Raw genomic sequence first — 56356 nt, forward strand, 5'->3', positions numbered from 1 at the left:
CAGGACCGAAACGTCTCGAGGAGTTAGGAGCCGCAGCTAGCCAAGCGTCTCGAGCTGCTCAAAGCTAACGCTTATCGCAAGATACTCGAGGAAGCGCACTCAAGGATGAAAACTGGCTAGGCGCTGGAGCTGGATTAAGACACTCATATGGAATTATCCACAAAAAATGCATTTATCATTTCCTATACAATGAAAAATTAAAAAGCAACGGTGCAGGCCGTTGCTTTATATCGTCAAATATATAATTAGGCACTCTTATAGTTTTGCTGTCTTTCAATCCATGTCTTCATTCTCGTGAACATCAGCATGAACACGACAGACATCAACAAGCCTTTTACGAAGTTGAAAGGCAGGATACCGGCTACAATGAACTGTTTTGTTTCTGGACCGGACATTGCCGGCATATTAAGGAACATTGTGTAGGCTGGCAGGAATACGTAGTAATTAAGGACACTCATCAGAATGGCCATGCTGACAGTTCCAGCCACTAATGCGAATGTCATTCCCTTTTTCGTTTTTACACGCTGATATAAATAGTAAGTTGGCAGGATGAATAAAACTCCTGCAGCGAAGTTGGCGGCATGGCCAACTGGCACTCCAGTTTCACTGCCAGTCATGAAATAATCAAGGATGTTCTTAAAAAGTTCTACTAAAATACCAGCTGCCGGACCGAAGATCAATGCAGCAATCAATGCAGGAATGTCGCTGAAATCGACCATCAAGAATTTTGGAAACGGCGGCAGCGGAAAATTCAGCAGCATCAATACGTAAGATATACTGCTCAACATTCCAATTGAAACCATTGCTTTTACACTAAATTTTTTCATTTCCCTCTCTCCTTATAGAGATCCATCTCACATAAAGAAGAAAGATTCAGCATTCACATACCCATAGACAAATAAAATCCCCCAAGTTTTATGCTTGAGGGAGAATTGACTAAGGCATGCTTAATAAACATTCAAAACCTGCATTTTTTGAATGTCTGCAGAACCTCCATCTTCTCCCATCCAGACTATACTGTCGGCTTTGGAATCGCACCAAATCCTGCCCTTACAGGCTCGCGGGCTTAGAGGAAGTCTCCTCATCACCGCCGATCGGGAATTTCACCCTGCCCCGAAGATAGACCATATTTAATTAACATGTTTATTATACTGAAAAAAAGAATTTTTGTGAAGATGTTTGCTTGTGACGATTTTATGTCACCCAAAATCCATCCTATTCTCCTTCCTTAAGGAATATGATTAAGGAGAGGCCTTAAAATTCGGAAATCAAAGCTAAATTCCTCATAGTATTTTCTATTGAGAGAGCGTTTACATTGATTTTAAGAACATTAGGACCATTTGACAAAAGAATATTCGTCTTGTAAAATAATCAGAAAATTATTTTTATTTACATAAGGGAGTGAAAAGTATGTATCAGGTGTTAGCTGCCGATTCAATTAAAGAACAGGGCTTGCAGCCTTTGCTGGAGTGGAAGCATGCACAAGTGTATATGGGCGGAATCGATTCAGGACTGGTTGACTTGGAAAAAGTCGATGCACTATTGGTCAGAAGCACGACAAAGGTGACGGCCGAACTGCTCGACTCCATGCCCTCATTGAAAATCGTCGGACGGGCAGGTGTCGGTGTCGATAATATTGATATTGCCGCGGCGACGAAAAGAGGAATTGTCGTCGTCAATGCTCCAGACGGCAATACAATCTCCACCGCTGAACATACCTTTGCAATGATGTCTGCATTGATGAGGAATATCCCCCAGGCTCACTCGACTGTTAAAAACGGGGAGTGGAAAAGAAACCAGTTCATCGGCAATGAACTTCACAGCAAAACGTTGGGAATCATCGGTTTGGGAAGGATCGGATCCGAACTCGCCAAAAGGGCAAGGGCTTTCGGGATGTCCGTGAAGGTGTTCGATCCATTTTTAACCCAGGAACGCGCAGAAGTCTTAGGCGTACAATTATCCACTTTCGACAACGTTCTTCAGGAAGCGGATATCATCTCTGTCCACACACCTTTGACGAAAGAAACGAAAGGGCTCCTTAATGAAAAGACTTTGAGCCAGACAAAAAAAGGTGTCTATCTTTTGAACTGCGCCAGAGGCGGAATCATCGATGAAATGGCCCTCGCCCACTTTATCGAAAAAGGGCATGTTGCAGGTGCTGCTCTGGATGTTTTCGAAGTCGAACCCCCAGGAGATCATCCTTTACTTAAATTCGATTCCGTCATTGTTACCCCGCACCTTGGCGCTTCGACCAAAGAAGCGCAGCTGAATGTCGCTACTCAGGTGGCCAGGGAAATCCGTACCTTTTTTGAAAACAAACCTGTAGCCAACTCAATCAATCTGCCAGCCATGTCTAAAGAAATCTATGAAAAAATACAGCCTTTCCACCAGTTGGCAAAGGAAATTGGCAAAATTGTCTCTGAATGCCACAACAAAGGCGTCAATGAATTGACAGCAACGTATTCAGGCACGGCCGCTGAGCTCGAAACCGCGTTTTTGACCAAAGCACTGCTGGCAGGCTTTTTCGAAAATCGAATCGATGTGAAAGTGAATGAAGTGAATGCGATCCATATTGCAAAAGAGCGGGGAATCATGGTCGGGGAAAAAGTGACAGGAAATTCTTTCGGCTACGCAAACACCGTGACCGTCACCGCACGCGGAGACGGGGAAGCTTTTACAGTGAGAGGAACTTATATTGAAAACTACGGGCCAAGGATTGTCAGCCTCGATGGATTTAATATCGATTTCCACCCATCAGGCAACCTGCTGTATATCCAGCATATGGACCGTCCAGGTGTCATCGGCCATGTAGGAAGGATCCTCGGCGACCATGATGTCAACATCGCCACGATGCAGGTTGGCAGGAAGGAAGCTGGAGGCGAAGCCATTATGGTCCTATCCTTCGACAAGCCGCTCTCACCAGAAATGATTGCCCAGCTTGAGTCCCTAAAGGATATCGTTACAATCAACAGCATTATTCTCTAATCTCACTGAACAGGCCCCGATGGTTAATTCGAGGCCTGTTTTTTTGGGGGGATGATTCCTAACCCAGTGGGAAAGCTTTTCGTTCACCTTTGGAAAAAGTCATGATCTCGCTGTAGCCAACCTCTTTCGCAAGCTCGAGGGCCTGATCAAAATCAGCGCCAACATGTTCAGGGACATGGGCATCAGATGATAATACAATCGGAATTTTTTTATCAAAGCACATCTGCAAAAGCCTTTTATCGGGATACAAAGTCTGAGTGGGCTTACGCAGTCCAGCAGTACTTATTTCAACACAAGTCTTTGATTGTGAGAGGGCTGTCGTCGCCCTGTCATACTGCTCCAAAAGGAAGCTTTCTTCTTCAGGGACATAGTTAAATATCTTAACAAGATCAATATGCCCGATGATATCAAATAGATTCGATTGGGCAAGGGTCACCACCTGGTCAAAATATTTTCGGTACACTTCATTAACGTCCCTTTTATCCCATTCTTTTCGGTATTCCGCGAGGTCAATCCCAAAATCGCCGATCCAGTGGATCGATCCGATCACATAGTGAAAATCGTAGCTTTTGATGAAGGCTTCCATTTCCTTATGCTTGCCTGGAGTGTAATCCATCTCGATGGACATCTTCACGTCAATTTCATTTTTCCAAGCCTCTTCAAATAGATGGACATAATCTGCCATATCATAAAATCTGCGCTCATCTACCCAGCTATTTCGCAAAATATCCGCTGTCTGGTAGAAATGATATGCATGCTCTGAAATCCCGAAATGTTGAATTCCTTTCGAGCTGGCTGTATCTGTAAACTGCTTCAAGTAATCAAGTGTCAGTGTGCCTCTTTCCAAATGATTATGATAATCCGTCAGCATTTCCCCATCCCCTCCTGCGACTCTTTTCCCCATTATACTTTCAAGTGATGGCAGGAACAAGAAATTGCTTAGCGGGTATTCAATATTTGCTGCGGCTGGATTGTGTCCGTTGTCAAGTTGTTCAATGCTTTCAACTGGCTGACAGTTGTCTTTGTCTTTCTTGCAATCGAATTCAAAGTATCCCCGGAAACAACGACATACTTATTTTCAGCAGATTTACCAATGACTAACACAGCACCACTGGTTATTTGATCACTCTTGAGTTGATTATACTGCTTGATAGTGTCTACAGAGGTTTCATACTTCTTGGCAATCGACCATAGAGTATCTCCTGGTTTGACTGTATGCTTTATTTCAGCTTGCAGCGAATCTGCCGCCACTGACTTTTGCTCATTTTTTCCTGCAGGTTCAATTTTCAAGCTGCCCTGTTGATCATCTATCACACTATCATCCACTAACCGAAGCCTGGCGACTGTTTCCATTGTTACTTCTTCTACCTTCGCCATAGCCTCAACAGGATCGCCGACAGCGGTGTCTCCAAGTGCCAAAACGGGATCTACAGCATTTTCTTTTTCATACGTCCATTTCTCCTTATGGATTTCGAAATGAAGATGGACACCTGAGGAATCCCCCGTATTGCCCATAAGGCCGATAATATCTCCCTGGTTGACAGCCTGTCCTTCCTCAACATTCCTTTTATTCAAATGTGCATACACAGTTTCCAGGTTATTATCGTGCTTTATAAACACAACATGTCCATATGAACCTGAATAATATGACTTTGTAACAATTCCCTTATCCACACTATGTATAGGTGTTTTGAACTCACCTGCGATATCAATTCCTTTATGATGGCCATGACGTGTTCCGTACAAGTCGGTGATGACCCCTTCCGCCGGCCATACCCAGTCTGAAGTCAGTTCTGGTATATTGAGCATTTCTGCCTGAGAGTGCTTTCCGCCAAGAAACAGCAAGCTGATACAGAGTGCCATTAACCCGGCAATGAGCAATCGCTTTAGATAATCCTGCATTTTCTTCCTCCTTAACTTTTTACTCCCTTTCCATCCCTATGACAGCCTGTACGAAAATAGAACTGCGGGATGAAAAAGCAGCAGCTAAAAAAGCACATTCGTTATAATTGGTGGTTAGCTGCTTTTTTATACAAAAGAAGGAAAATTAGTTGCATTTGAAAAAGCCAAAAAAAGAAAGACCTGCACGGCCTTCCTTTTTCTGCTCAGCTCCCGTTTATAAACAGCAGCTCATTTATTCACTTTCAATCTTCTTCTTGTTTGGAGCGAGTGGCAGCGGGAGAATTTCTTTCAAATTGAATGGCCCCAGCTGGTCAATGTTTGCATTGGTAAACCTAACACCTTTGTAATCAAACTCGCTAGCAGTCATCAGGATCGCCTCGAGATTGGGCATGAAATCTTCCTGCAGCTTTGTATCATCCTTTAAGGTGATTTCCAGAACTTTATCATTAGATTCGGTTTTTGCCAGCTTGAAATTTTCCGGGAGTGAAGGTGAAAGATATCCAGTTTCATCTCCCTTCCACATCTGCGCAAATGCTTCCCCGATTGTCTTATGCTGTTCCTTTGTCGGTACAAGGTATGGATTTGGCATTCCTTCCACTGTCAAAAACAAGTATGCTCTTCTTTTTGTTGTTTCTGGGGTGAGTGGAAGTTCTTTCTTTAGACCATAGTTCCCCAACTCAATCCCCGGGTTCCCCTCTGTTGTCAGAAGCATTTTTTCTATTCCAACATCCGAGAAATTCTGTGTCATCGAATCTACAAACATGACCTCTGCTGCACTACCATATCTATATGGATGATTTTCCTTTACATCCATTGTCAATGTTTTCTTCGCTTCATCATAGCTCCAGGAAGCATCCATTGGGTAGTATTCCGCCAGTCCCCATTCCTCTTCCTTAAGCTTTGGCATCGTTTCTGTATAGCTTTGTATCCAGGTTTTTCCTGTCTCCTTTGACCTCGTTACCGAGACCGGCACAACTTTCCTCGCCTGCTGATCTGGAATTGCATATGTGAATACATCTGTAATTTCGGGATCGAACTCATCTGGATACAATGAAATCAGGCTTTCATATGGATTTGTTATATCCATTTTGGCGAATTCCTCAGTCTTTTCTTTCCTATCGGCTGAGTCCATCATAAGTGTATTTTCCTTCTCACCAGCACTTTCATTTGCTGAATCATCCCTGATCGCAGTATCCATATCCATGGACGACTTTTCTCCCTTAGCAGAGCTGCTGTCCATGCTCTTTTGTTCAGAGAAGTTGTTCCCCATCAACCCCGGGGAAAGAATAAAGGCGAGGAAGAGTACTGCTGCAAGAGCCGCACCTGGAATGACCCATGTAGGCATTTTCTTTCTTTTTTCCACCCGATGGGCGATATTTTGATAAATGTCACGAGAGTCGCGATGATCTTTTATCTTAGGCATCTGGCCAAGGAGATCTTCTAGCTGCTTATCGCTTAGCTGTGACTTTTTCACTAGTCATCCCTTCCTTTTCATTCATTTCTTCCATAAGCTTTTTCAGTGTCTTCAAAGCACGGTGCTGTGTCGTCTTGACCTTGCTTTCCGTCCACGCTAAAGCTTCGGCCGTTTCGGAAATCGTCAGTTCATGTATATAGCGCATGATGATGACCATTCGCTGGTCGACTGTGCATTGATCGAGGCACTTGTACATCATTTGAATTTCTTCACTTTGAAGGGCCATTTCCTCCGGAAGCGGCTGTTCGTCCTTTACTTGTCGTGCCGACATATCGAAGCTCTCAAGCAATCGCTGCTTCCAGCCCTTCTGCTTCCGGAAATGATCAATCGCGACATTTTTCGCGATTGAGAAAAGCCAGGTTTTTTCACTGCTTTTCCCTTCGAACCTGTCGTAAGCCTTGAGAACACGGATGTAGACCTCCTGTACAAGATCCTCAGCCTGTTCCCTGCTTTTCACCATATAAAATAAAAATTGAAAAACGTCATGATGATATTTTTGATACAATTCATCAAAAACGGAGTTCATAGGTCTCTTCGCCTCCGCATTCATTAGATTAGTCGTTAAACAGCTAAGAAAGTTTCATATTAACTATATTATTTTTAGATTGGAAATGAAAGAGTTTTTCGGAGGAGAATTATAATTGACTTGGAGTAGGGGGATGAAGTGTTGACGGGCACTTTTTCTGGTTTTTCCGCTGTTTTTGTCCGTCATGGGCCTAATGACGGACACTTTTTCCTGTTTTTCCGCTGTTTCTGTCCGTTATGACCTTGATGCCGGACACTTTTTTCCGTTTTTTCGCTGTTTCTGTCCGTCATGGTTTAAGTTGCTGCTGCACCATTACTCGCCAACTCCCCATTTAGAACAAGGTCCGTAATGAAAGCGAATAAAAATAAAAATAGGCTGCCCCAATTTGTTCAAATGGGGGCAGCCTATAGCAGGAACATCATTGTTCCTTGTGAATCAAGAATAGTCGGCAAGTTATTCGATATTTCGAGGGATGAAGAAGGAAAATGTCGTACCTTGTCCTAGTTTGCTTTTTACAGAAATAATACCTCGATGTGCGTCGATGATATTTTTGGCGATAGCCAGTCCGAGACCCGTTCCGGAAACTCCACGTGTCCTTGACTTATCCCCCTTGTAAAAGCGCTCGAACAGGAACGGCAAGTCCTCTTCGGGAATGCCCGGCCCCTGGTCGCTGACTTCGAAATAAAGACCGCGTTCATCGGTTCTTGCTTTGATTTCCACCGATGCAGAATCCGGCACATGCCTGATTGCATTATCGATTAAATTGGTCAGCACTTGCTCGATTCTGTCGGGGTCAAAGCGGAAGTGTCGTTCCTCTGCTTCGAGATGCGCTGACAGATCAATTCCTTTATCCTTCGCCAGACCTTGGAACTTGCGGATAACTCTGTTGATATATGGTTCCAATTCGACGGACTCCACATTAAGCAGAATATGTCCTGCTTCCATACGCGCTAAGTCAAGAAGTTCATTGACAAGACGGCCCATGCGCAGAGACTCATCGTAAATGACCTTAGCCATTTCCTTCTTCTCTTCATCTGTCTGGGCAATATCATCGACGATCGCTTCACTGTATCCCTGCATCATCGAAATCGGCGTGCGCAGTTCATGTGAAACATTCGCGATAAAATCTTCCCTCATTTTGTCGAGCTTTCTCTCCTCGGTCATATCCCTTACAACGGCTACAGCACCACGGATGAACCTTTTGTTATATAGCGGACTGACAATGATGACCCATGTCCTGCCCTGGGCAGTGATTTCGCCAACTTGTTCTTTTTCCGTATTGACCGCAAGCTGGAACAATTCCATGACTTCGGAAGGAACAGCATCTGTATTCTCCGACACAAGCCCTTGCTCATAATACCAATACCTCAAAAAAATCTCGGCAGGTGGATTCGTAATCAGGATGGTGCCATCACGATTGAAGGTGATTACGCCGTCCGCCATAGAACTGAGGATGCTTGTAAGCTGTTCTTTTTCCTGGCTCAGGGCGTTCATATTGAATTTCAGCTGCCTGCCCATCTGGTTGAAGGCTGTAGCCAATTCGCCAATTTCGTCATGGGTGAGGATCGGCACCTTAGTGTCAAACTTACCCCTGGCGACTTCAAAGGCGGCCTCCCTCATTTTCCTTAATGGTGAGGTGATCCTTGTTGACAGGAAGAAGGCGAAAATGGTCGTAAGGACAATCGCCACACCTGCTGCCAGCAGGATGAATTTTGTAGTCAGGCGAGTCGTTTCTTTCATGACAGCCAAGGACTGATAGATAAAAACCGCGCCGTTTTCTTTTTCATACTGATGCAGCGGCACCCCTATCATTAAATACTGGGTGTCATCGACCTCATTTGAAACACCAGGCAATGATGTAATGATGTCCACTGTCTTGTCTTTTTCGAAAACTTCAGACAGGTCTTTGTCCTTTGTAAAAAAAGAGATGGGCACATGAGCAGCTTCCTCGCTTGCTGGAGAATACTGATACGTATTTTGATCCCTGATGACCGTGACTCTTGAATTGTCATCGACCATTTCCCAGGCGATTTCAAGGCCCAGACCTTCCTCGTTGCCAGGGTGGTCTTCAAGCACCCTGGCAATCTTTTCAGCCGTATTGGTCATATCTTTTCGGGTTTCATTAATATGATAGTTTTCAAAGAATTCCATCAGCATGACCGTAAGGATGAACAATACGAAGGAAACGAGCAAAAGGATGGTAATCCAAAGCTTACCTACTACGCTTCTCCAAAACATCATTCATTGACTACCTCGAACTTGTAGCCAACCCCCCAGACTGTAACAATCATTTTAGCAGCCTGTTCAGATACTTTGTTCAGCTTCTCACGCAATCTTTTTACATGCGTATCTACGGTACGTAAGTCACCAAAGAATTCATAGTGCCAGACTTCCTTGAGCAATTGCTCACGGTCAAACACCTTATCCGGGGCTTTTGCCAGGAAATAGAGCAATTCATATTCCTTCGGTGTCAAGCTCACTTCCTTGCCATCAGCTAAAACCCTGTGGGCATCATTATCAATGGTTAAATGAGGGAAAACAATCACGTCTTTAGCAGTCGTTTCAGTCTGCAGGTAGCTCGTGCTCGAGGAACGTCGCAGCATAGCCTTGACACGCAAAACAACCTCACGCGGGCTGAATGGTTTGACGATGTAATCATCCGTTCCGACTTCGAAGCCCTGAACCCTGTTCACTTCCTCACCTTTAGCAGTGAGCATGATGACAGGAGTTGACTTCTTTTCGCGGAGGTCACGACAGACCTCGATTCCGTCTTTTCCAGGCATCATCAAATCAAGCAGGATGACGTCATAGTCATTTGCAAGCGATTTTGCCAGCGCTTCATTTCCGTCTTCTGCTTCATCAATTATATAGTTCTCTCTTTCAAGATACATCTTCAATAATCTTCTGATTCTTTCTTCATCATCAACTACTAAAATCCTCACTTCTTTTTCCATAAGGTATATCCCTCCCTGCGATTATTTTACATAAACTAATGTATTCTTTCCATGCTTTTTTAAAAAAGGCCTTCACTTAAAACAGTGAAGGCTGTCATTATTTTGACACAAATCAGGATCCTGCATAAGAATGCAGTCCAGCAATAACAAGGTTAACTGCTACAAGATTGAACATGATGATGATAAAACCGATGACTGCAAGCCATGCTGACTTTTCTCCATGCCATCCTTTAGAAAGACGCAGATGAAGGAAAGCTGCATAGAACAGCCATGTGATCAATGCCCAAACTTCTTTTGGATCCCAACCCCAGAACCTTGTCCAGGCAATTTGGGCCCAGATCATCGCAAAAATCAGGCCGCCGAGCGTAAACACCGGAAAACCGATCAGAACAGAACGATAACCGATTTCATCGACGAGATCCAAATTGATATTCTTCGTCCACGGCTGTAGGGCAGCCGCGATACGCTTGCGTAGGATCAGTCTGAATAAAGCATATAATACTATACCCGCCGCGAGTGACCAAATAACCGTATTCAATTTCTTCGCGCTGATGATGGCAGGAGTTTCGAACAATGGTTCAAAACGATGTTTGTCAGTAAGTTCATACTGATGAGGTCCAACGAATGCAGGAATAGTGTATTCCTCTGTCGCAGGCTGTCCCTCTTTATTCACATAGTTGAAGTTCGCAGAATAATCCGTTGCAGCAAAGTAGCTTGATACAAACACGAAACCGAGTGTACTGATCAATCCAAACAAGACAACTTCCAGCCAGATATTACTTTTGGTTCTCTTTGTCTGGTCGACACTTTTAACAAGATAAATCAGGCCTGCAGCAAAACTCACTGCCAGGATTGCTTGTCCGATCGCTGTAGTGGTTACGTGAATATGGAGCCAATAACTTTGCAATGCCGGTATCAATGGTGTGACATCCCTCGGAAACATGCTTCCATAAGCAATGATCAAAGCCGCTACAGGCAGTGTGAACAACCCAAGCAATGGCGTTTTGTACATGAAATAAATGATGATGAAAGCTCCTACCAATGACATTCCGAAGAATGTCGTGAATTCGAACAGATTGCTGACAGGCGCGTGGCCGGAAGCAATCCACCTTAAGATGAAAAATGTCAGCTGGGAAAGGAAACCCGCGATTGTAACAATGATCCCAATCTTTGCCCATCTATTTGGAGCACCTTTTTTATCAGCATGCCTCTTATCCTTGATCGCTCCCCCAAAAAACAGAATACCGACTAAATAGAGGATAAAAGCTGTAAACAGAAAGTTAGAACTTAACTCAACCATTATATTCCCTCCTTACTCCTTATTGTCTCCGGCTTCCTGGTCTTCCGGAGCCTGTATTCCTGAATCAGCAAAGACATCATCAAGCTCCCTCTTCAAACCATGCCAGTTTTTATTTGTATGAGCGGCTGTCCAAATCTTGCCATTGACCCTTCTTAACCATAAGCGACGATGGTTCCAGTATGCTCCCTGTACGACGCCGATCATGAAGATCAAGCCGCCAAGACCGATGATCCAAAGCGTAAGGTCTTTTCTGACAGTCAGGGCTGTTACATTCTTCGTCTCGATCCCTGCAAATGACATCTTGTAATCATTTTCTCCCAATGGCTCAAGATTCTGCCTGATCGCAACGAAGCTGACTTCGCCCTCCGGTTTTTCCGGGCTGAACATTTTGAAAATGAATGCAGGGTTATTTGGAATACGTGATTTCGTCGCAGGCTCCCCATCTTGATTAAACTCAAAATCAGGGAAATAGCTCATGACTTCGACTTTGTATCCATTCCCTAAATCATAGTTCATTTTCGGATCATATAAATCTACTTGGACATCGCCAAATTGTTCTTTTGTCTTTTTATTCTCCATCTTGAATGCCATCTTGCTCATTTCACCAAGCTTATAATCGACCTGGTAAAGGGCGTAGCCATCTACTTTCAAAGGTTTATTAACCTGGATGGACTGGTCACGGACCTTTTCAAGCTCTGGTTTTTCCCCAGGGACAATGTCCCCCTGTCTCTCGTACAAGGTGGCATTCGTCTGATAGTTTTTAACAACCATACCAACCTTGTTGATGGCATCCTTGAAGACCTTTTCATCTTTATCCTTATCATACACTTCAAAGATAAATTGATTGTTTTTGAGATAATAGCGTCCTTCAGTGCCAGGAATCGATTTTGTTTCGCCTTCCCTTAACCAGAGAATTTCATCTACATACATCCCTGGTACGAAGCGGAGCATGCCGCCGATCAAAAATATGATCAGGCCAAGGTGGTTTACATATGGGCCCCACCTGGAAAAGCGATTTTTCTCAGCAAGGAGATCACCGTTTTCCTCACGCAGCTTATAGCCCTTTTTCGCTAAATTGCTCTTGATTTTCGCCGATGATTCCTCGGTCAATTCCGCTTCCGACACACGGAACATTCTCTGGCGCTTTAGAAAACTCTCATGCCTTGATACCCGCTGTTTTTTCAGGGATCTGTATAATGGAACCACCCTGTCAAGGCTTGCGATAACAAGCGATATACCCAGCGCAGCGATCAATAGCAGATACCACCAGGAACTGTATAAATTATGGAAACCAAGGTCATAATATAGTTTGCCCAGCCAGCCGTACTGCTCTTCATAGTATTCACTCGCTGGCATTACAGGCGGGATATACATTTGCTGTGGAAAGATCGTCCCTAATGAGGATGCGATCAGGAGAATGACAATCAGCCATACCCCAACTTTCACTGATGAAAAGAAATTCCAGATCTTATCGATTATCGTCTTGTTATAAGTTTGTGAACGACGGGCACTACCCTCATAACGCATGTCAAGAAGCTGTTTATCTTTCTCTTTTTCATCCAGCACTCTTCCGCAAGATTCACAAAGGATCGTTCCCTGCGGATTGACATGGCCGCACTCACATTTTACTTCTTTCATAGTAAAAACTCCCTGTTTCCCTTACTTTAAGGTTTAATCTGTTCCATGAAATCACGGACTGTTTCTTCAGTTAATTCCCCGGTATGACTTTTCACAACATTGCCTTCTTTGTCAATCAGAAAAGTAATTGGCAGCGGATTGATTCCATATGCTGCCTGGACTGATCCATCGTCTATCATAACAGGGAAATTCAGCCCTTTTCGATCTATGAATCTGTTGACAACCAGCTCTGTTTCACCTGAATCGACCGCAAGCACCTGAACTCCCTGATCCTTAAACTGCTGGTACTGATTTTCGATATAAGGCATTTCCCTTTCGCAAGGCTTGCACCAGGTTGCCCAGAAGTTCAGGAATACCCCTTGCCCTCTATATTCAGAGAGCCTGTGCTTATTGCCTTCCATATCAACAAGGACAAAATCAGGTGCAGGCTTCCCAACCACGATTTTGTGGTTTTTATCCTTATTCATGTTGGCATATAATGTATAGCCGACAGCCAAAGCCATTACCGCGAGAATAATTGTCCGAGTGATCAGTCGTTTTTGCTTCATTCCCTAAACCTCCCACCGTATTTCTCCCTTATTATAGCATTATACCTATATTCATGTTGAAAAGTCAGGATTTTTTCATTGCCAATACACGCAGCTGTTTTACTTCGTGATGGGTCAGCTCCCTGATTTCTCCCGTTCTTAGATTATTCAATGTAAGGAATCCGTATTTTTCCCGCTTAAGCTTCAATACGGGATGGCCTATCGCCTCGAACATTCTTCTGACCTGTCGGTTCCGGCCCTCATGAATCGTGATTTCGACAATAGCGGTATCTTTCTTTTTATCCACACTGAGCATCTTCGTTTTTGCCGGTGCGGTTTTGCCATCCTCAAGCATGACGCCTCTCGCAAGGCTTGTCAGTTTTTCCTTCGTAGGAATCCCTTTTACCTTCGCAACATACACCTTGTCGATTTCATTGCTTGGATGCATGAGCAAATTCGCAAATTCTCCGTCGTTCGTCAACAAAAGCAGCCCCGAAGTATCATAATCCAGCCGTCCTACAGGATATATACGCTGTTCGATCGTTTGGAAAAAGTCCGTTACCACTTTGCGCCCTTTGTCATCCTGGACACTTGAAATGACTCCGCGAGGTTTATAGAACAAGAAATATACCGGTTCCTCCCCCTCAATCTGCACTCCATCCACTTCAACTTTGTCAGAGGGAGTCACCTTGCGGCCAAGCTCTTTGACAACACTGCCATTCACCCTGACTCTGCCTTCGAGGATCATTTCCTCGGCTTTTCTTCTCGATGCTATTCCTGCATGAGCAATCACTTTTTGCAGTCTTTCCATGAAGGTCACTCCTATTTAATATCAATTAACCGTGGGTTATATAAATATCTAATCCATCCTTATGAATTATGACATAACTTTCGCTTATTTCAAAGTAAGCAATGGTGTAAAAAGCGAAAAATAAATCGGGAATGTTAATTGTTCTTTAACAATGTTTTAATATATTCGCTTGCTTCAATACATTTTTTAGTAATTATGGTAAAAAAATAAAGAAGATACCAAGAAAGGTATCTTCTCAGACTGTAGACAAGCTCGATAGAAATCGAGCTCGTCTGCAGTTTTTTTGGTTTGTGCTGGAATAGGGCTGTTGATTTCCGTTCCAGGCGCTTCGCTTTCCGCGGGGCCGGCGCTGAGCCTCCTCGCCGCCGTTGGCGTATGCGGGGTCTTACCTGTCCGTCTGATCCCGCAGGAGTCTACGCGCCTTCCACTCCAATCAACAGGATTCCTCAACTTAGTGGGAAGATACCAAGAAAGGTATCTTCATTATTTTGAAAACATGAACGTCACCACGATAATGGCTGTTATGATTGCCACTGCATCAGCAAGGAGGCCGACTTTGAGTGCATCTCCCATTTTTTTGATCCCTACCGCACCGAAATATACGGTGAGGACGTAGAAGGTTGTGTCCGTACTTCCCTGGAGCGTGGCAGCCAGGGTACCGATAAAGGAGTCCGGTCCATGGACACTAATCAGGTCGCTGGTAATTCCGAGAGCCGCTGTTCCGGAAATGGGCCTGATCAGCGCAAGTGGAACGATTTCAGCAGGAACCCCCACTATCTCCAGTCCCGGACGTATCCAGTTCACCATGACATCAAGTGCACCTGATGCCCGGAAGACTGCTATCGCGACCATCATCCCTACCAGGAATGGCATGATGGACACCGCCATTTTGATTCCTTCCTTGCCTCCTTCTACAAAACTCTCATAGGTGGGGACTTTTTTGTATGTCCCATAAATCAGGATGAAAGCGATCAAGACAGGGATGAACCATAGTGATATCGCAGATACAATTCCCATTTTGATTTACCCCTTTTTGCTTCGTCTATAGTAAAAAAACCGGTCAATCAAAATCGCTGCGACTGCTGAAACTGCAGTGGCCACAAGTGTCGGTCCTACTATATCGGTTGGATTTGCGGAATCATAATTCATCCTGATCGCAATCACAGTGGTCGGGATGAGGGTGATGCTTGCTGTATTGATCGCCAGGAAGGTGATCATCGAACGGCTTGCTTCGTTTTTCCCATCATTCAACTGTTTCAATTCTTCCATTGCTTTGATTCCAAGTGGTGTAGCCGCATTCCCAAGCCCAAACATATTCGCAATCATGTTTGACAGGATATAGCCCATCGCTGGATGGCTTGGCGGTACTTCCGGGAACAGCCTTGAGATGAGTGGCTTAAATAAGCTGGAAAGTTTGGACAATAATCCTGAATCCTCGGCGATCCGCATCATGCCCAGCCAAAAAACAAGGATACTGATCAAGCCGATACTAAGGGTGATCGCATCCTTCGCACCTGTAAAGACTGCTTCATTCACCTCTGACATTGTGCCATTGATCATTGCAAACCCAAGGCCAATTAAGATCATCACGACCCAGATGTAATTAACCATGATCAATGACCCCTGCTATTGATGTAAAAATATTTTTAAATAAATCGAAAAATGACTTATCGTCTTTTTTTGCCGGCTTGTAATAAACAGGCAAACTGGCTATCTGTTTATCTTCAAGGAACACATTTGCCCGGCCGGCAATCTCCTGATCCTGTATATCCCTCTGGTCCTTCACCGGTTTTTTCAAAAGATATTCTACTCTCACTAGCTCTTCTTCTGCAGAAGTCAGCGGATAAACAAAGGAGTGGTCCAGGTAGACTTTATTTTTATATTGGGAGTCCTTGATTCTGTCCACTTTTCCTTTCGAGAGAATTTCTGCGATATCATAATCGGAGAATGCCGTTTCAAACAATTGGATATGATCATTCCAATCATCAGGTGCGTTGAGAGTGACGGCAATCATTTCGAAATCGCCCTTCTTTGCTGTTGAAACCAGAGTCCTTTTCGCCCGTTTTGTATAACCTGTCTTTCCGCCTGTACTGTACTTGTATTTCTCTGTCAGCAGCCTGTTTTTATTTTTCCAGACCCTGTCCCATGTTTCTGTCGGATTTGGTGCTCTGTGGACCTTTGTTCCCGATATCTTCTTGTACTCCTCATTATTCATCGCATAGCGAGTCAATAGTGCCATATCATACGCAGTTGAAACATGGTTTTCATGATCATCGAGACCATGCGGATTGGCAAAATGAGTATCTGTCATTCCGATTTGCTGCGCTTTCTCATTCATCATGAATACGAACCCATCGACACTTCCACCCACATGTTCCGCAATGGCGACGGCTGCGTCATTCCCTGATCTCAGCATCAGTCCATACACCAGGTCCTCGAGCCTGATTTTTTCACCTGGCTTCAAATAAACCGAAGAGCCCTCAGCCCGGACTGCCCGATCACTTACTTTTACCTTTTCATCCAATTTCCCGGATTCAATCGCGAGGATCGCAGTCATAATTTTGGTAATACTGGCAATCCTGCTCACCTTGTGCGCATCTTTTTCGAATAACACCCTTCCAGATTCCTGTTCCATCAGAACAGCACTCCGGGCACTTACGGAAACAGAGGCCTGGACTGTTCCAGGAATGCTGTATATCAACAGAGTTACGATTATTAATAGTTTCACCCAAATCCTTTTCATTGATTGACCCTCGTCTCCTTTGGCAGTTTGTACAAGTTTATGCGGGACAAGGCATGTTATGACATAAAAGGAGTGTTTTAACTCAATGTTGGCGCTTTGGATTTCACTCTTATTCAACTGTGACTCCGCGAAAAAGAAAAGGAACAGCCTCCTATTGGCTGTTCCTTGAATTGTTATCTTGATTGAAGCATTTTTGTCCGGTAATCCGTCTCATAGTATTCTAGTTCTTCACGGATACCCTGGAAGCCGCTCTCCAGGCTAACGAGCAAGCCGCTCAGTTCAGCTGCCACTGGCTGCCTGAACTTAATGGCATTCTTGCCTGTATAAGCAGACCGGCTATCTTCATACCAGGCATCATTTTTTGGAGAGAAGAATTCTTCGATGCACTGATAGTAGATTCTGTATAGTGTCTTTTCTGCTGCTGGCTTTGAAAATACTTCGGCCTGCAGGATCACCTTACAGGCATCAAGCCCTTCTTCACAATAAACCGCCAGCTTGCGGAGACTTGAAAGTATGGATTTATAATATTCCTCATCAGCAGGCTGGCCCTGCTTTAGACCTTCCAGCGTCGTTCCGTTCAGAAAGCCCTCAAGCTTAACGACTGTGTCGGACAGGAACTCTCTTACTTCTTCAATTTGTGTTTTAACGATTGTATTACCCAAAATGACACCCCCAATGGATTTTGACCATGTCTGTTATTGTTGAGGTGATGCTTCTTCACCTATACCCCTTCGCACTCCATTTCCTTTATACCGGCTGGACAATATAATCTAAAGGCGAGCGCACATCAAATGCGCCTTTTTGCTCGATTCCCTCATAAATTCCGGGAATCTTGCTGAAATCCAGGCCGCTGAAAAGATCGGCGAACTCTTTTTGTTCGTTTATATATACCCTTTTGCGGTGTCGATATCCCGGATTTTTCAAAAGCGCAGCCAGAGCGACGAGGTCTTTCATGGATACTTCCTTATCCCCGGCTTTGAAGACTGGGTTTTCAGCGAATGGAGTAATGCTGCCAACCAACTCATCAAAATACCTGACATACAATACATGCAGGGTTTTCTCTTTGCCGTCTTCTTCAAAAGTGACTTCACTCCGGTTGAAAAAATCCTCTGAGGTGTTTGATTTTTCTTTTTCAAGTTCATAGCCAACACATTGCTTTATAAGCATGTTATTCCTCCCGTTGGACATTCATTCTTAAATCCTTATGTAGCAAGAAATGCTTTGAAGGCTGATCACCTTGAAAGCATTTCCTGAATGATTATTTTGATTTTATCATAAATTCCAAACTTTGTGCACAACTGCTATTGGTCCATGTCCATTGTTTCCTGGAATTTTTCGAAGAAAAGGTCGGCATCATCCTGCAACTCGTCTTCTTCAATATTTTCCGGGAGAGGTGGAAGTTCTTTGATGTTCTTCAAGCCGAAGTAATCGAGGAATTCTTTCGTTGTCCCGTACAGAATGGCGCGACCCGTTCCTTCAGCCCTTCCCACTTCCTTGATCAGGGCTCGCGAAGAAAGCGTATGAAGCGGCCTTTCGGTTTTCACTCCACGGATTTCCTCGATTTCGGCGCGCGTAATCGGCTGTTTATATGCGACAATCGCCAGGGTTTCGAGCGCTGCCTGCGATAAATGCGCAGTTCCGGGCGATTCAACCAGCTTCTTGAGGTATACAGCATGTTCTTTTTTCGTAGCGAGCTGATATACTCCTGCCAGTTGGACGATCGTTATGCCGCGGTATTCATCCTGGTCATAGTCACGCTGCAATCCGGCAATTATTTCATTGGCCTGGCTTTCATCCACTTCAAGCACAGAGATGATTTGCTTAAGGCTCAAGCCTTCATCTCCAGCCGCAAAAAGCAGGCTTTCCAAAATTCCTTTCCACTTAACAATTTCCACCGCTTTACTCCTTTTTGGCTGTCATATAAATTTCAGCGAAGTTTTGTTCCTGTTCGACGTCGATTTCCTTCCGCTTGATCAGCTCAAGTATTGCCAGAAATGTAACGACAATATGCTCTCGGTCCGATTCAGGAAATAAGTCATTGAATTTTTTCCTTGTTCCGCTTTCTTTCAGGAAAGCCATTACCTCGCCCATTCTTTTTTCAATCGAAATTTCCTGGCGCGCGATTTTTGTAGACATTGGCCTTTGGAGCTTTTTCCTTCTTAAAAGCTTTTGGAAAGCACCCAGCATATCATACAAAGAGATATCGAGATCTCCATTGTCGCTTTTGCTTTCATTTGCATACTCCGTAAGATCGCTCGGGGGCTTCGTATACATGAGCCCTCTTTCTTCTTCAAGTGACTTCAAATCACTGGCTGCCTCTTTGAACCTTTTATATTCAATCAATCTCTCGACAAGCTCATTCCGGGGATCATCTTCATCGTCAAAGCCAAACTCGTCTTCAAGCTCTTCTTCATGCTTCGGGAGCAGCATCTTGCTTTTGATTGCCAAAAGTGTCGCTGCCATCACAAGGTATTCACTTGCCACATCAAGCTGCAATTCCTTCATCGCATGTATATACATCAAATATTGTTCTGTTATTTCCGCTACAGGTATATCGTAAATATCAATCTCCAAAGTATTGATCAAGTGCAGAAGTAAATCAAGCGGACCTTCAAAGGCCTCGATTTTCACATTATATTGCATCGTTTCCCACCAAAATTCCTATATTGAACTGCATCATTATATAAGTATAGTAGATTAACTACAGGTTATCCATCACAAATTTAACCCGCTGCTCTTATAAGAAATCTGCAAACGCCCAAACCATTTCCGCTGTTGCTGCATAAGCTGACAATGTATATTAGGCTATTTCACTATTAGGAGGTATGTTAAATGTCAGATGGTAAAGGCTATGGCTACGGAGCAGGATTTGCTTTAATCGTCGTGCTTTTCATTTTGCTCATCATCGTTGGTGCAGCGTGGTTATAAACACCAGAGCAATGTAAAAAATGTGGAATGCCTGGCAGAAGCCGGGCATTTCCCCTTTTAATCACCTTCAGATGCTACGAAAAGACGGAAATTATGCTAAGCTATTGTTAGTTGATTGGGGGTTATTTCATGACAAAGTATCCAGCTTCCTATGTACAATATCTCGCCCATTTCCACGGTGACAGAGATTATTTCGAGTGCCATGAAATCCTGGAGGAATATTGGAAAGCTACAGATGCAGGAAATAAGCAGTCGATCTGGGTCGCACTGATTCAATTGGCTGTTTCTAATTATCACCATCGCCGGAAAAACTTCTCGGGCGCTTTGAGGACTTTAAATAAAGCAATCCAGATATTTTCGGCAGACCAACCGGCAGTACAGCGCCTGGGAATTGACGCTCGTCTCCTCGCCGAGACGCTTGATAAAAGAAGGAAAAATCTGCTCAACAAGATCCCATATACAAGCTTCAATCTTCCTATCCAGGACATAGAACTGAAACACCTTTGCCTTGAGGAATGCAAACAAAATGGTTTCACCTGGGGAATAAACAGCGATATGGACAACTCAGACTTGATCCACAGGCATTCAGCAAGGGATCGCAGCGAGGTCATTTCCGAGCGCAGGATGGCTCTGGAGGAGAGAAAGAACAGGTAAACCCATCGATCCGGGGCTTCTTACCCAAAAATAAAAAGGCAGGGACCTTAGCATCCACTGCCTTCCACACTATTATCTTCCTGGCTGCATTTTTCAAAAAAGGATGCTGTCTCCGCATTCGCGATTGCCGTCCATTCCGGAAACATCTCCTGCAGGGCATTGACCATACGCCTTCCAATTCCCTGATGCCGGTGGGATGGATTCACCGAAATATGGAGAAGCTGCATCATCTTGTCTTCAGCGAAGTTAACACCTAAGAGCCCGATGATATCTTCCCCTTCCTTCCATAAAAACAGCTGCCACGAATCATCTGATTCATAATTCTTCATCGTCTGCTGAAGTTTTTTCAGATCCTTTTCATTTGGCATGAAAGATAACAAGCCCATCGCAATCTTTTCGAATGCCTTTTTATATCGAATTAACATTAATATCCCTCATTGTGGTTTGACAGTAATAAATGGAATGATACGAATACCATTCTTCCCATTTTCCTTCTAATTTAAACCTGCGCTACTCCTGAGCGAGTACCGCAAAAATCAAATGTTATTCACCATTTTGATATTATATGTTTTTTTGCTGTTTCTGGTTCTAAAATAAATGGAATTGATATTATCATACATAATCCGGGCTGAGACTTCAAATTTTTTCTGTGCTCTATTGTCCTGGCACAATAAAAAACCAGTAAAAGGCTCCCCATCCAACAGACATCAATAGCAATAACAGAAACAATATCCAATTGTTCTTCTTCATATGGAATCCCTCCAATCTGTTATTCTACAATAAGACCAGGATTTTAGCCAATTTTATAAAGCACCCTTAAAAACAGTTAAAAAAGCTGCGGAGAAGCAGCTTTAACTTTTAACCTTTTCTTTTAGCGGAAGATCTAATTTCACCATATCCTCATATGTTTCACGGCGCACTACCAGGGTATCCTTCGATTCTTCGAGAAATACTACTGCCGGTCTTGGAAGGCGGTTATAATTGTTGGCCATGGAATAGCCGTATGCTCCTGTACAAAAAACGGCGAGGATGTCCTGGTCACCAGACTTTGGCAGCGGAAGGTCCCAGATTAGCATATCCCCTGATTCACAGCACTTACCTGCAATTGAAACGGTCTCTTCGGGTTTGTCCATTGCTCTGTTCGCAAGTATTGCTTCGTACTTGGCCTGATACAATGCAGGGCGGATATTGTCACTCATCCCGCCGTCAACTGCGACATACTGGCGGACATTCGGAACATCCTTTCTTGATCCAATGCGGTACAGGGTCGTACCCGCATCTCCTACAAGTGAACGCCCCGGCTCAATCCAGATTTCCGGCATTTTCATTGAATATTGTGAAGCCTGCTTTTTCACTTCAGCAATAATTTCTTCCACATATTGCGCCGCTGGAATAGGGTCATCTTCATTTGTATAACGGATTCCAAAGCCACCGCCAAGGTTCAGGACGGTTGATTCGAAGGACATTTCTTTTTTCCACTGATGCAATTTCTCAAAGATTTTCTGGGCAGCGAGGATGAATCCTGTAGTTTCAAAGATTTGTGAACCGATGTGGCAATGCAATCCGAGCACATCGATCTGTTTTGCTTCGATGGATTTGCGCATCGCCTCATCAGCCTGTCCGTTCTGTAAATCGAAACCAAATTTAGAATCTTCCTGACCTGTTAAAATATAATCGTGTGTATGTGCTTCAATTCCTGGTGTAACCCTAAGCAAAACTTTGATGACCGTGTTCTTTTCCTTGCAGATGTCCATCAGCATGTCAAGCTCATGGAAATTGTCGACCACAACGCAGCCAATGTTGTGCTCTATCGCCATGACAAGTTCTTCATAGCTTTTATTATTTCCATGAAAATGAATTTTTTCTGTCGGAAATCCAGCCGCAAGCGCAGTGTATAGTTCTCCTCCAGAAACGACATCGAGCGAGAGCTCTTCCTCGGCTGCCAATTGCACCATCGCCACTGTTGAAAACGCTTTGCTTGCATACGCTACCTGGGCAGTGATTCCAGCTTTCTCAAAAGTTCTTTTAAAAGCTTTTGCCCTTTCCCTGATCAAAGCTACATCATAAACATACAGCGGAGTTCCATATTTTTCAGCCAACTGGACTGTATCCACTCCGCCAATTTCCAGATGTCCAAGTCTGTTCGTTTTTGCCGTTCCATGAAATTCCATGTAGTCCCCTCATCCCTTGCCAAAATAATCATTTCCCTGAAAAATCTTTTCACAATGTTCGGTTATTTCACATGAGTTGTATACTTCGCAAGCGTGTAATAAACAAAAAGACAGTTCATTTAATGAACTGTCTATTTGTTTTTCGCTTTAAGTCTTTAGTAAATTAAAAACACTTTACCACAATTCATGGCGACGCGCAATTGTAATATCGTCAAGAATTTGATGGCTGCTTGTAGCGATTCCTAGCATGTACAATGCTTGGACGGATTTTCGAGCCAGGAACGGTCCTCCTGATCAGAATCTGCATAAAAGCAACCGGATGGAAAGGTATAAACGGCCACAAATAAGGGGTGTTCAAAGATTTTATATGGGCCAGAAACAAGAGCCAAATGGTTGTACCGATCATAAAACCCGGGACATGGAATATGGCCGTCACAATCAGCAAAAATACTCTTCCTATTTTGTTGGCAACACTTAACTCATAACTTGGCGTCGCATAAGTACCGATCGCGGCTACAGCGACATAAAGTATGACTTCAGGCACAAACATTCCGACATCGATGGCGATTTGTCCGATCAGGACGGCAGCGATCAAGCCCATCGCTGTAGAGAGCGGTGTCGGTGTATGGATGGCCGCCATCCTCAGGAACTCGATGCCTCCATCTGCCATCATGATTTGCAGGAAGACCGGTATATTGGAATCTTTATTAGGTCCAATGAAAGATATTTTTTCAGGCAGCAAGTGTGGATTCTGCACAAATAAATACCATAAAGGCAAAAGCAGCAGAGAGGCAAGGACCCCCAGGAATCGCACCCAGCGGACCATAGTTCCGACCGCCGGTGACTGCCTGTATTCTTCAGCATGCTGAAGATGATGGAAATATGTGGTTGGCGTGATGATGACACTTGGGGAAGTGTCAACATAAATAAGGATATGTCCTTCAAGCAGATGGGTAGCGGCGACATCTGCACGCTCCGTGTACCTGACGAGCGGATATGGATTATAGCCTTGCTTTACCAGAAATTCTTCAATTGTTTTATCGGCCATCGTAATTCCATCGATTTTAATCGTATTGAGTTCTTTTTTGATGGCATCGATCATTCCTGGATTTGCAATATCTTTAATATAGCCAAGGGCGACATCTGCCTTCGACCTTTCGCCAACCTTCATCATCTCAAAGCGAAGGTTTTCATCCCTGATTCTCCTTCGGGTAAGCGCCGTATTGACGATGATATTTTCGACAAAGCCATCACGTGACCCGCGTACCACTTTTTCAGTATCAGGCTCCTGAGGCTGCCTTCCAGGGTAGCTCCGGACATCAACAACCAGTCCGGATCCGTCCCCTTCAACCATAATGACAATTAGACCTGAAAGGACTTGGTCGACCAGTTCGTCCATTGTCTTGATCTTCTCAACGGATTGATGAGTAATCCTGTTTTCTACAATGGCCTGCAAATGGGATGAAAGCTTTTCATTATCATTGATATCCACCAATTCTTCAACGATATGTACGATGAAACTCGTATCGCACAGTCCATTCACATAGTAAAAGTGAACATCCTTTTTCAGGATTTTCAGCTTCCTGACACCGAGGTCAAAACTATCCCCGAGGCCTACCTTTTCTTTCATATACTTTTCAGCTTCGTCCAACGATAACGGGATGGGCTGCTTGTCATTCTTCTTTGGCATAGAATCCGCTCCTTTCAAGGATGATTTCCACCGCTTTCTTCGTGATTGGTGACCCTATATTGTAATGGTCGCGCCTGGCCATTTTACCGATATCGCCTATCCCGATGATCAGCGGGACATCAAGTGTGTCCAGACAATAAACCGTATCTCCATTGATCCTTCCCTGTTCCAACTCGGGAAGTCCATGTTTATCGACACCATAGGGAGTGAGCTCACCATCCCGGTCGATACAGAAATCCACCCGGCTCCATTCCTCCATATGCGTTTTCGAGGCGACCGCGATGATGCCAAGAACCTGGATATCCTCATGCTCAGCTACGAATTTCAGCGCCTTTTCTCCTGCACCTTCTCCAAGGAAGCCGCTGTCATCAAACATGACAAGAACAGGGTCATTGGCGGCTTTTTTTATCAATTTAACAAGGTGTGGACCAGAAAGGACGGTAGGATTCCCGTGAGAAAGAGAGATGCACCGTCCGCCAATGTCAGCAGCAACATGCTCGACGGCTCGCCGGGCATAGTCATCACCATCTGTAATTAGGATTACCTTCCTTTTCTCGGCCATTATTTGCCGTCCTTTCCATTTCCTCATTTTTATCGCCCTACAAAGTAAATCCAGTGGAACAATGAACCGAATACTTTCCCAAGTACAATAGCCATCAGCAAGGTCTCAAGCTTGTCATCAACCCGCACCCTCTTTGCCAGGATCGGCAGTACGTTCAATACTTCTGTCAATGCCGCCGCCAGCATCCCGACAAATATGCCGCCGGCAAGTCCAAGGGGAATCGTGACATACGGTGAAAAACTCAACACAGGATCCCTCAAGCTGCCGAATGTTCCCAGCAATGCACCAAGGACTACTGCCCATTCATACCAGGAAATCAGCTTCATTGTCTTTGTGAGCTGGGTCAGCCTGGGAATCACGCCCAGTACCGACAAGAATGCTACAAAACCCGATCCTACTGCAAGCCCGCTTGCCAGCCCGATAAGGATGATGAACAGGATGTTAATCGTCATCGAGATGTTTCACACTTTCCTTGTTTTCATGCAGAATGACATATTGATCCAGCGATTGCTGATAGTTGAACATTTCCACTTCAAGCGGGCTGGGCTCTTCATTAAGCCTCTTTTTGAATACATGGTTGAAAAATAAGATCATGCCGACACCAATGCCGATTGAATAAGGAATCTGAAATAATAGCGGCTTAGCGACTTCTTTTCCCGTCATGATAAAATAGAGCCGCTCATGAACCGTTTGCATGCTTACATCCTCGTGAAAGTTCATGATAGTCAATGCTGCACCGAAAAAAAGCAAGAACCACACAAGGATGAAAAATGGAATCGACATCCCTTTTCTCTTGTAGATCACCTCAATAATCGTTTGAGCCGGCCCAACAGCCTGAACTTCATGATCAGGATATATCCCTGTAATGAAATGAATGACCTTCATCACATCGATTATGTGGATATGGTCCTTTGGCGAGATCTTTTTCACCTCAAGCGACGACAGGTCTTGATAGATCTCTTCGCTCGAGATGATCTGCGCAATATCCTTCAACAAAAGTGACTCCTCAGGCTTGACCTGTACGCGATTCCGCATGCGGATATAAATCGTTTTTTCCATCAGATTCACTTCCAACACAGTGTTTTCCTCGTATATTTAGTATGTATTGCTGCGTGCTTTTCATGAAGTCCAATAATTGGTTAAGATGGGGTGGAATTAAAACATGGAATATGAGGTTTTGGGGGCTTATTGGTGACTCAATTTTCCAGTGACTGGTGTTTCAGAGCTCCAATCGGGGGGATTGGTAACTGGTTTCTCCAGTTACTGGTATTTTGGTGCTTCAATCGTGCGTATTGGTTACACGATATTCCAGTTATTGGTGTTTCGGTGNTCCAACCGTGGGTATTGGTTACACGATATTCCAGTTATTGGTGTTTTGGTGCTTCAATCGTGGGTATTGGTTACACGATATNCCAGTTANTGGTGTTTTGNTGCTNCAATCGTGGGTATTGGTTACACNATATTCCAGTTACTGGTGTTTTGGTGCTCCAATTGGTTTTATTGGACACCTTTTTTTCCAGTTACTGGTGTTTAAGGGCTCCAATCGACCCCTATTGGTGACTTATTTTCCCAGTTACTGGTTTTTCAGAGCTTCAATCGAGGTTATTTATGACCTCTTTTTCCAAAATCCTTATGGCACCAGTTCGCCCCAAACCAAGTGCGGTTTTTTAGAAAAACAAAAAAGCCATATGGATTCAAAGATCCATACGGCCTTTCATTTGCTGGAGTATTTTCTTTTCGAGGCGCGAGACCTGGACCTGGGAGATTCCAAGCCGGGCTGCGACTTCTGATTGGGTTTGGTCTTTATAATACCGCAAATAAACAATCAGCTTTTCGCGTTCATCCAGTTCGTTGATTGCCTCTTTCAAGGCGATTTTATCGAACCAGCGGCCTTCTTCACCATTGTCGATCTGGTCCAGCAGGGTAATTGGATCGCCGTCGTTTTCATAGACGGTTTCATGGATTGAAGCCGGGCTTCGGCTTGCCTCCTGGGCCATGATTACATCTTCAGGCGATAGTTCAAGATGCTCGGCGATTTCGTTGACAGTCGGCACCCTGCCAAGTGTTTTGGAAAGCTCATCTTTTGCCTTCCTGATTTTATTGCCGGTCTCCTTCAGCGATCTGCTGACTTTCACGGTCCCGTCATCCCTGATGAAACGCTGGATTTCACCGATGATCATCGGAACTGCATAGGTTGAGAATTTCACGTCATATGAGAGGTCAAATTTATCAACTGATTTCAAGAGGCCGATGCTGCCAATTTGAAACAGGTCGTCTGGCTCATACCCTCTGTTGAGGAAACGCTGGACGACGGACCAGACGAGACGCATGTTCTTCTGGACAATCAAATCCCTGGCAGCCTGGTCTCCCTGATGGCTTCTCAAAATCAGTTCTTTGACTTCATGGTCCTTAAGATACGTTTGGCTATTATCCTTTTTTACCTCCACATCCATCGGCAGAACTCCCTTAATTGCACAGCGCTTTGCTCTTTGACAGGTGCTTTTTCAAACGAATCTCTGTCCCAAAGCCGGGCTCTGATCTCACTTGTACTTCGTCCATGAAATTTTCCATAATCGTAAAGCCCATACCGGACCGTTCCAGCTCTGGCTTTGAGGTGTAAAGAGGCTGCATGGCTTCATCGATATCAGGAATTCCTATCCCTTCATCTTTAATGAGCATTTCGACCGTACTTTCCTCAAGCAATACGGAGATGAACACTTTTCCGTCCGGATTGCTTTCATATCCGTGGATAATCGCATTGGTTACCGCTTCGGAAACAACTGTCTTGATTTCCGTCAGTTCGTCCATGGTAGGATCGAGCTGCGCAATGAAAGCAGCAACGGTGACGCGGGCGAATGATTCGTTTTGACTTAACGCGCTAAAATGAAGATTCATTTCATTCTTCATGGATCATGCAACCCCCAATCTCTCTAATGCAAATTCTTCCGTCGGATCAAGACGGATGATCTTGAATAAGCCCGACATATCAAATAACCGTTTGATTGGCGGCGAGATTGCGCAAACAACCATTTCTCCATGAAGCTGTTTGATTTGTTTATATCTTCCCAAAACTACACCCAGTCCCGAACTATCCATAAAGGAGAGATGTTCGAGGTTCATGACAATGTGGCGGATTCCTTCGTTCTCAATGGCTTTTGTTGCCTGCTCGCGAAGCTGGTCTGCAGTGTGGTGATCCAATTCACCACTGATCCGGATCAATAAGACATCATGCTTCACTTCCATATCAATGTTAAGACTCACTATCCAAAGCCTCCTTATCTGGTATAGTGAGTCAAATTCTCCATTGATTTGGCCAAATCCTTCTTCAGAACAAAACTAGTGCAAATTCGCTAAAACTTGATGGAATCGCAGAGTTTTCGACACTGACATGAACCTTGCTGACATTATTTTTGGCTTCCAGCCCTGGTGAACATCCCGAATGAACGCTTATACAGGATCCACCAGCTAGCTTCTTTAACCTTGGCATCCGCAACAAGCGGTGTTTCAGCCACCGTCTTGCCGTCCTTTACAAGCTTAAGGGTTCCGACCTTATCTCCTTTTTCGACAGGAGCCTTAAGACTTTTGTTCAGTGTGATTTTCTGTTTGACATCCTTGATATCTGCTCCTTTTTTGGTAAGGAGGGAAACACTTTCAGAGGTGACAGCGTTGATTGTCTTTTTGTCGCCCTTGCTGATCACTGCTTTTCCAAGCGGATGTCCTTTCTTGAACATTGGATGTGTCTGGTACTGACTGAAAGCATAGTCGAGCATCTTCGTTACTTGAGCATTCCTCGCCTTGGAGGTCGGAGCTCCGAACACGACCGCGATCGCACGCATGCCATCCTTTTGTGCAGTCGCTGTGAGACAATATTTCGCTTCATTGGTGAAGCCGGTTTTCAGACCATCCACGCCCGGATAAAAACGAACAAGCTTATTCGTATTGACGAGCCAGAATTTCTTTTCCGAATCCTCACGGAGATAATCTTCATACGTACCTGTATACTTCGTTATTTTTTCATACTTCAGCAATTCTTTTGCCATCATGGCCATATCATAAGACGAGCTGTAATGCCCATCGACAGGCAGGCCGGTAGTATTTTTAAAAAAGGTATCTTTCAACCCAAGCTCCTTGACCTTATCGTTCATCATCTTCACGAATGCCTCTTCAGATCCGCCGATGCGTTCGGCCATCGCCACTGCTGCGTCGTTACCTGAACCGATGGCGATTCCTTTGAGCAATTGCTCGACTGTCATTTCTTCTCCCGGCTCGAGGAAGATCTGGGAGCCCCCCATTGAAGCGGCATATTCACTCGCCCGGACTTTTTCATCCATCTTCAGCCTTCCTTCATCCAGTGCCTCCATGATTAAAAGCATTGTCATGATTTTAGTCATGCTGGCCGGCGGCAGCTTCTCATGACTGTTTTTATCAAACAGGACCTGCCCGGTGTCACGCTCGATCAAAATAGCTGAACTGGCATCATCGGCCAGTCCCTGGTCTCCTTCATTCGCATATCCTTTCGGGGATATATATGCGGTGCCCATAATAAAAACAAGCAGTAAACTCGTAAGCTTTTTCAGATTCATGGCCATAACCCTCCTATCTTTATAGGCTCTATTTTTATCCAACCAATCCATTTTTATACAGGCAAGGCAGATAAAACCGGGAATTTTTGCATATAAAAAAGCGGAGAGGCATCTCTCCGCTTCATTCAACCATATTATTCTGTTATTTCTTCATGCACCAGGATTGGCGCATCAACGTGTTCGCCCGTGATCTTGATGTTCTCATAAAGCATTTCCCGGACTTCATTCACATCTTCAAAGTTGCTGTGGATGGTCAGGAGTGAGTCTCCCTTTTCTACCTTGTCGCCAATTTTCTTGCGCAGCATAAGCCCGACAGCGAGATCGATTTCGGATTCCTTCGTAGCCCTTCCTGCTCCAAGAAGCATAGCTGCGGTTCCGACTTCATCAGCGACAATTTCGGATACATAGCCTGCCTCTTTGGCTTCAAGTTCGAACTTGTATTTTGCTTGCGGCAGGTTTTCCGGATGATCGACAACCGATGCATCGCCGCCCTGGGATGCAAGGAATACTTTGAAGGCTTCAAGAGCAGCACCGTTCTTGATGACTTCTTCAAGCTTGCTGCGTGCTTCTCCAAGTGATTCTGCCTTTCCGGCAAGGAAGACCATGTGGCTTCCAAGCGTCAAGCAAAGTTCAGTGAGGTCTTCTGGACCTTCACCCTTCAATGTATCAATCGCTTCCTTAACTTCTAAAGCATTCCCGATTGCAAATCCAAGTGGCTGGCTCATATCGGAAATGACCGCCATCGTCCGGCGGCCGACATTATTCCCGATTCGGACCATTGCTTTTGCCAGTTCACGTGAATCATCAAGCGTCTTCATGAATGCGCCTGCTCCTGTTTTCACATCCAGGACGATTGCATCTGCACCAGCAGCGATTTTCTTGCTCATGATCGAACTAGCAATCAATGGGATGCTGTCGACAGTCGCTGTTACGTCACGCAATGAATAAAGCTTTTTATCAGCAGGAGTCAGATTCCCGCTCTGTCCGATGACCGCAATCTTATTTTTATTCACAAGGTTGATGAATTCCTCATTATCGATCTCGACATGGAAGCCTTCTACTGCTTCCAGCTTGTCGATTGTTCCACCTGTATGTCCGAGTCCGCGCCCTGACATTTTTGCAACCGGTACACCCAGAGCTGCTACTAATGGACCCAGTACCAGCGTCGTTGTATCGCCGACACCGCCTGTAGAGTGCTTGTCGACCTTGACGCCTTCAATCGCAGAAAGATCAATTTGGTCTCCAGACTTCACCATTGCCATCGTCAAATCGGCGCGTTCTTTCTCGGTCATTCCCTGGAAGAAGATCGCCATTGTCAGCGCGCTTACCTGGTAGTCAGGAATACTGCCGTCTGTATAGCCGTCAATGAAAAATTGGATTTCTTCCGTTGATAATTCATGTCCGTCACGTTTTTTCTCGATCACATCGACCATTCTCATCATTATCACCACTTATCATTATTTAGCCTGAGTGCTATGGTTTATTTTTGCCCTACTGTTTTTACAATCTCATTCACAAGCAAAAGGAAGCTTGACTTCACTTTTTCAGTTGTTTCGATTACTTCATCATGGCTTAACGGCTGATCAAGAATGCCGGCTGCCATATTCGAAATGCAGGATATGCCAAGTACTTCAAGTCCGGAATGCTTTGCCACAATGACTTCAGGCACAGTGGACATTCCGACTGCGTCTCCACCCAAAGTACGGATCATTCGAACTTCTGCAGGTGTTTCGTATACTGGCCCAGGATTACCGACGTATACTCCCTCTTTGATCGTAAGGCTGTTCTTGTCAGCAACTTCTTTCGCGATTCCTCTTAAGTTCTTGGAATAGGCTTCGCTCATATCCGGGAAGCGTACGCCGAAATGTGAATCATTCGGGCCAATCAATGGGTTTGTGCCCATATTGTTGATATGATCCGTAATAATCATCAAATCTCCTGGTTCGAAGCTTTCATTCACTCCACCAGCTGCGTTCGTAACAATTAGCTTCTCAATACCCAGTTCCTTCATGACGCGAACCGGGAAAGTGACCTTATCCATGCTGTAGCCTTCATAGTAATGGAAGCGTCCCTGCATCGCGATGACTTCGACGCCGCTAAGCTGTCCGCAAACCAATTGTCCGGCATGGCCTTCAACTGTCGAAACAGGGAACCCCGGGATTTCGTTGTAAGGAATCTTGACCGGGTTGACAATGTCATCAGCCAGGACTCCCAGACCTGACCCAAGAATCAATCCGATTTTAGGCTGCTGTGTTAATTTATCATTGATATATGATGATGCTGTTTGAATTTGCTTATAATCCATGAATTCCACTCCTTATTTCAATTCCTTCAGAAAGCTAGTTCCGTGATCAGGCATTTTCACGTTAAAGTTTTCCGCAACGGTCGCGCCGATGTCAGCAAACGTCTTGCGTACCGGCAGTTCTTTTCCTTCTTTCATTCCCTTTGAATAAACTAGGAGAGGCACATATTCGCGAGTGTGGTCTGTTCCGTAATGGACCGGATCATTACCGTGATCTGCGGTGATGATGAGCAGGTCATCTTCTTTCAATTTATCAAAGACTTCAGGAAGGCGTGCATCGTATTCTTCAAGCGCTTTGCCATAGCCTTCCGGGTCGCGGCGATGTCCGAACAGCGCATCGAAATCAACCAGGTTCAGGAAGCTCAGCCCAGTGAAGTCCTGGTCCAAAGTCTGGAGCAGCTTATCCATTCCGTCCATATTTGAAACTGTGCGCAGGGATTCAGTTACCCCTTCGCCATCATAGATATCGGAAATTTTACCGATCGCCAGCACGTCAAGCCCGCTATCCTTCAACTCGTTCATGACCGTTCTGCCAAATGGCTTGAGTGCGTAGTCATGACGGTTGGATGTACGTTTGAAGTCGCCTGGCTGGCCAAGGAAGGGTCTGGCGATGACTCTGCCGACCATGTACTTTTCATCAAGTGTCAATTCCCTGGCGATCTTGCAAATGTCATATAGCTCTTCGATTGGGACGATTTCTTCATGGGCCGCAATCTGCAATACTGAGTCTGCTGAAGTATAGACGATCAAAGCGCCTGTCTTCATATGCTCTTCACCGAGCTCAACAAGGATTTCAGTCCCGCTTGCCGGCTTGTTTCCGATGACCTTTCTGCCAGTCCGTGATTCCAGCTCTGAAATTAATTCATCAGGGAACCCATCAGGGAAAACCTGGAATGGAGTCTGGATATTCAAACCCATGATCTCCCAATGTCCTGTCATTGTATCCTTACCATTTGATGCCTCTTGCATCTTTGTATAAAACGCCAATGGCTTTTCAGCAGTGCTGATTCCGTTGATTTCTTCGATATTGCTAAGACCCAGCTTGCCCATATTCGGCATGTTCAGTCCGTTCATTCTCTCTCCGATATGGCCAAGTGTATGGGAACCTTTGTCCCCGAACTTTTCAGCGTCAGGTGCCTCTCCGATCCCAACAGAATCCATGACAACCAAAAATACTCTTTTATATGTATTCGACATTCTTTCTCCTCCTTTAAAAGTATGAATGCGTTACTCATAATTTCACAATTTTATGTTACCCTTTTTTGCTTAGGATAATCGGATGCGTGCGTTTACATTTGTCAGAAGTCTGACATCTTCATTTTACTAGATATCTTAAAAAACACAAGAAAAAAAGCCGGCTTTTCAGTCGGCTTTTTTGACAATTCTATGAATCTATCAGTTTCTTAGATCATAAATTTTTATGCGCGGGGATGGAACTTTGTATAAACATCCTTCAACCTCGTCTTTGTTACATGGGTATAAATTTGCGTCGTGGAGATGTCAGCATGTCCCAGCATTTCCTGGACTGCGCGAAGATCCGCTCCATTTTCAAGCAAGTGGGTAGCAAATGAATGCCGCAGCGTATGTGGTGTCAATTCCTTTTCGATCCCGGCTTCTGATGTCAGCCGTTTGAGGATTTTCCAGAATCCCTGTCGCGACAGTCCTTTTCCATGGTGATTTAAGAATAGAGAGTCATCCTTGTGTTTTTTCGATGCCAGTTTTGGCCTTCCTTTATCGAGATACTCTTCAATCGCATCTGAAGCCGTTTTCCCGATCGGAATGATCCTTTCCTTGCTCCCTTTTCCCATGCAGCGGACAAAGCCCATCGTAAGATGCACATCAGACAGTTTCAGTCCGATCAACTCACTGACACGTATACCTGTAGCATACATCATCTCTAGCATCGCCTTATCACGATAGCCAAAAGGGTCTGTCAGTTTCGGGCTATCGAGAAGAGTCTCGACCTCTTCCATGCTCAGCACTTTAGGCAAAGACCGCTCATGCTGGGGACTTTCAATATGAACGGTTGGATCGTGATCAACCGCCTTTTCCCGCAGGAGAAAATGATGAAAAGCCCGGATCGAGGCAATATGCCTGGCCAGGGTCTTTGAGGATTTCCCTGTGTCTTTTAGGAACTTAAGAAAGTGTACGATCTGCGGACGCTGGACTCCATTTAAATCCTTCAGCTCTTCAACATTTTTCAGATAATGAATGTAGCTATTCAAATCTCGTTTATAGGACACGATCGTATTCTTTGACAGTCCCTTTTCAACAACCAGAAAGTGGATAAAGTCGTCTAACCTGTCTTCCATTTCTATTACTCTCCATTCAGATAAAACAGTATCAGCCTTTCAAGCATGCTTCCTTCTTCTTTATCAAAGGTTCCTGACACCTTGATGGCTGCTCCTTCCGGTGCGTCATATCGATGATAACTTTCATATTCTTCGTTAATCCACATGATACCATAATAAAATAGAATTGTGCATCCAGTGAACAAGATGAACACCTTGAATGTATGCATGACCATTCCGAACCACGATTTCATCTTCTTGCCTCCATACTTGTTGTATAATTCGTTAACAGACTGCTCCCCTGTTCACGCGACTATACTTATTTACTAATCTGTATGCCAATTTGGACAAGAATTATACCTGATATCAGTGCATTAATAACAAATAAAGGCTGTTTTCGTAGAGATTGTTGTTAAAATCCTAAAGCCGATTTTAACGGGATAATAGCCATTTTGTAGGTCGGTACTAAGTTTGCAAGCTCTTTTCTTATAATAGTCGTGAATTGTGAGAACAATCTTAGGTAATTCAATTCTATTTTGTAACCAATAGCAACAAAGTTTGAGAAAAGAGCCTAAATAAAAAACCCTTTTTCCAGTTTGGAAAAAGGGCCTTGGATTATTCTGTTTCTTCCGTCTCTTTCTCCTGGCATCTGTGACATATGCCATGGAATGTAAGGCGGTGGTCTTTAATCTTGAATTTCCAGTCTCTTTCAACGATTTCTTCTACATCCTCCAGAAGATCGTCCTGGATTTCATCGACTGCTCCGCACTCAATGCAGACAAGGTGATGATGGAAATGGGCAGCGCCTTCCTGGCGGAGATCATATCGGGACACACCATCCCCGAAATTGATTTTATCAACAATTTTCAGTTCGGTCAGCAGTTCAAGCGTCCGGTATACTGTCGCCAGTCCGATTTCAGGAGATTTCTCTTTGACAAGCAAATAAACATCTTCAGCACTCAAGTGGTCTTCTTCATGTTCAAGCAATACGCGGACAGTAGCCTCGCGTTGCGGCGTTAATTTATAGCTGGACGAATGCAGCTGTTTCTTGATTCTCTCGATTCTGTTTTCCATTTCGATAGTTCTCACTCCCCCGCCACTGTTCTTTTATTATATCAGAACGGAAATGAGATTCAAAATAAAATTATTACAAATAAGAAACAATAGTTATTTTCATTTAATAATTATTTTAATTTATTGAATTGATAACTGCCTTCAATAATGCCGGGGATAAATAGGCTTCGACTCCTGCTGCCACTGCCAGAAAGACAAGGGCGGCTATAAACGAAAAGATGTATCTGAAAAATTGAGGCATGATTGGCTGGCTGATTTTTTTCATGAATTGATTCCTGATCATTTTTAAGGAGAACGTGACTGCCATTGCCGCTGTAATGATGAAAACAGGGATGATGATGAAGTTTTGCGGCAGGATGGAAACAAAGGACAGCATGAAACCGTCCCACTGCATCTGGTTGACGAGAAAGCCCACTGTGAACCCGACCACCATTCCTTTCATGAATAAAAGGACCAGGATCACTGGAAGGCCAATGATCGAAACGCCCAAAATCCAGATCAAGCCGATGAACTTGCCATTATGCATAAAGCTTTGCAAAAATAAATCCTTTCCGTCTGCTACTTTACCGGAAGCAGCCTGGCCGAAAAATTGTGATAGATAATAGAATAAATCTTCTTTTTGAGTGAAACTGAGGCTGTTCACGATCACTGCGCCGAAGATGACGCCCATCAGAAAAAGGACAATGACAAAAAGATAGATTGAGGAATATTCTCGTAAATGGGTTACTGCGACGTCCTGGTACCTTCGTTTCTTCATCTCTTTTCCTCCTGCATATTGGTTACTACCATCATATGCTTGGACGGGAAGTCTATGACTCTGGAAGATGAATTTTCACTTTATTTACTAGAAACAAAAATCCGGCCTGTCAGGACCGGATTTACATATCTGCTATTTTCCCGTACTTGCCTCCGCCGCCGGCCAGGAATCCAAGCTGTCCCTTTCTGGCCTTGTCGATGGTGATTGCCGTCTTTTCCGGGATCAGCTGTTTTAAGGAATCCAGCGGGACAGAGTGAAGGACTGCCATTTCTGTTCCGAAATGATCCATAAGCTTTTCCAGCATTTTCGGTCCAAGACCCGGAATGAACTCGAGCGGAACCTGATGGATATAAGGCGGCCTTCCGAGCTGATTCCCATCTGCAGTCTTGAGTTCGCGTATCCTGTCAGCAACGCCCTTAACGATTTTACCAGAGCCGCATTCCGTGCACACCTCATCGTTGGACGGTATAGGAGTCAGGCATTTTGCACAGACGGTACGATGATATTTTCCGAGCTGCGGGTCAAGTCCATAATTTGCTTTAATCCGTCTTCCTTCAGATTCTTTTAATGCTAAGGACAATTCAGCAAAAGAAGGCTCTCTCATTTCTATCTTCTGGTATTCTCTAGCGATTTTAGCCAGTGAATGGGCATCCGAATTCGTGACAAAAGGATAACGGTGGATTTCCGAGAGCTGATCGGCCATCATCGTATCTGAGCTTAACCCCAGCTCGATGCCATCAATCATCTCAGGATCAAATACTTCCGTTAGTGAATGTTTTACACCCTTTCCATATAAGCTTTTAAAAGGGGTAAAAACATGTGCCGGAATGAAAATCCCGCCAAGTTCCTTTACTTTCCGCTGCAAATTGCGTCCGGAAACATATATTCTTTGTGAACTTAAATTGATATTCTTCAAGTGAGTTTCCAGCCATATTGAAAACTTCCTCATGGTTTGCAGAGTTGGCAGGTAACAAAGGACATGGAGCGGCCCCTGTGTGCTCTCATCATTGATCTCAAGTTCCGACCCGAGGATGATGCTCATCCCGCCATAGCTCAAACCGCCACCGGGATGCTCTTCAAGGTCTCCTGCGAGAAGCAGATCCTCCATTTCATCAAGCACTTCAGGTGAATGGCTGTCAATGATCCCGATCATGTCCATACCTTTATAATCCCTGGCATGTCGGATAATATTGCTGAAAGTCAGCGATTTTGCTCCGGTGATCTTCACTGCCCTGCCCGATTTCGTCCTGCCTATATGGATATGGAGATCGACAAAGTATTCCTGCATTTATTTACCCAATGCCTCCTGTAATTGCAAATGTTGAACAGCATACGCTGTTTTTGCATCATAAATCTGTTGGTCTTTTACCAGCTGAACTGCTTCTTCAAGGCTTACCTCGATTAGATTCACAAATTCATCTTCATCGGCTGCTGCCGGATTGGCTTTTTTCGCAAGGCCGGTCGCTTTATAGACATGGATGATTTCGTCTGCGAATCCTGGAGATGTATAGAAGGAAATCAGCCACTCCATGCTCAAGCATTCATAACCGGTCTCTTCTTCGAGCTCACGGGCCGCACAAATTTCCGGTTTTTCATCTACCTCCAGCTTGCCGGCAGGTATTTCGATAATGGTCCTTTCGAGTGCCTTCCTGTATTGTTCAACCATGATGATTTTATGGTCATCAGTAACCGGAATCACAGCGACTGCCCCTGGATGCTTGACGATTTCCCGTTTAGAAGTTTTTCCATTCGGCAATTCTACATCGTCTACCTGCAGGCTGATGACTTTTCCTGTAAAAATCTTTTCTGTCTTCAATGTTTTTTCTTCAAGAGATTTCATTCATGTCCACTCCTGTTCTAATCCGATATCAAATGCTCATACATTTTACCATACTTATCCGAAAGGAGTATCGCGATGAAAGTGTATGTGCATGGCCAGGGCATCACGATTGCCGGCAAGGCGTGGGAAATCAAAGCGATTTTAAAAGAGTATGGCAAAAAGCATATGCTTGTGAAAGACTGGGTGGAAACGGTCAATCAGCCGGTGGTCCGTCCAGATTAGTTGAAGCCACTCCTTTCCTTCCGATAAAATGGAAATACTATTGAGGAACGGAGTGATGGAATGAAAAAACGGCAATTAGGCTCATCCAGATTATATGTTAGTGAAATTGGTCTTGGCTGCATGTCACTTGGGACAGATTTCCCCAAGGCACAGGAAGTGGTCGAAGCTGCTCTCGAGGAAGGGATCAATTATTTCGATACCGCCGATTTATACGACTTTGGAGAAAATGAAAGGATTGTCGGGAAGGCATTGCATAATGTCAGGGACCAGGTTGTCATTGCCACGAAAGCCGGCAATCGCTGGACCGAGACGAAGGACAGCTGGACCTGGGACCCTTCAAAAGCTCATATCAAAGAAGCAGTCAAACAAAGCTTAAAAAGATTGGATACCGATTATATTGACCTTTATCAGCTTCACGGAGGGACGATTGATGATCATATTGACGAAAGTATCGAGGCTTTTGAAGAGCTGAAAGCTGAGGGGTTTATTAAGTATTATGGCATTTCCTCGATCAGGCCAAATGTAATCCGTGAGTATGCACAAAAATCAAATATCGTCTCCGTCATGATGCAATACAGCATGCTCGACAGGCGTCCGGAAGAAGAAGTGCTCCCGCTTCTGGGTGAAAAAGGCATCAGTGTTGTGACCCGGGGAACGGTTGCAAAAGGGATGCTCAGCGACAGGCTGCTTGAAAAGGCTCCTTCCAAAGGGTATCTTGATTACAGTTATGATGAATTACAGGAAGTATTGCCATCATTGAAGGAAAAACTGGCTGCTTCCCATACTCTTACGGAAGCCGCAATCCAATACAACCTGGCAGACCCGGCAGTAGCCTCGATTGTCGCTGGTGCAAGCAGTTCCGAACAAATCAGAGAAAACGCCCGGGCGGCAAGAGCAAATCCACTTTCTGCGGAAGAAATCAATTTAATTAAATCACTTACGAAAGCAAATAAATATGAACAGCATAGATAAGCAAAAAAAATAAGACATATCCGTCTACTCGACGGATATGTCCTTTTAAAGTATTTGCTCATCAGTTTTTTAAGCGAGCATCAGCAAGACCGTATAAGCTGCCAGACCAGCCGCGAAAGCCCAAAAATTGCTTTCCCGTTCTTCGGGAAGCTCTTCCTTCATGACATTCAATATGACTCCGCCGGCCAGCAATCCAAAGAGGACCGCAATGATATTTTCATGCACTTCGACCACCATGCCAACGGCCCATCCCGCCATTGTCGCTCCAGCCAGCAGCCATCTTCCAATCCTGTCGTAAATCTCCTTATGTGCTTCCCTGAGAGAATGATCACTGGTGATAAAGTGGACGGCAAGGGCGATGAAGTACAAAACCAGTCCTTTGATGGACTCCTGTTCTCCATGCAGCAATAGATATCCTATCAATCCGTTGTAAAGGAAAAACGATGTAATATGAATCCAGAATACCCCTTTTGATGCCCGGTTCAGATTATTCTCCTCCTGCTGCTTTTTCTTTGATGTCTTTACCATTCGTTCCATTCCGTAAAAAAAGGCCAAACCGAGCATTGCGACAATATATGTATGGTTCTCAAAGAACTTGAGGGCTTGCGACTGGATATTACGATCGAGTACCTCATTATGCTTATTCAATTCAGGAAGCAGGTGGATGAATACATACGCCACCGAAATGCCGCCGGCTGCTGAAAGAAGCCTGCTTCTCGGCACGTTATCCAGAAACGGTAGATATCTGGAAAATAGGTGGATGGCAACAAAACCTGCTGCCAGCATAAAAGTTGTAAAAATCAATGTCTTAGCTCCTTTGCCGGTTTTTACTTACTTGCCCTTTAGCATTGGAAGCAAAACATCCACTTTACAATGGTTTCCAGAGTCTCGCTTTTTGCTCTATTTCTAATACGGTTGGTGACTTTTCCGCAATATAGGAATCAATATCAAATTCATATTGACGTGCAGCTTCTTCCTTCACACTTGCATACCTGGCGGCTTCTTCCGGATGGGTTCTTAAATAATCACGGAACACAAGATGCCTGTATAGTTGATGGCTGCCTTTTTCAAACGCATGCAGATGCACTTTCCTGATCCCGTTTTCGTCACATTTTTGAAAATACCTCCGCCCCGCAATCCCGTTTTCTCCCTTTGCATCGTATCCGGCAGACTCCAGCGCAGGGGTTGCCTGTTCTACTAGTTCAAGGCTTTCCGCAGCAAGCATGATGTCTATGATCGGCTTGGCGCTCAGCCCCGGGACAGATGTGCTGCCAATATGGTGGATGTCAACCTCTGTCTGGTTAAAAGCTTCGGCAATAAGTTTTTTTTCTTTTTCAAAGAGAGTTTTCCATTCGGTATGATACGGGACAACTTCTACCCTTCGTTTTTTCATTTGAACTTTTTCCAATCCATATTACTTTCGGAAAGAAGTTCTTCAAACGACTTGTTCTTCTCCCGTAAACGCTGTTCTTCTTTTTTTCGCAGTAAATCCTCCTGCTTTTTCTTTTCTTCCTCTTCCTTTAGCTCCTGTTGCTGAGCCTTTAGTTTTTGCATGATATCCTGGTTCAGCAGGTCACCTAATGTTGCCGGTTTTTTTTCGTCTTTTTTTACAGGCTGCTGGCGTTTTTGTTTTTTCTTCATGATTGATCCCTCGGTTCTTTGCATTTTCTGAATTCGGTTTATTTGGCAGAGCCGTTTTGTTAAAAAATTATACCACCGGAAGCTCATTTTTGAAATCAAACCGTGCAGCTTCTCGTAATGAAGAAGGAACGCCCCTTTTAAAAAGGCGTTCCCAATGATTAATATGCGTCCAGTTTTACTGCGTCATCTACCTGCAGTTCCGGTTGCGTTGATTTAATTACATCTTCCACTGTGTAGCCTGATGCTACTTCAACTAGCTTCAGCCCGAATGGTGTTACGTCAATGACCGCCATATCGGTGATGATCCGGTTGACCACGTTTTTACCGGTCAGCGGCAGGCTGCATTCCTTAAGGATTTTCGCTTCGCCATTTTTGTTCACATGTTCCATGATGACAATGATCTTCTGTGCACCGTGGACGAGATCCATGGCGCCTCCCATTCCCTTGATCATCTTCCCTGGAATCATCCAGTTCGCGAGGTCACCAGCTTCAGAAACTTCCATGCCGCCAAGGATGGCAATATTGATATGCCCTCCGCGGATCATCGCAAAGGACTCTGCAGAATCAAAATAAGCTGATCCTGGAATGGCGGTGACTGTTTCCTTTCCGGCGTTGATCAGATCGGGATCAACGCTTTCTTCTGACGGGTAAGGCCCGATTCCAAGCAGTCCGTTTTCAGACTGGAGGACGACCTGCTTATCGTCAGAAATGAAATTTGCCACCAGTGTCGGCATCCCGATCCCGAGGTTTACGTAAAAACCATTTTCGATTTCTTTTTCAGCCCGGCGCGCGATTTTTTCCCGGACATTCCCTTTATTTTTAATCATATGCCTTCTCCTTTCATGATCAGCCAGAGTTAACTTCTCACTGTCAGCCTTTCAATCCTTTTCTCCTGATTGCCCTCAATCAGTGTCTGGACATAAATGCTTGGAGTATGGATACTGTTCGGGTCCAATTCGCCGACTTCATACAGGTTCTCTACCTCGGCAATCGTGACTCTTCCTGCTGCAGCGATCATTGGATTAAAGTTCCTTGCCGTTTTATGGTAGACGAGATTGCCCATCTTATCGCCCTTCCAGGCGCGGACAATGCTGAAATCCGCTGTCAGCGCTTCTTCAAGGAGGTATTCCTTGCCATTGAACATGCGTATTTCTTTTCCTTCAGCAATTGGCGTTCCCACTCCAGCTGGTGTATAGAAAGCCGGGATACCGGCACCGCCAGCCCTTATTTTCTCGGCAAGCGTACCCTGTGGAATCAATTCGACCTCGATTTCGCCAGACAGCACCTGACGCTCGAATTCTTTGTTTTCCCCAACATATGAACCTATCATTTTTTTAATTTGCTTATTTTTAAGCAGCAGCCCTAGGCCCCAATCGTCAACGCCGCAATTATTCGAAATGACGGTCAGGTCTTTCACTCCTTTTTCAACAAGCGCGAGGATCGCATTCTCAGGAATCCCGCAGAGCCCGAAGCCGCCAACCATCAAGGTTGCTCCATCATGGATATTCGCTACAGCGTCTTGAAAGGATGTACTAATTCTTTTCATCGTTCTTCCCCCTTTGACTATGTTCGCACCGGCTCTATTGTCGTGCCGGAATGACTATTAATCTTTTGAAAAGTGATCGAATCAGACGAGTTCCACAACAGTAGCGACTCCCTGTCCCCCGCCGATGCATAGTGTCGCAAGGCCTGTCTTCGCCTGTCTGCGTTTCATTTCATGAATCAGCGTAACAAGGATCCTTGCGCCGCTCGCTCCAATTGGGTGGCCCAATGCGATCGCGCCTCCGTTGACATTTAAAATGTCCTTATTGAAATTCAATTCGCGATCGACAGCAAGTGACTGGGCAGCGAACGCTTCATTCGCTTCGATCAGCTCCATCTGATCCATTGTCATGCCCGATTTCTTCAATGCTTTCTTTACCGCGTCAACCGGACCGATCCCCATGATGCTTGGGTCGACACCAGCGCTTGCGTTCCCTTTGATCACGACAAGCGGTTTAAGGCCCAGTTCATCCGCCTTCGCCCGGCTCATGATGACCAGTGCAGCAGCTCCATCATTGATTCCTGACGCGTTACCTGCTGTTACGCTGCCATCCTTTTTGAATGCAGGACGCAGTGCGCCAAGCTTTTCGGCTGTTGTACCCCTTTTCGGATATTCATCTGTGTCAAATACGACTGGATCACCTTTTCGCTGAGGAATTTCTATCGGGACAATCTCATCTTTGAACTTTCCTTCTTCAATCGCTTTTGCTGCCTTTTCCTGGCTGGCTGCTGCGAACTCATCCTGTTCTCCGCGGCCAATTTCATATTTTGCGCATAGGTTCTCAGCCGTAACCCCCATATGGTAGTCATTGAAAGCACACGTGAGTCCGTCGGAAGTCATGCTGTCCACAAGCTTCTGGTCGCCCATCTTGAAGCCATCACGGGCATTTTTCAGTAAATAAGGCGCCTGGCTCATATTTTCCATACCGCCGGCCACGACAACTTCAGCATCTCCGGCAATGATCGCCTGTGCTGCCAGGTGGACAGCCTTCAGGCCTGAACCACAGACTTTATTGATGGTCAAGGAGGAAGCGCTTTCAGGAATACCTGCCTTAATGGCTGCCTGTCTCGCAGGGTTTTGCCCAAGTCCAGCCTGGAGCACATTGCCCATGATGATTTCATCCACCTGTTCCGGTTTGACTCCTGCCTGCTTCAATGCGTCTTTGATGACCGCAGCCCCCAGCTCCGGAGCGGAGATATTTTTCAAGCTTCCATTAAAGCTGCCAATTGCTGTTCTTACTGCAGCTACGATTACTGCTTCAGTCTTGCTCAAATTGCTCACCCTTTCTCAGATCTTCACATTTTTATTACTTCGATTGATTTGAATCAAATCCCTTTTATTTTATCAAAATTTTATTTATTCTTGCATTTTTAAAAATATTCTATTTAAATGAAGATATCTTAAGAGGAGGGTATGTCGAATGCTGCAGCTTCCCGAGAAGGCAAAAATTATTGAAGTCGGCCCAAGAGACGGGCTGCAAAATGAGAAGAATTTCGTTCCAACTGAAGTAAAAAAAGTGTTTATCGGTTCCTTGAAGGATGCCGGAATCAAAGAAATGGAGCTTACATCCTTCGTATCTCCCAAATGGGTTTCGCAAATGGGGGATGCGGCGGAGATTGTCGCAGATTGCCTTGATGGAAATACCCGGAATATCGTACTCGCTCCAAACAAAAAGGGAATTGAACGTGTTTATATGACGAATTGCAAAGCGGTTGCTGTGTTCGTCGGTGTCAGCAATACTTTTAATCAAAAGAATATCAACAAAACAACAGCGGAAAGCCTTGCGGAAGTGCTGCCGCTGATTTCGGAGCTGAAGGCAAAGGATTATTTTGTACGCGCTTGCATCTCTACCGCCTTTTATTGTCCATATGAAGGCAAGATTGCCGAAGACGATGTCCTTGCACTATGCGGTGAATTCGTCAAGGCTGGAGTCGATGAACTGAGTGTTGCCGACACGATTGGCATGGCGGCTCCCCATGAGTCTTATTCTTTATTTTCCAGATTGATTGATGCCTATCCGGATGTGCTGATGACCGCGCATTTCCATGACACAAGGAAACTCGCGCTGTCCAATATCCTTTCCGCACTTCAGGCGGGTGTCACCCGTTTTGATACTTCTGCCGGAGGCCTTGGCGGCTGTCCGTTCGCTCCAGGTGCTGCCGGAAATGCCGCGACTGAAGATGTTGTCTATATGCTTGAAAGGATGGGAATCAAAACCGGCGTTGACCTTGATAAACTCACACAGGCCATCGAAGTCATTCAGCCTCATATCTCAAGGCCGATCGAAAGCAGTTATTTCAAGCTCAATTCCGTAAATGTTTAACTTTTTTGCATAAGCTCCTGTTCCTGAATCCATCTTATTAGATGAAGTCATTCTGATGAAGGGAGCCTTTAACATGAGCCAAAAACGCGACAAGGGTTACAGCCAGCAAGGCAAACCAAATGCTGACACTGTCAAGCAGCAAATTGCTGCAGAGGATCTCGAAAAAGCCATCCACCCGACAAAGGGACAAAATTCTCAACAATAAGCGTTATTAATAAGATTTTTCTGACCGCCCTGGCCGGCGGTTTTTTCATGTTTGCATTTCACATATAATGGTAAAATAAAGAAGTGTTCCTTTTTAAATCGCAATTGCAGGAAGGCCTGTCTGATTTAGTTAGGAATATCCGTTGATCGGAGGGGTTGGCTTGAAAAAGGCGTTCCGTGTGTTATTTTCATTTTTGCTGTTACTTGCCTCACTTGGCGTATTCATATCCAATAAAGTCATGTTTTTAAAAAGGAAGGATGACGAGGAGATCTTCAACCGGGAAACGGAGGCTGGCCATTTGGTGCCTGACGAGTATGATGCCCTGCCAAAAAGGGAAGTTACCATCCCTTCATCCTTTGGCTATGAATTGAAGGCTGTCCTTGTTGAACCACATGACACAAACCGTTATATCATCATTGCCCACGGGGTGACCCAGAGCAAGACAAATTCCGTAAAGTATATGAATCTGTTCCTGAACAGAGGCTTCAACGCAGTTATTTACGACCATCGCCGCCATGGTGAATCAGGCGGAAAAACAACTAGCTATGGCTATTACGAGAAATTCGACCTTCAGTCGGTGGTCAACTGGCTCAGAAAAGAAAAAGGACCGGACCTCCTCGTTGGCATTCATGGAGAATCCATGGGCGCTGCAACCTTGCTCCTGTATGCCGGGATGCTTGAGGACGGTGCCGATTTCTATGTAGCTGATTGCCCATTTTCTGACTTCAGCGAACAGCTCGCCTATCGCATCAAGGAAGAAGTCAAGCTACTGCCGCCAAAACTATTGCTGCCGGTTGCCAATCTGTTCGTCCGGATCCGTGATAAATACTCCTTGAGTGAGGTATCGCCGATTGCGGTTATCGAAAACATCAAGAACCCGATCCTGTTCATCCACAGCCGCATGGACGATTTCATTCTGCCATCCATGACCGAGGCTTTATTTGAACAGAAAAAGGGACCGAAGAAACTGTTCATGGCTGAAAACGGGCTCCATGCCCAATCATACAGCCAAAATCGAGAACAATATGAAAAGGTACTCGATGAATTCCTTGAGGAATACGTCCTTGCGGGTGATGGAATTGCTGTTGCGGACCTCAACCCCATTTAACCCGGCTGTCTCGGACACTTTTGTTTGCTTTCGGGGTCTGTTTGTCCGATAGATCCGTTTTATCAGACATTTTTCTTTCTTCCTGTCTTCCGTTTGGCCGATAGAGCCCTTTTATCGGACACTTTTCTCTCTTCCCGGCTTCTGTTCGGCCGATAGAGCCNTTCTATCGGACACTTTTCTCTCTTCCCGGCTTCTGTTCGNCCGATAGAGNNCTTCTATCGGACACTCTTCTCTCGTTCCGGCTTTCGTTTTGCTGATAAAAAAAGACTGGCTCAATTTGAGCCAATCCTTTACTGCTTTTCTCCCTGGCGATCGATTTCTTTGCCTTCGGCGTTCAATGCCCTGACTTCTTTATAGTCGCCAATGGCGTAGTAGTAGCGCTCTTTTTCTTTTTCAATGATTTCTATCTTGTTGAATTTGCCGTCTGGTCCTGCCGCTTCGATTGTTTTGATATCCGGGCTCAGTACCTTCCCGAAAATGACCGGGATTTTCACATCCACATTGCCGTCTTCTTTAAAAACCGTGAATGCATCGACATACAGGAGCATGAAATCATTTTTATAATAAGTCCAGTGGTTATGCCCAGCATTTTCCCAGCCTTCTTTTTCACTGCCTTTGATATAAGCGACGGCGAGCGCATCAAATTTCTTCGACCCCTCTTTTTGTTCTGTTGTGTAAAAGACGAGCCACCCGTCCTTTACTTCTTCTTTGTGGATGATATGTTTGATGTTGAACGGAATATCGTTTTGGATTGCTTCTCCTGCAGTTTTATAAGCACACGCTGACAGTACAAACGTGCACATAATGATTATGGCTGCTTTCCACAGTCTTCCCATCTCTCTCCCCTGCCTTCGCCCCAAACTTCTATGTAATTCTACAACTCTCTCTCTTATTTAACCTTTTTTTCAATTTTTTGTAAACTTATAGTTTTGTTTTGTCATAAAAACTCATTCGCGGATTCAGATACTCGTTCGGGCTTTTTAACTGGAAGCATCCGTTGGTCTCTTTGAAATCCAGCGTCATTTCCTCGGCAAAGAATACTTCCTTTGCTTTTTCGATATAGATAGGAATGCCGCCTGTTGCTATTGGGTGCTCTTCCCCATCTATTTCATTTTCAAACCAGAGGGCCGCCACACCATTCACTGCGCAGCCGCATCCGTCTATGTCGTATTTCAGTTTTACATACCCTTGTTTGCCTGCGATTTTTTCGTTCAGTTTATTTAATGCCGCCTCGGTGATTTTCAGCTTCATGATTGCACTCCCTTTCTTGATTTTTTTATTTTACCATATAGGTGGCTTTTTTTCGTTTCAGAACCCTTATGTGAAAATGTCTTGCAATTTTCCTGTTTAACTTTTAGTATCAAAGATAATTCTGCCAACTTGAAAGGGGTGCTTTTTTTGTCAAAAGTAACGATTAAAGTGAATGATAATGGATCTTTAAGGATTTCCGGCGATGTTGAGCTGTTGGATGGCGCTGGCAATAAGTATGAAACAAAGCCTGCGTTCTCGCTATGCCGCTGCGGCATGAGCAAAAACATGCCGTTCTGTGATGCTTCCCATAAAGGAAAATTCGAGTCGGCTGTGCGCGCGCCGCAAGCTGAAGAAACAGAATAATGCACTGAGGGCAATGGGCATCCATTGCTCTTTTTTTGTGGGGGAGTCTGTCAGCTACCATTCATCCGCAAGCCTGGCATCCGCAATGGCCGACAGTCCAATGCGATGAATCTCCTCAAAACGATCGATAATATGGAGTTTCTGTCCAAGCTCGTTCCAGTAATGGATTTTCCCGATCACCAATTCATACTTGCGGTGGCGGAAATAAGTGATGCTGACGGGCCTGTTGTACTCCATCGCTTCGAGGAGTGTTTCATTCAATTGTTCAAGCTGCTGTTCATCCAGCAGTTTCTCTTTTTCGTATTGATCTTCCTGTGCCCAGTCACGGAGCATTTTCACATGTTCGGGCAGCATCATCGATGTCCACTTGATTCTTCCGCGGTCACGTATCATCTTTTCTCCTCCTTCAAATTATCAGCCCTTATGCCCGCCAACGAGTGCGGCCCGGTGCCTTGCTGTTCCTGCTGTCGTATAGGAAACCGCCCTCAGGAGAGCCGTGGAGCCATAACGGCTGCGGATCCGGTCCATCGCATAGCCGAGTTCTTTCTTTTTCCAGCCATTCTTTTCGAATAAGTTCAGCTGGAACTCACTGTCCGTAACGAGATTCCCGATTGCGATCGAAATGCTCCGCACGGTTTTTCCAGCGTAGTTCTCCGCAAAAAGCTCAAGGCAGACCCGATACACGTCCATCGTAATATTGGTCGGCTCCTCAATCGTCCTTGACCGGTGGAAGCCGCCTCCAAATTCATCCTGGCTGTAGCCGACCCCGAAGCTGATTGTCCGGCCTGCCTTTCCATGGCTTCTGGCCCTGCGTGCGACTTCTTCGCACATTTCAAGGATGACATGTTTGATTTCTTCCTCTTCTTTGTAATCCCGAAGCAGGATCTGGCTTTTCCCGAAGCTGATCTGTCCTTCCATGATCGGAGCGCCGATATCGGAAAAATCGATTCCCCATGCGTGCCAGTACATCTGATTGCCCATGATGCCGAATTTTTTCTCCAGGGTTTCAAGGTCATAACGGGCGAGCTGCCCGACAGTGAAAATCCCCATGCTGTTCAGTGTTTTTTCGACGCGGCGGCCAATCCCCCACATATCCCTCAGCGGTGAGACATTCCACAGCTTTGTCTGGACATCGTCATAGGTCCATTCGGCAATCCCTTTGTGCTTGGCATCAAGGTCAAGGCATAATTTCGACATCAGCATATTCGGGCCAATCCCGACTGCGCACGGAAGCTGGAATTCGCGCTCGATATCATCTTTGATTTTTTTAGCGATGGAAGCAGCGTCACCCCAAAGCTTAGAGGCACCGTCCACTTTTATGAAGCTTTCATCGACACTGTAGGTATGGATTGCTTCCTTTGGGACATAGCGATTGAATACGCGGGAGATTTCAGTGGAAATTCGCAGGTATGTTGACATTTGCGGATCAACGACGACAATTCGCGGATCATCGGGAATTTCAAACTTTCGTGATCCGGTCTTGATGCCAAACTCCTTTTTCAAACGGGGTGAGGCTGCGAGGACTACACTCCCGGGACGATCGAGATTCCCGACGACAGCCAGGTAACAATTAAGAGGATCAAGGCCGAGCATCACGGCGGAACAGCTCGCATAGAAGCTCTTCATATCCACACATAAAATTTTGTTTTGCGGCATTTCGCTGTAATCGACTATGTCTTCCCTCTCCTTTCGGCAAGTTTCCAAAAACAAGAACATTTGTTCCGTATCATTATACCCATTATATTAAGCGAATATGCGTTCGGTTTCAATGGAAATTTTCCGGGTGACTGACTTAATTAAGCCTAAAATGGGGAGTCATGCCAGGATTGGATATTTTTGCGGAAGGGTGTTTTCTCCTGGGATTTCTGATTATAATCAGGGAGAGAGGTGTGTGCATGGATAAAAAACTCATTCAAAAAATGGTCCAAAAGTGCTTTGTGCAATACCGGCACGACGAATCGCTCCCATTTAACCAAGCGGAATTCGAAGAAATATATAAAAAAATCATTGGAATGAAAGCTGAGGATCCCGCAGCAGATTTGCATGATATCATCAATGATGCCGTTTATGAATTTTTAGCGACGTAGGAATAGCAAAGGCTGCCCTTTACGGACAGCCTTTTCGTTATTTTAGGCGGATATTTGCTTCGCCTTTGATCGTTGCAGGATAGTCATTCAACTTCAAAGTAATGGGACCTGGTGCTGCTTCTTCACCGAAATAAGGGAACAAGACTTCAACAAATCCACCTTCGCCGCTCCATCTGACAGCTTGTGAGCCATCACCGATTTTATCGCCGCTTTGGTCAACTGCCTGATCAAATGATAGATTTCCAAGCCCTGCTTCAGAGCCTCGGCGGAAATTGAGCAACAAGTTGTTCTCTTCCCTACCCACTTTCAGCAATCGGCTGTCACTTGGAGCCTTCAGGATTTCAAGCTTATCGGGATCAACAATGATTTCTAACTGGTCTTTATCCAGTGCCCTCAAGGAAGTGAAGCGCAAGTACAGCTCTTCTGGTTTTTTGAAAAAGTTGCTTTGCAGGAAAAATTCCTTTGTGTTCTCATCCATATGGCGGGCAGTGGTTCCATTATTGATTGCCGCCCATTCTTCGCCCGTTTCATCAACCAGCGTCAGGTCTTCAAATCCAAAAAACTGTTTTGAATTCCCTTCGTCAAAATGGGCCGTCACCCCAATTCTCGTTGGATAAATGGACACATTTTGAATCGTGATTTTCTGGCCTTCAAACTCGACTGTCTTGTTTACCTCAAACACTTCTTTTTTATCCTGGAAAGAATCTTTATCAACCGAGAATGGAAGCACCCATGTATCAGCAAGCTTGGCAACGGGCTGGCCTTCCTCGGTCCTTCCTTCGGCGAGTTCAATGCTCAGCTGGAGATTTTCAGGCAGTTTCGTCCCGTAAAATTCGTATGTTGCCTGAAGCAGCTCATCGTTATTCTGTGAATCCTCTACCCAGCCGCCGAACGAAGACACTGTTTCTTCAAGGTTATTTCCAGCACTGTCAGTCAGCCGCAGGTTTTCAACCGAGATTTCCTTGTGTCCGCCTGAAGAATCAATTTTATAAAACATCACCATCATCTGCTCATCGACAATCACCGAATCCAATGTGACCTTAAGGCCGTCATGTTCATCGGATACGCCGATTTTTTTGGCAAAATCGTTTTCAACGGCTGCAGTCAGCCCTTTATCATAGCGGACAAGCTCAACAATTCTCTCCATACCAGGAATCAATGTAACATACGACGCAAAAGTCTCTGACGTCCTCAGCATTGCAGCAAAAGCAAAAATCAGGATAGAGGCAGCTGCGAAGGTCCTGATGTACATAAGATTTTTCTTCGTTTTCCTTTTTCCCTTGTTGATTCCGGCAGAGATTGCCTGATCCAGCTGAAGTTCCGGAATCTCAATATCATCAAGGGCGGCCTGGGCCTTTGTCAGCTTTTCCTCCTCGGCATTATGCATAGTCCAATCCCCCTTTATCTTCAAGCTGGCCGCGAAGCTCCTGCAAGCCTTTATGGAGCCAGGTCTTGACGGTGCCTTCCGGACAGTCAAGAATCTCGGCAATTTCCTTGATTTTAAAATCATGTACGTATTTCAATTCGATGACTTGCCTCGTTTTGGCATCAAGCTTTGCAATGACATCCTCGACCTCCAGCCAGCTCGATTGGTGCTCGGTGCCCATCAGGCTGATGAGGTCATCGCTGACGAGAAGCCGTTTCCGTTTTTTTAATTCGTCATTGCAATAGTTTAGCAGGATCCTTGTCAGCCACGTCGTGAAGTATTGCGGCTCCTTCAGCTTCCGGATTGAACGATACGCCCTGTAGGTAACCTCCTGCAAGGCTTCGACGGCATCCCCGCTGTTTTTCAAATAGCTGAGCGCAATCCGGTACAGCCGCACTTTATGGAGCTGCATCAGTTCGTAAAAGGCGGCTTCATCGCCTCTCTTAGCTTTTCGTACCAGTTCTTGAAGCTCCAAAATGGTTTCCCCCCGACTGTTTCTCTATCTATTAGACCCGCAAGCAGGAAAAAAGTTTTAGCTAATTTAAAAAACCGCCAAAAAAATCGTGGCGGTCTGGAAGTTTATTTTTTGTTGAAGATATTTTTGCCAAACAATTCAAAAGTCCGCGGAAACAGCGTATAGAATTTGCTGCCCGCATTCATCCAGCGCGGCAGGTTGATTTCCCTTGTCTTTGTCATCATCCGGTCCACCACCTGTTTCGCCACATATTCCGGCTTGAGCATGAACTTTTTGACATTTTTCACATATGTCCCCTGCTTATCAGCGATATTGAAGAAGTTGGTTTCAATCGGCCCTGGATTGACAGAAGTGACAAAGATCCGGTCATCAGCAACCTCCATGCGAAGACTGTTCGTGTAGCCGAGCACCGCATGCTTCGTTGCAGAGTAGACACTTGATCGCGGTGTGGCAATTTTGCCTGCCTGGGAAGCGATGTTGATGATATGGCCGCTCTGCCGCTGCTTCATGCCCGGCAGAACCATCGAAGTGCAGGCCATTAAGCCAACGACATTGACATCGAACATCGACTTGATTTCCTCCATTTTCACTTCGTGGGCAAAATCGAAAACGCCGAATCCGGCATTATTGACCAATATGTCAGCATAGCGGATGTCAGATAGCACTTCAAAAAAAACTTTCTTGACTGCCTCGGTATCTGAAACATCCAGCTGCCGTGCATAGATGTTGATGGCATACTTCGATTGCAATTCTTTTTTTAAGATTTCCAGTTTATCAATACTCCGGGCCAAAAGGACAAGATTCGCCCCGCGCGCTGCGCATAGCCTGGCAATCTCAGCCCCGATTCCTCCGGAGGCACCGGTAATAATGACATTTTTTCCTTTTAAAGATGGCATCCACTTTCACCTCATTTTGCTGTATAAACGAAGGAGGTTCCTTCTCCCCTGACTGAAATGGCATCCAGGGATTGTAAGTAATCAAGCTGTCCGACGGTCTCCGAAATGGTCAGGTTCAGTTCACGCTCATATACCGTCGGAAACAGCAATTTGCAGATTTCAAAAACGGTGAGCTCCCTGCCTTCAAGCATTCCCCTGACCTGCATGGCACGGTCATGCTGGCGGGCGAGCCTCTTTTCGATCAGGCCGTGCAATTCTGTTATCTCGGTTCCATGACCGGTATATACGAGACCGATTGGATATTGCTGTAGTTTTATAAGTGAGTGGTTATATTGGACGAGCGGCTTCGGTCTTTCTGCTTCGCCTGGAAGCGGCGGTTCAAGCAATGGATTCGGCGAAATTCCCGCAAGAATCGTATCACCAGCAATCATCGTGCCATCTTTCTCACGCAAGAGCACGATATGACTCTGGGCATGTCCCGGCGTCTCAATCACTCTCCACCCTGGAAGTGCCGGGGGAACATCATTTTCCGAAATAGCCCCTGTCAACGAGCGATTGCAGGAAAATACTAATGTCTTTTTCATGATTTTCATTGAAGGCACAAAATACTGCTCTGGTATTGCTGACTGTAAAAAGAATTTCTCATAAAATTCCTGATGTTCCTTCTCGAATTCAGAAGTCCTGTTAATCCACCTTTCATTCAGGCAGTGGCCAAATACGCTGAGATCTGGCGAAAAATAATCCAGCATCCCTACATGGTCCGGATGATCATGTGTCAGGATGACCTGTTCGATATCCTCCGGCTTCAGCTTTAAATCGGCCAGCTGGGATTTAAACGACTCCCAGGATTGCTCCGTTTTCGTACCGGCATCCACCAGTGTCAATCTGTCACCTTTTATCAAATATGCGTTCACATCACCGACCGGGAAAGGCGTCGGCAAAGTCAGTTTGGCAATTCCATCTTTCCATTCAGCCATATGATCTATACACCCCAAAACATTATTTTTCTATAAGGTAAAGTGATTGTTTGTTCAAGTTATCATTCAACATGATAGGTCCTGGTATTTTTTCAATATAAAATTAAGTTTACCTTTAATGCGGGCAAATGTCATTATTTTCACATTTCGTTTTCAGAAAAAACTAAAAATTAATCAATTGCCTCTTGACACAATGGGTGTCCATCTTGCATAATCACTATTAAAATTTCGTAAACTTTTTAAAAGCACTTGAGCAAGACGAGTAGACAGGAATGGTATTAGAGAGTGGAGTCCACCGGCTGAAAGGCTCCGCGGCCCTCTTCATGTTGAACCCTACCTTGCGAGCTGCCAGGCAAACCTGGTCGTAAACCGGCGTTAACGGATGTTGAGCTGCACTTTTTCGGCGCTCGCCGGGAAAGTGAATGAAGGTGGTACCACGGAAGCATGGCCTTTCGTCCTTTTTTGGATGAAGGGCCTTTTTGTTTTTAATAACAGTGAACACAAACTTAGGTGGAGGCGAATCTGATGAAGAAGCTTGTTTTTGTTGGAGCAGGATCGATGGCGGAAGCAATGATTTCCGGGATAGGGGCAAGCGGGCTTCTTCCGGGGAAGCAAATTTGGGCTACAAACAAACAGGATGCTGACAGACTGAGAATACTGGAACAGAGATTTGGAATCACAACGACATATGATTTGGGGCAGCTGTTCGAAAACGCGGATGCAATCGTCCTGGCGATGAAACCAAAAGATGCCGCCATCGCGATGGAGGAAATCAAACACTACCTGACAGAAGGAATGCTGGTCATTTCAGTTCTTGCGGGTGTGGCAATCGAAGCGATTGAAGCGGCAGCAGAAAAATCCCTGGCTGTGACAAGGGCGATGCCAAACACCTCGGCTGCGATTGGGAAATCAGCAACAGCCCTTGCCGTGAATTCCCATGTGAGTGATGCGCAAAGAAAACTGGTTCAGGAGCTTTTTAACACAATCGGTCTTACGACATTCGTTGAGGAATATCAGCTGGATGCCGTCACGGGATTATCCGGGAGCGGGCCAGCCTATATTTATTATCTCGTCGAAGCAATGGAAAAAAGTGCAGCCGAAATCGGTCTCGAAAAGCAGACAGCGAAGCAGTTGATTATCCAGACACTTCTCGGCGCAGCGGAAATGCTGACGCAGTCGGATAAGGAGCCTGCCCAGCTCCGCTTTGAGGTGACCAGCCCGGGAGGAACGACTGAAGCAGGCATCAAGGTACTTGAACAGAACGGGGTTCAGTCCGCTTTTGTATCTTGCATCAAAGAAGCGACCGCCCAGTCAAAAAAGCTTGGCGCCCTGCTGGGAAATGAATTGTCTGCCGTAAAACGGCCTCTCTAAGATTGCAAACTGCCCCCATTTTTCTCTACAATGGAGAAAAACGACTGGGACGTGGGTATCGTGCTTGTAATCTTACTGACTTTAACTCTGCTGATCTGGATTGCAGCCACAATTGATGCATGGATTGGCTTCAGGAAACTTGATTCCCTCGAAAATGCAAAAAAAGGGGACCGGGAACCACTTCTGAGCGTCATCGTGGCCGCCAGGAATGAAGAAGAACATATTGCCCAAAGCATTCGCTCCCAGCTGGCTCAAACCTACAAAAATACCGAGTGGATCCTTGTCAATGACCGATCCGAGGATGGTACCGGCAAAATGATGGAAGACCTGAAAAGCTTGGATCCGAGAATCAAAGTGATCCATATCGAAAGTCTGCCAGAAGGTTGGCTTGGCAAGAACCACGCTCTCTTCAAAGGCTTCCAGCTCGCTTCGGGCAGCCTGATCTTATTTACAGATGCGGATGTCATGTACCATCCCGAAGCTTTTTCAAAAGCGGTCGGATATTTTGAGGAACATAGCCTCGACCATTTGACTGCCGCCCCGAACCTAAGTGCGAAGCCATTCTGGCTGAAGGCGTTCGTTGCGTTCTTCTTATTTGGCTTTTCTTATTACAAGAGACCATGGCTCGCCAATAATCCGCGGTCGAAAACGGGAGTCGGCATTGGCGCCTTCAATATGATCACAGTGTCAGCCTATGAAAAAGTCGGCACCCATGAATATATAAAGATGCGGCCTGATGACGATCTGCAGCTGGGCATGATCGTTAAGCGACTGGGCCTGAAACAGCGGATGGTCACAGCGATGACGCTCATAGAAGTAGAATGGTACGAAAGCCTGAGGGATGCTTTAGGGGGACTCGAGAAAAACACTTTTGCCGGCCTTCATTACCGGCTCAGCATGGTGCTATTCTCCGTGTTCGGCGTCTTCGTTTCCCAGGTCATGCCGTTCTTCACCGTTTTTTCCGGTAACCAGACCGTGGCAATCCTCAGTGGTGTCAATCTCGTCTTTTTAGCTTTTCTGTACATGATGGTAACCAGGAACATGACACGATTTTCACCATGGCTGTTCCTTGTCTTGCCTTTCACCGCCCTGCTGTTCATTTTCTCCATCCTGAGGGCCAGCTGGCTGACCTTCAAAAGGGGCGGCATCATCTGGCGCGGAACGAAATACACGCTTGCGGAATTAAGAAAAAACACATTGCGGTGAGTACAATTTTTCCTTTCCTCTTAAAGCCCTGTTATACTAAAAATATATTTTGGATAGCGAAATAAAAGGAGGCCATTGGATTGGAAAAGAAATTATTTTCACCTTATAAAATGAAAGATCTTACTCTGAAAAACAGGATTGTCATGGCACCGATGTGCATGTACTCATGTGAAAAAGAAGACGGGATCGTCACAGACTTTCATATGACACATTATGTGAGCCGTGCTGTCGGCCAGGTGGGCTTGATCATACTTGAAGCAACCGCAGTCACCCCCCAGGGCCGGATTTCACATCAGGACCTTGGAATCTGGAGCGAGGAGCATGTAAGCGGCCTGACAAAATTGACTCAACAAATCAAGCAGAACGGTGCAGCCGCTGGTATCCAGCTGGCACATGCCGGCCGAAAAGCAGCATTGCGTGATGAAATTATCGCTCCTTCTGCTTTAGCATTTGATGAAAAGTATAAAGAACCAAAGGCAATGACAGCGGAAGAAATCAAGGAAACCGTCGAGGCGTTCAGGCTGGCTGCAGATAGAGCTAAGCGTGCAGGCTTCGATGTGATTGAAATCCACGCTGCA

At 45.1% G+C, this 56356-nt stretch carries 64 protein-coding genes and 1 riboswitch (1 of these 65 cut by a window edge); of the genes, 13 read left to right on the plus strand and 51 right to left on the minus strand.

Annotated elements, in window-relative coordinates:
• Nucleotides 1-245: 245 nt before the first annotated feature.
• The gene (locus tag ACNAZ4_RS15865) at nt 246-827 is read right to left on the minus strand and encodes an ECF transporter S component (RefSeq protein WP_415815841.1); all 582 of its coding nucleotides are present in this window, start codon (nt 825-827) and stop codon (nt 246-248) included.
• A gap of 164 nt (nt 828-991) precedes the next feature.
• Nucleotides 992-1125: riboswitch (FMN riboswitch) on the minus strand.
• A gap of 285 nt (nt 1126-1410) precedes the next feature.
• Between ACNAZ4_RS15865 and serA the strand changes: the two genes are divergently transcribed.
• Entirely contained in the window at nt 1411-2985 is a 1575-nt protein-coding gene (gene serA, locus ACNAZ4_RS15870; RefSeq protein ID WP_415815843.1) for a phosphoglycerate dehydrogenase, read from the plus strand.
• Between the two features lie 58 nt (nt 2986-3043).
• Here the strand turns inward: serA and ACNAZ4_RS15875 are convergent, their stop codons facing one another.
• The 17 genes from ACNAZ4_RS15875 to ACNAZ4_RS15955 form a co-directional block, all read right to left on the minus strand.
• Nucleotides 3044-3856: a histidinol-phosphatase gene (locus ACNAZ4_RS15875; protein WP_415815845.1), complete on the minus strand. Its 813-nt coding sequence runs from the start codon at nt 3854-3856 to the stop codon at nt 3044-3046.
• Between the two features lie 68 nt (nt 3857-3924).
• A complete protein-coding gene (locus tag ACNAZ4_RS15880; RefSeq protein WP_415815847.1) occupies nt 3925-4887 on the minus strand; it encodes a M23 family metallopeptidase in 963 nt (320 codons plus the stop codon).
• 232 nt (nt 4888-5119) lie between these two features.
• Entirely contained in the window at nt 5120-6361 is a 1242-nt protein-coding gene (locus ACNAZ4_RS15885) for a hypothetical protein (RefSeq protein ID WP_415815849.1), read from the minus strand.
• Nucleotides 6336-6887: an RNA polymerase sigma factor SigX gene (sigX, locus tag ACNAZ4_RS15890; RefSeq protein WP_415815851.1), complete on the minus strand. Its 552-nt coding sequence runs from the start codon at nt 6885-6887 to the stop codon at nt 6336-6338. Before sigX ends, ACNAZ4_RS15885 begins: the two co-directional genes overlap by 26 nt.
• Before the next feature lie 453 nt (nt 6888-7340).
• Complete coding sequence (locus tag ACNAZ4_RS15895) at nt 7341-9128, minus strand: ATP-binding protein (RefSeq protein WP_415815853.1); 1788 nt, start codon at nt 9126-9128, stop codon at nt 7341-7343.
• Nucleotides 9125-9841 carry a response regulator transcription factor gene (locus tag ACNAZ4_RS15900; protein WP_415815855.1) on the minus strand — a complete coding sequence of 239 codons (717 nt, stop codon included), beginning with the start codon at nt 9839-9841 and terminating at the stop codon, nt 9125-9127. Before ACNAZ4_RS15900 ends, ACNAZ4_RS15895 begins: the two co-directional genes overlap by 4 nt.
• A gap of 112 nt (nt 9842-9953) precedes the next feature.
• Nucleotides 9954-11141, minus strand: a complete 1188-nt coding sequence (gene ccsB, locus ACNAZ4_RS15905) for a c-type cytochrome biogenesis protein CcsB (RefSeq protein WP_415815857.1) — start codon at nt 11139-11141, stop codon at nt 9954-9956.
• Nucleotides 11142-11153: 12 nt separating this feature from the next.
• On the minus strand, nt 11154-12779 hold the full coding sequence (gene resB, locus ACNAZ4_RS15910) for a cytochrome c biogenesis protein ResB (protein ID WP_415815859.1): 1626 nt from the start codon (nt 12777-12779) through the stop codon (nt 11154-11156).
• A gap of 26 nt (nt 12780-12805) precedes the next feature.
• Entirely contained in the window at nt 12806-13327 is a 522-nt protein-coding gene (gene resA, locus ACNAZ4_RS15915; RefSeq protein ID WP_415815861.1) for a thiol-disulfide oxidoreductase ResA, read from the minus strand.
• Between the two features lie 64 nt (nt 13328-13391).
• Nucleotides 13392-14117, minus strand: a complete 726-nt coding sequence (rluB, locus tag ACNAZ4_RS15920; RefSeq protein WP_415815863.1) for a 23S rRNA pseudouridine(2605) synthase RluB — start codon at nt 14115-14117, stop codon at nt 13392-13394.
• Nucleotides 14118-14600: 483 nt separating this feature from the next.
• The gene (locus tag ACNAZ4_RS15925) at nt 14601-15134 is read right to left on the minus strand and encodes a spore maturation protein (RefSeq protein WP_415815865.1); all 534 of its coding nucleotides are present in this window, start codon (nt 15132-15134) and stop codon (nt 14601-14603) included.
• 6 nt (nt 15135-15140) lie between these two features.
• On the minus strand, nt 15141-15728 hold the full coding sequence (locus tag ACNAZ4_RS15930; protein ID WP_415815867.1) for a nucleoside recognition domain-containing protein: 588 nt from the start codon (nt 15726-15728) through the stop codon (nt 15141-15143).
• Nucleotides 15721-16860: a D-alanyl-D-alanine carboxypeptidase family protein gene (locus tag ACNAZ4_RS15935; protein ID WP_415815869.1), complete on the minus strand. Its 1140-nt coding sequence runs from the start codon at nt 16858-16860 to the stop codon at nt 15721-15723. Before ACNAZ4_RS15935 ends, ACNAZ4_RS15930 begins: the two co-directional genes overlap by 8 nt.
• Nucleotides 16861-17033: 173 nt before the next feature.
• Entirely contained in the window at nt 17034-17522 is a 489-nt protein-coding gene (locus ACNAZ4_RS15940) for a YpuI family protein (protein ID WP_415815871.1), read from the minus strand.
• A gap of 85 nt (nt 17523-17607) precedes the next feature.
• The gene (locus ACNAZ4_RS15945; protein ID WP_415815873.1) at nt 17608-18027 is read right to left on the minus strand and encodes a hypothetical protein; all 420 of its coding nucleotides are present in this window, start codon (nt 18025-18027) and stop codon (nt 17608-17610) included.
• A 134-nt stretch (nt 18028-18161) separates the two neighbouring features.
• Complete coding sequence (gene scpB / locus ACNAZ4_RS15950) at nt 18162-18755, minus strand: SMC-Scp complex subunit ScpB (protein ID WP_415815875.1); 594 nt, start codon at nt 18753-18755, stop codon at nt 18162-18164.
• A gap of 4 nt (nt 18756-18759) precedes the next feature.
• The gene (locus ACNAZ4_RS15955; RefSeq protein ID WP_415815877.1) at nt 18760-19503 is read right to left on the minus strand and encodes a segregation/condensation protein A; all 744 of its coding nucleotides are present in this window, start codon (nt 19501-19503) and stop codon (nt 18760-18762) included.
• Nucleotides 19504-19692: 189 nt separating this feature from the next.
• Here ACNAZ4_RS15955 and ACNAZ4_RS15960 point away from each other — a divergent pair, with 189 nt between their 5' ends.
• Entirely contained in the window at nt 19693-19788 is a 96-nt protein-coding gene (locus ACNAZ4_RS15960; protein ID WP_079509612.1) for a YjcZ family sporulation protein, read from the plus strand.
• Nucleotides 19789-19917: 129 nt separating this feature from the next.
• The gene (locus tag ACNAZ4_RS15965; protein ID WP_415815880.1) at nt 19918-20442 is read left to right on the plus strand and encodes a DUF309 domain-containing protein; all 525 of its coding nucleotides are present in this window, start codon (nt 19918-19920) and stop codon (nt 20440-20442) included.
• Nucleotides 20443-20489: 47 nt separating this feature from the next.
• On the opposite strand, the gene ACNAZ4_RS15970 is transcribed toward ACNAZ4_RS15965, so the two are convergent.
• From ACNAZ4_RS15970 to ACNAZ4_RS16060, 19 genes are all read right to left on the minus strand, one after another.
• Nucleotides 20490-20867 (minus strand): GNAT family N-acetyltransferase, encoded by a 378-nt coding sequence (locus ACNAZ4_RS15970; RefSeq protein WP_415815882.1) that lies wholly within the window; start codon nt 20865-20867, stop codon nt 20490-20492.
• Between the two features lie 426 nt (nt 20868-21293).
• Nucleotides 21294-22613 carry a diaminopimelate decarboxylase gene (lysA, locus tag ACNAZ4_RS15975; RefSeq protein WP_415815884.1) on the minus strand — a complete coding sequence of 440 codons (1320 nt, stop codon included), beginning with the start codon at nt 22611-22613 and terminating at the stop codon, nt 21294-21296.
• A gap of 211 nt (nt 22614-22824) precedes the next feature.
• On the minus strand, nt 22825-24303 hold the full coding sequence (locus tag ACNAZ4_RS15980) for a spore germination protein (RefSeq protein ID WP_415815886.1): 1479 nt from the start codon (nt 24301-24303) through the stop codon (nt 22825-22827).
• Nucleotides 24287-24865: a stage V sporulation protein SpoVABEA gene (gene spoVAEA, locus ACNAZ4_RS15985; RefSeq protein WP_415815888.1), complete on the minus strand. Its 579-nt coding sequence runs from the start codon at nt 24863-24865 to the stop codon at nt 24287-24289. The genes ACNAZ4_RS15980 and spoVAEA overlap by 17 nt, the downstream gene beginning before the upstream one ends.
• A 29-nt stretch (nt 24866-24894) precedes the next feature.
• A complete protein-coding gene (locus tag ACNAZ4_RS15990) occupies nt 24895-25317 on the minus strand; it encodes a stage V sporulation protein AB (RefSeq protein ID WP_415815890.1) in 423 nt (140 codons plus the stop codon).
• The gene (locus ACNAZ4_RS15995; protein ID WP_415815892.1) at nt 25307-25924 is read right to left on the minus strand and encodes a stage V sporulation protein AA; all 618 of its coding nucleotides are present in this window, start codon (nt 25922-25924) and stop codon (nt 25307-25309) included. The genes ACNAZ4_RS15990 and ACNAZ4_RS15995 overlap by 11 nt, the downstream gene beginning before the upstream one ends.
• A gap of 635 nt (nt 25925-26559) precedes the next feature.
• Entirely contained in the window at nt 26560-27318 is a 759-nt protein-coding gene (gene sigF, locus ACNAZ4_RS16000) for an RNA polymerase sporulation sigma factor SigF (protein ID WP_415815894.1), read from the minus strand.
• Between the two features lie 13 nt (nt 27319-27331).
• Nucleotides 27332-27772 (minus strand): anti-sigma F factor, encoded by a 441-nt coding sequence (gene spoIIAB / locus ACNAZ4_RS16005; RefSeq protein ID WP_415815896.1) that lies wholly within the window; start codon nt 27770-27772, stop codon nt 27332-27334.
• Between the two features lie 3 nt (nt 27773-27775).
• Nucleotides 27776-28126, minus strand: coding sequence for an anti-sigma F factor antagonist (gene spoIIAA / locus ACNAZ4_RS16010; RefSeq protein WP_415815898.1), 351 nt, complete (start codon nt 28124-28126; stop codon nt 27776-27778).
• A 143-nt stretch (nt 28127-28269) separates the two neighbouring features.
• Nucleotides 28270-29442, minus strand: coding sequence for a D-alanyl-D-alanine carboxypeptidase family protein (locus ACNAZ4_RS16015; protein ID WP_415816154.1), 1173 nt, complete (start codon nt 29440-29442; stop codon nt 28270-28272).
• 140 nt (nt 29443-29582) lie between these two features.
• Complete coding sequence (locus ACNAZ4_RS16020) at nt 29583-30887, minus strand: pyrimidine-nucleoside phosphorylase (RefSeq protein ID WP_415816156.1); 1305 nt, start codon at nt 30885-30887, stop codon at nt 29583-29585.
• A 41-nt stretch (nt 30888-30928) separates the two neighbouring features.
• On the minus strand, nt 30929-31753 hold the full coding sequence (locus tag ACNAZ4_RS16025; protein WP_415815900.1) for a purine-nucleoside phosphorylase: 825 nt from the start codon (nt 31751-31753) through the stop codon (nt 30929-30931).
• 12 nt (nt 31754-31765) lie between these two features.
• On the minus strand, nt 31766-32947 hold the full coding sequence (deoB, locus tag ACNAZ4_RS16030) for a phosphopentomutase (protein WP_415815902.1): 1182 nt from the start codon (nt 32945-32947) through the stop codon (nt 31766-31768).
• A gap of 221 nt (nt 32948-33168) precedes the next feature.
• On the minus strand, nt 33169-34062 hold the full coding sequence (gene xerD / locus ACNAZ4_RS16035; RefSeq protein WP_415815904.1) for a site-specific tyrosine recombinase XerD: 894 nt from the start codon (nt 34060-34062) through the stop codon (nt 33169-33171).
• 5 nt (nt 34063-34067) lie between these two features.
• Nucleotides 34068-34295, minus strand: a complete 228-nt coding sequence (locus ACNAZ4_RS16040; RefSeq protein WP_415815906.1) for a YqzK family protein — start codon at nt 34293-34295, stop codon at nt 34068-34070.
• 361 nt (nt 34296-34656) lie between these two features.
• Entirely contained in the window at nt 34657-35115 is a 459-nt protein-coding gene (gene fur / locus ACNAZ4_RS16045; protein ID WP_415816158.1) for a ferric iron uptake transcriptional regulator, read from the minus strand.
• Between the two features lie 115 nt (nt 35116-35230).
• Nucleotides 35231-35872: a stage II sporulation protein M gene (spoIIM, locus tag ACNAZ4_RS16050; protein WP_415815908.1), complete on the minus strand. Its 642-nt coding sequence runs from the start codon at nt 35870-35872 to the stop codon at nt 35231-35233.
• 121 nt (nt 35873-35993) lie between these two features.
• Complete coding sequence (locus ACNAZ4_RS16055; protein ID WP_415815910.1) at nt 35994-37160, minus strand: endonuclease Q family protein; 1167 nt, start codon at nt 37158-37160, stop codon at nt 35994-35996.
• Entirely contained in the window at nt 37161-37712 is a 552-nt protein-coding gene (locus ACNAZ4_RS16060; protein ID WP_415815912.1) for an NUDIX hydrolase, read from the minus strand.
• A gap of 75 nt (nt 37713-37787) precedes the next feature.
• Here ACNAZ4_RS16060 and mciZ point away from each other — a divergent pair, with 75 nt between their 5' ends.
• Together mciZ and ACNAZ4_RS16070 are read left to right on the plus strand one after the other, a co-directional pair.
• Nucleotides 37788-37934 (plus strand): Z-ring formation inhibitor MciZ, encoded by a 147-nt coding sequence (mciZ, locus tag ACNAZ4_RS16065; RefSeq protein ID WP_415815914.1) that lies wholly within the window; start codon nt 37788-37790, stop codon nt 37932-37934.
• A gap of 60 nt (nt 37935-37994) precedes the next feature.
• On the plus strand, nt 37995-38906 hold the full coding sequence (locus tag ACNAZ4_RS16070) for an aldo/keto reductase (protein WP_415815916.1): 912 nt from the start codon (nt 37995-37997) through the stop codon (nt 38904-38906).
• 69 nt (nt 38907-38975) lie between these two features.
• On the opposite strand, the gene ACNAZ4_RS16075 is transcribed toward ACNAZ4_RS16070, so the two are convergent.
• The 6 genes from ACNAZ4_RS16075 to ACNAZ4_RS16100 all read right to left on the minus strand — a co-directional run bounded on the left by ACNAZ4_RS16075 (nt 38976) and on the right by ACNAZ4_RS16100 (nt 43362).
• Complete coding sequence (locus tag ACNAZ4_RS16075; RefSeq protein WP_415815918.1) at nt 38976-39710, minus strand: hypothetical protein; 735 nt, start codon at nt 39708-39710, stop codon at nt 38976-38978.
• Between the two features lie 64 nt (nt 39711-39774).
• Nucleotides 39775-40299 (minus strand): GrpB family protein, encoded by a 525-nt coding sequence (locus ACNAZ4_RS16080; protein ID WP_415815920.1) that lies wholly within the window; start codon nt 40297-40299, stop codon nt 39775-39777.
• On the minus strand, nt 40296-40550 hold the full coding sequence (locus ACNAZ4_RS16085) for a YqkE family protein (protein ID WP_415816160.1): 255 nt from the start codon (nt 40548-40550) through the stop codon (nt 40296-40298). The genes ACNAZ4_RS16080 and ACNAZ4_RS16085 overlap by 4 nt, the downstream gene beginning before the upstream one ends.
• A 155-nt stretch (nt 40551-40705) precedes the next feature.
• On the minus strand, nt 40706-41374 hold the full coding sequence (locus ACNAZ4_RS16090; RefSeq protein WP_415815922.1) for a 3-oxoacid CoA-transferase subunit B: 669 nt from the start codon (nt 41372-41374) through the stop codon (nt 40706-40708).
• A gap of 29 nt (nt 41375-41403) precedes the next feature.
• Complete coding sequence (locus ACNAZ4_RS16095; RefSeq protein ID WP_415815924.1) at nt 41404-42093, minus strand: CoA transferase subunit A; 690 nt, start codon at nt 42091-42093, stop codon at nt 41404-41406.
• An 81-nt stretch (nt 42094-42174) separates the two neighbouring features.
• Nucleotides 42175-43362, minus strand: a complete 1188-nt coding sequence (locus ACNAZ4_RS16100; RefSeq protein ID WP_415815926.1) for an acetyl-CoA C-acetyltransferase — start codon at nt 43360-43362, stop codon at nt 42175-42177.
• A 148-nt stretch (nt 43363-43510) separates the two neighbouring features.
• Here ACNAZ4_RS16100 and ACNAZ4_RS16105 point away from each other — a divergent pair, with 148 nt between their 5' ends.
• The 3 genes from ACNAZ4_RS16105 to ACNAZ4_RS16115 all read left to right on the plus strand — a co-directional run bounded on the left by ACNAZ4_RS16105 (nt 43511) and on the right by ACNAZ4_RS16115 (nt 45726).
• Nucleotides 43511-44413 carry a hydroxymethylglutaryl-CoA lyase gene (locus ACNAZ4_RS16105; RefSeq protein ID WP_415815928.1) on the plus strand — a complete coding sequence of 301 codons (903 nt, stop codon included), beginning with the start codon at nt 43511-43513 and terminating at the stop codon, nt 44411-44413.
• 73 nt (nt 44414-44486) lie between these two features.
• Nucleotides 44487-44618: a hypothetical protein gene (locus tag ACNAZ4_RS16110; RefSeq protein ID WP_260983579.1), complete on the plus strand. Its 132-nt coding sequence runs from the start codon at nt 44487-44489 to the stop codon at nt 44616-44618.
• Between the two features lie 160 nt (nt 44619-44778).
• On the plus strand, nt 44779-45726 hold the full coding sequence (locus tag ACNAZ4_RS16115) for an alpha/beta hydrolase (RefSeq protein WP_415815930.1): 948 nt from the start codon (nt 44779-44781) through the stop codon (nt 45724-45726).
• A 290-nt stretch (nt 45727-46016) separates the two neighbouring features.
• Here ACNAZ4_RS16115 and ACNAZ4_RS16120 read toward each other — a convergent pair whose 3' ends face one another.
• Nucleotides 46017-46562: a hypothetical protein gene (locus ACNAZ4_RS16120; RefSeq protein ID WP_415815932.1), complete on the minus strand. Its 546-nt coding sequence runs from the start codon at nt 46560-46562 to the stop codon at nt 46017-46019.
• An 85-nt stretch (nt 46563-46647) separates the two neighbouring features.
• Complete coding sequence (locus tag ACNAZ4_RS16125) at nt 46648-46977, minus strand: iron-sulfur cluster biosynthesis family protein (RefSeq protein WP_415815934.1); 330 nt, start codon at nt 46975-46977, stop codon at nt 46648-46650.
• Between the two features lie 138 nt (nt 46978-47115).
• Here ACNAZ4_RS16125 and ACNAZ4_RS16130 point away from each other — a divergent pair, with 138 nt between their 5' ends.
• Entirely contained in the window at nt 47116-47340 is a 225-nt protein-coding gene (locus ACNAZ4_RS16130; protein WP_415816162.1) for a CDGSH iron-sulfur domain-containing protein, read from the plus strand.
• Between the two features lie 54 nt (nt 47341-47394).
• On the opposite strand, the gene ACNAZ4_RS16135 is transcribed toward ACNAZ4_RS16130, so the two are convergent.
• The gene (locus ACNAZ4_RS16135) at nt 47395-47733 is read right to left on the minus strand and encodes a YolD-like family protein (protein ID WP_415815936.1); all 339 of its coding nucleotides are present in this window, start codon (nt 47731-47733) and stop codon (nt 47395-47397) included.
• Between the two features lie 21 nt (nt 47734-47754).
• A complete protein-coding gene (locus ACNAZ4_RS16140; protein ID WP_415816164.1) occupies nt 47755-49014 on the minus strand; it encodes a Y-family DNA polymerase in 1260 nt (419 codons plus the stop codon).
• Between the two features lie 221 nt (nt 49015-49235).
• On the opposite strand from ACNAZ4_RS16140, the gene ACNAZ4_RS16145 reads away from it, so the two are divergent.
• The gene (locus ACNAZ4_RS16145) at nt 49236-49427 is read left to right on the plus strand and encodes a YqzH family protein (RefSeq protein ID WP_415815938.1); all 192 of its coding nucleotides are present in this window, start codon (nt 49236-49238) and stop codon (nt 49425-49427) included.
• 37 nt (nt 49428-49464) lie between these two features.
• Here ACNAZ4_RS16145 and ACNAZ4_RS16150 read toward each other — a convergent pair whose 3' ends face one another.
• The 4 genes from ACNAZ4_RS16150 to ACNAZ4_RS16165 form a co-directional block, all read right to left on the minus strand.
• On the minus strand, nt 49465-50814 hold the full coding sequence (locus tag ACNAZ4_RS16150; protein ID WP_415815940.1) for a DUF4179 domain-containing protein: 1350 nt from the start codon (nt 50812-50814) through the stop codon (nt 49465-49467).
• Nucleotides 50807-51328: a sigma-70 family RNA polymerase sigma factor gene (locus ACNAZ4_RS16155; RefSeq protein ID WP_415815942.1), complete on the minus strand. Its 522-nt coding sequence runs from the start codon at nt 51326-51328 to the stop codon at nt 50807-50809. Before ACNAZ4_RS16155 ends, ACNAZ4_RS16150 begins: the two co-directional genes overlap by 8 nt.
• Before the next feature lie 104 nt (nt 51329-51432).
• Nucleotides 51433-52224: an SDR family NAD(P)-dependent oxidoreductase gene (locus ACNAZ4_RS16160; RefSeq protein WP_415815944.1), complete on the minus strand. Its 792-nt coding sequence runs from the start codon at nt 52222-52224 to the stop codon at nt 51433-51435.
• A gap of 11 nt (nt 52225-52235) precedes the next feature.
• Entirely contained in the window at nt 52236-53201 is a 966-nt protein-coding gene (locus tag ACNAZ4_RS16165) for an MBL fold metallo-hydrolase (RefSeq protein ID WP_415815946.1), read from the minus strand.
• A gap of 525 nt (nt 53202-53726) precedes the next feature.
• Between ACNAZ4_RS16165 and proC the strand changes: the two genes are divergently transcribed.
• The 3 genes from proC to namA all read left to right on the plus strand — a co-directional run.
• Complete coding sequence (proC, locus tag ACNAZ4_RS16170; protein WP_415815948.1) at nt 53727-54572, plus strand: pyrroline-5-carboxylate reductase; 846 nt, start codon at nt 53727-53729, stop codon at nt 54570-54572.
• A 60-nt stretch (nt 54573-54632) separates the two neighbouring features.
• Nucleotides 54633-55778 (plus strand): glycosyltransferase family 2 protein, encoded by a 1146-nt coding sequence (locus ACNAZ4_RS16175; RefSeq protein ID WP_415815950.1) that lies wholly within the window; start codon nt 54633-54635, stop codon nt 55776-55778.
• 80 nt (nt 55779-55858) lie between these two features.
• Nucleotides 55859-56356, plus strand: the 5' end (the start) of a protein-coding gene (namA, locus tag ACNAZ4_RS16180) for an NADPH dehydrogenase NamA (protein WP_415815952.1). The gene runs 525 nt beyond the window's last position; the window shows 498 of its 1023 coding nt (coding positions 1-498); it begins with the start codon at nt 55859-55861; its stop codon lies beyond the right edge, outside the window.

The organism is Mesobacillus thioparans, from assembly GCF_965138835.1.
GTDB classification, from domain to species: Bacteria; Bacillota; Bacilli; order Bacillales; family Cytobacillaceae; genus Mesobacillus; species Mesobacillus thioparans.

Coding starts and splice junctions, on each gene's coding strand:
- ACNAZ4_RS15865 (WP_415815841.1), bottom strand. CDS start 827: ATGAAAAAATTTAGTGTAAAAGCAATGGTTTCAATTGGAATGTTGAGC.
- serA (WP_415815843.1), top strand. CDS start 1,411: ATGTATCAGGTGTTAGCTGCCGATTCAATTAAAGAACAGGGCTTGCAG.
- ACNAZ4_RS15875 (WP_415815845.1), bottom strand. CDS start 3,856: ATGCTGACGGATTATCATAATCATTTGGAAAGAGGCACACTGACACTT.
- ACNAZ4_RS15880 (WP_415815847.1), bottom strand. CDS start 4,887: ATGCAGGATTATCTAAAGCGATTGCTCATTGCCGGGTTAATGGCACTC.
- sigX (WP_415815851.1), bottom strand. CDS start 6,887: ATGAACTCCGTTTTTGATGAATTGTATCAAAAATATCATCATGACGTT.
- ACNAZ4_RS15895 (WP_415815853.1), bottom strand. CDS start 9,128: ATGATGTTTTGGAGAAGCGTAGTAGGTAAGCTTTGGATTACCATCCTT.
- ACNAZ4_RS15900 (WP_415815855.1), bottom strand. CDS start 9,841: ATGGAAAAAGAAGTGAGGATTTTAGTAGTTGATGATGAAGAAAGAATC.
- ccsB (WP_415815857.1), bottom strand. CDS start 11,141: ATGGTTGAGTTAAGTTCTAACTTTCTGTTTACAGCTTTTATCCTCTAT.
- resB (WP_415815859.1), bottom strand. CDS start 12,779: ATGAAAGAAGTAAAATGTGAGTGCGGCCATGTCAATCCGCAGGGAACG.
- resA (WP_415815861.1), bottom strand. CDS start 13,327: ATGAAGCAAAAACGACTGATCACTCGGACAATTATTCTCGCGGTAATG.
- rluB (WP_415815863.1), bottom strand. CDS start 14,117: ATGGAAAGACTGCAAAAAGTGATTGCTCATGCAGGAATAGCATCGAGA.
- ACNAZ4_RS15925 (WP_415815865.1), bottom strand. CDS start 15,134: ATGGGAATTGTATCTGCGATATCACTATGGTTCATCCCTGTCTTGATC.
- ACNAZ4_RS15930 (WP_415815867.1), bottom strand. CDS start 15,728: ATGGTTAATTACATCTGGGTCGTGATGATCTTAATTGGCCTTGGGTTT.
- ACNAZ4_RS15935 (WP_415815869.1), bottom strand. CDS start 16,860: ATGAAAAGGATTTGGGTGAAACTATTAATAATCGTAACTCTGTTGATA.
- ACNAZ4_RS15945 (WP_415815873.1), bottom strand. CDS start 18,027: ATGCTTATAAAGCAATGTGTTGGCTATGAACTTGAAAAAGAAAAATCA.
- ACNAZ4_RS15955 (WP_415815877.1), bottom strand. CDS start 19,503: ATGCAATATAATGTGAAAATCGAGGCCTTTGAAGGTCCGCTTGATTTA.
- ACNAZ4_RS15960 (WP_079509612.1), top strand. CDS start 19,693: ATGTCAGATGGTAAAGGCTATGGCTACGGAGCAGGATTTGCTTTAATC.
- ACNAZ4_RS15965 (WP_415815880.1), top strand. CDS start 19,918: ATGACAAAGTATCCAGCTTCCTATGTACAATATCTCGCCCATTTCCAC.
- ACNAZ4_RS15970 (WP_415815882.1), bottom strand. CDS start 20,867: ATGTTAATTCGATATAAAAAGGCATTCGAAAAGATTGCGATGGGCTTG.
- lysA (WP_415815884.1), bottom strand. CDS start 22,613: ATGGAATTTCATGGAACGGCAAAAACGAACAGACTTGGACATCTGGAA.
- ACNAZ4_RS15980 (WP_415815886.1), bottom strand. CDS start 24,303: ATGCCAAAGAAGAATGACAAGCAGCCCATCCCGTTATCGTTGGACGAA.
- spoVAEA (WP_415815888.1), bottom strand. CDS start 24,865: ATGGCCGAGAAAAGGAAGGTAATCCTAATTACAGATGGTGATGACTAT.
- ACNAZ4_RS15990 (WP_415815890.1), bottom strand. CDS start 25,317: ATGACGATTAACATCCTGTTCATCATCCTTATCGGGCTGGCAAGCGGG.
- ACNAZ4_RS15995 (WP_415815892.1), bottom strand. CDS start 25,924: ATGGAAAAAACGATTTATATCCGCATGCGGAATCGCGTACAGGTCAAG.
- sigF (WP_415815894.1), bottom strand. CDS start 27,318: ATGGATGTGGAGGTAAAAAAGGATAATAGCCAAACGTATCTTAAGGAC.
- spoIIAB (WP_415815896.1), bottom strand. CDS start 27,772: ATGAAGAATGAAATGAATCTTCATTTTAGCGCGTTAAGTCAAAACGAA.
- ACNAZ4_RS16020 (WP_415816156.1), bottom strand. CDS start 30,887: ATGAGAATGGTCGATGTGATCGAGAAAAAACGTGACGGACATGAATTA.
- ACNAZ4_RS16025 (WP_415815900.1), bottom strand. CDS start 31,753: ATGGATTATAAGCAAATTCAAACAGCATCATCATATATCAATGATAAA.
- deoB (WP_415815902.1), bottom strand. CDS start 32,947: ATGTCGAATACATATAAAAGAGTATTTTTGGTTGTCATGGATTCTGTT.
- xerD (WP_415815904.1), bottom strand. CDS start 34,062: ATGGAAGACAGGTTAGACGACTTTATCCACTTTCTGGTTGTTGAAAAG.
- ACNAZ4_RS16040 (WP_415815906.1), bottom strand. CDS start 34,295: ATGAAATCGTGGTTCGGAATGGTCATGCATACATTCAAGGTGTTCATC.
- fur (WP_415816158.1), bottom strand. CDS start 35,115: ATGGAAAACAGAATCGAGAGAATCAAGAAACAGCTGCATTCGTCCAGC.
- spoIIM (WP_415815908.1), bottom strand. CDS start 35,872: ATGAAGAAACGAAGGTACCAGGACGTCGCAGTAACCCATTTACGAGAA.
- ACNAZ4_RS16055 (WP_415815910.1), bottom strand. CDS start 37,160: ATGCAGGAATACTTTGTCGATCTCCATATCCATATAGGCAGGACGAAA.
- ACNAZ4_RS16060 (WP_415815912.1), bottom strand. CDS start 37,712: ATGAAATCTCTTGAAGAAAAAACATTGAAGACAGAAAAGATTTTTACA.
- mciZ (WP_415815914.1), top strand. CDS start 37,788: ATGAAAGTGTATGTGCATGGCCAGGGCATCACGATTGCCGGCAAGGCG.
- ACNAZ4_RS16070 (WP_415815916.1), top strand. CDS start 37,995: ATGAAAAAACGGCAATTAGGCTCATCCAGATTATATGTTAGTGAAATT.
- ACNAZ4_RS16080 (WP_415815920.1), bottom strand. CDS start 40,299: ATGAAAAAACGAAGGGTAGAAGTTGTCCCGTATCATACCGAATGGAAA.
- ACNAZ4_RS16090 (WP_415815922.1), bottom strand. CDS start 41,374: ATGATTAAAAATAAAGGGAATGTCCGGGAAAAAATCGCGCGCCGGGCT.
- ACNAZ4_RS16095 (WP_415815924.1), bottom strand. CDS start 42,093: ATGAAAAGAATTAGTACATCCTTTCAAGACGCTGTAGCGAATATCCAT.
- ACNAZ4_RS16105 (WP_415815928.1), top strand. CDS start 43,511: ATGCTGCAGCTTCCCGAGAAGGCAAAAATTATTGAAGTCGGCCCAAGA.
- ACNAZ4_RS16110 (WP_260983579.1), top strand. CDS start 44,487: ATGAGCCAAAAACGCGACAAGGGTTACAGCCAGCAAGGCAAACCAAAT.
- ACNAZ4_RS16120 (WP_415815932.1), bottom strand. CDS start 46,562: ATGGGAAGACTGTGGAAAGCAGCCATAATCATTATGTGCACGTTTGTA.
- ACNAZ4_RS16125 (WP_415815934.1), bottom strand. CDS start 46,977: ATGAAGCTGAAAATCACCGAGGCGGCATTAAATAAACTGAACGAAAAA.
- ACNAZ4_RS16135 (WP_415815936.1), bottom strand. CDS start 47,733: ATGATACGTGACCGCGGAAGAATCAAGTGGACATCGATGATGCTGCCC.
- ACNAZ4_RS16145 (WP_415815938.1), top strand. CDS start 49,236: ATGGATAAAAAACTCATTCAAAAAATGGTCCAAAAGTGCTTTGTGCAA.
- ACNAZ4_RS16150 (WP_415815940.1), bottom strand. CDS start 50,814: ATGCATAATGCCGAGGAGGAAAAGCTGACAAAGGCCCAGGCCGCCCTT.
- ACNAZ4_RS16160 (WP_415815944.1), bottom strand. CDS start 52,224: ATGCCATCTTTAAAAGGAAAAAATGTCATTATTACCGGTGCCTCCGGA.
- ACNAZ4_RS16165 (WP_415815946.1), bottom strand. CDS start 53,201: ATGGCTGAATGGAAAGATGGAATTGCCAAACTGACTTTGCCGACGCCT.
- proC (WP_415815948.1), top strand. CDS start 53,727: ATGAAGAAGCTTGTTTTTGTTGGAGCAGGATCGATGGCGGAAGCAATG.